The organism is Agarilytica rhodophyticola, assembly GCF_002157225.2.
Taxonomy (GTDB): Bacteria; Pseudomonadota; Gammaproteobacteria; order Pseudomonadales; family Cellvibrionaceae; genus Agarilytica; species Agarilytica rhodophyticola.
In genome coordinates this window covers 4,358,538-4,416,208 of record NZ_CP020038.1, presented here as the reverse complement: position 1 = coordinate 4,416,208, position 57,671 = coordinate 4,358,538, and the positions used below count along the sequence as shown (strand labels likewise).

46 protein-coding genes (2 of these 46 cut by a window edge) are annotated in these 57,671 nt (G+C 36.7%); 35 read left to right on the top strand and 11 right to left on the bottom strand.

Going from position 1 to position 57,671, the window contains the following annotated elements:
- From BVC89_RS18490 to BVC89_RS18480, 3 genes are all read left to right on the top strand, one after another.
- On the top strand, nt 1–406 hold the end of the coding sequence (locus tag BVC89_RS18490) for a hypothetical protein (RefSeq protein WP_216825005.1). 2,453 nt of this gene lie to the left of the window's left edge; the window shows 406 of its 2,859 coding nt (coding positions 2,454–2,859); the start codon falls outside the window, past its left edge; it ends in the stop codon at nt 404–406.
- Between the two features lie 491 nt (nt 407–897).
- Entirely contained in the window at nt 898–1,164 is a 267-nt protein-coding gene (locus tag BVC89_RS18485; RefSeq protein WP_086932615.1) for a hypothetical protein, read from the top strand.
- Nucleotides 1,165–1,180: 16 nt separating this feature from the next.
- Nucleotides 1,181–1,774: a thrombospondin type 3 repeat-containing protein gene (locus BVC89_RS18480; protein WP_086932614.1), complete on the top strand. Its 594-nt coding sequence runs from the start codon at nt 1,181–1,183 to the stop codon at nt 1,772–1,774.
- 538 nt (nt 1,775–2,312) lie between these two features.
- Here the strand turns inward: BVC89_RS18480 and BVC89_RS18475 are convergent.
- Nucleotides 2,313–2,792 carry a hypothetical protein gene (locus tag BVC89_RS18475; RefSeq protein WP_086932613.1) on the bottom strand — a complete coding sequence of 160 codons (480 nt, stop codon included), beginning with the start codon at nt 2,790–2,792 and terminating at the stop codon, nt 2,313–2,315.
- Between the two features lie 722 nt (nt 2,793–3,514).
- On the bottom strand, nt 3,515–4,369 hold the full coding sequence (locus BVC89_RS18470; RefSeq protein ID WP_086932612.1) for a helix-turn-helix transcriptional regulator: 855 nt from the start codon (nt 4,367–4,369) through the stop codon (nt 3,515–3,517).
- 1,900 nt (nt 4,370–6,269) lie between these two features.
- On the opposite strand from BVC89_RS18470, the gene BVC89_RS18465 reads away from it, so the two are divergent.
- The 3 genes from BVC89_RS18465 to BVC89_RS18455 all read left to right on the top strand — a co-directional run bounded on the left by BVC89_RS18465 (nt 6,270) and on the right by BVC89_RS18455 (nt 8,867).
- Nucleotides 6,270–7,328 (top strand): hypothetical protein, encoded by a 1,059-nt coding sequence (locus BVC89_RS18465; RefSeq protein WP_086932611.1) that lies wholly within the window; start codon nt 6,270–6,272, stop codon nt 7,326–7,328.
- Between the two features lie 520 nt (nt 7,329–7,848).
- Nucleotides 7,849–8,238 carry a DUF7919 family protein gene (locus BVC89_RS18460; protein ID WP_086932610.1) on the top strand — a complete coding sequence of 130 codons (390 nt, stop codon included), beginning with the start codon at nt 7,849–7,851 and terminating at the stop codon, nt 8,236–8,238.
- A 287-nt stretch (nt 8,239–8,525) separates the two neighbouring features.
- Nucleotides 8,526–8,867: a hypothetical protein gene (locus tag BVC89_RS18455; protein WP_086932609.1), complete on the top strand. Its 342-nt coding sequence runs from the start codon at nt 8,526–8,528 to the stop codon at nt 8,865–8,867.
- 214 nt (nt 8,868–9,081) lie between these two features.
- Here the strand turns inward: BVC89_RS18455 and BVC89_RS18450 are convergent, their stop codons facing one another.
- From BVC89_RS18450 to BVC89_RS18440, 3 genes are all read right to left on the bottom strand, one after another.
- Entirely contained in the window at nt 9,082–11,139 is a 2,058-nt protein-coding gene (locus BVC89_RS18450) for an EAL domain-containing protein (RefSeq protein ID WP_086932608.1), read from the bottom strand.
- Nucleotides 11,140–11,503: 364 nt separating this feature from the next.
- A complete protein-coding gene (locus BVC89_RS18445; protein WP_086932607.1) occupies nt 11,504–12,178 on the bottom strand; it encodes a response regulator in 675 nt (224 codons plus the stop codon).
- A gap of 10 nt (nt 12,179–12,188) precedes the next feature.
- Entirely contained in the window at nt 12,189–13,634 is a 1,446-nt protein-coding gene (locus BVC89_RS18440; RefSeq protein ID WP_086932606.1) for an ATP-binding protein, read from the bottom strand.
- Between the two features lie 171 nt (nt 13,635–13,805).
- Here BVC89_RS18440 and BVC89_RS18435 point away from each other — a divergent pair, with 171 nt between their 5' ends.
- The 3 genes from BVC89_RS18435 (at nt 13,806) to BVC89_RS18425 (ending at nt 16,774) form a co-directional block, all read left to right on the top strand.
- A complete protein-coding gene (locus tag BVC89_RS18435) occupies nt 13,806–15,458 on the top strand; it encodes a cytochrome-c peroxidase (RefSeq protein ID WP_086932605.1) in 1,653 nt (550 codons plus the stop codon).
- A 100-nt stretch (nt 15,459–15,558) separates the two neighbouring features.
- Complete coding sequence (locus BVC89_RS18430) at nt 15,559–16,155, top strand: hypothetical protein (RefSeq protein ID WP_086932604.1); 597 nt, start codon at nt 15,559–15,561, stop codon at nt 16,153–16,155.
- Between the two features lie 292 nt (nt 16,156–16,447).
- Nucleotides 16,448–16,774, top strand: a complete 327-nt coding sequence (locus tag BVC89_RS18425; protein ID WP_103654284.1) for a hypothetical protein — start codon at nt 16,448–16,450, stop codon at nt 16,772–16,774.
- 729 nt (nt 16,775–17,503) lie between these two features.
- Here the strand turns inward: BVC89_RS18425 and BVC89_RS18415 are convergent.
- The 3 genes from BVC89_RS18415 to BVC89_RS18405 all read right to left on the bottom strand — a co-directional run bounded on the left by BVC89_RS18415 (nt 17,504) and on the right by BVC89_RS18405 (nt 19,955).
- On the bottom strand, nt 17,504–18,586 hold the full coding sequence (locus BVC89_RS18415; protein WP_086932601.1) for a fibronectin type III domain-containing protein: 1,083 nt from the start codon (nt 18,584–18,586) through the stop codon (nt 17,504–17,506).
- Between the two features lie 679 nt (nt 18,587–19,265).
- Nucleotides 19,266–19,535: a hypothetical protein gene (locus BVC89_RS18410; RefSeq protein ID WP_086932600.1), complete on the bottom strand. Its 270-nt coding sequence runs from the start codon at nt 19,533–19,535 to the stop codon at nt 19,266–19,268.
- A 33-nt stretch (nt 19,536–19,568) separates the two neighbouring features.
- Nucleotides 19,569–19,955, bottom strand: a complete 387-nt coding sequence (locus BVC89_RS18405) for a hypothetical protein (protein WP_086932599.1) — start codon at nt 19,953–19,955, stop codon at nt 19,569–19,571.
- 1,066 nt (nt 19,956–21,021) lie between these two features.
- Here BVC89_RS18405 and BVC89_RS18400 point away from each other — a divergent pair.
- The 23 genes from BVC89_RS18400 to BVC89_RS18285 all read left to right on the top strand — a co-directional run bounded on the left by BVC89_RS18400 (nt 21,022) and on the right by BVC89_RS18285 (nt 48,697).
- Complete coding sequence (locus BVC89_RS18400; RefSeq protein WP_158658019.1) at nt 21,022–21,807, top strand: hypothetical protein; 786 nt, start codon at nt 21,022–21,024, stop codon at nt 21,805–21,807.
- Between the two features lie 85 nt (nt 21,808–21,892).
- The gene (locus BVC89_RS18395; protein ID WP_086932597.1) at nt 21,893–22,981 is read left to right on the top strand and encodes a fatty acid desaturase family protein; all 1,089 of its coding nucleotides are present in this window, start codon (nt 21,893–21,895) and stop codon (nt 22,979–22,981) included.
- A 41-nt stretch (nt 22,982–23,022) separates the two neighbouring features.
- Nucleotides 23,023–23,844: a hypothetical protein gene (locus tag BVC89_RS18390; RefSeq protein WP_086932596.1), complete on the top strand. Its 822-nt coding sequence runs from the start codon at nt 23,023–23,025 to the stop codon at nt 23,842–23,844.
- Between the two features lie 1,646 nt (nt 23,845–25,490).
- Nucleotides 25,491–26,372, top strand: coding sequence for an ACP S-malonyltransferase (fabD, locus tag BVC89_RS18385; RefSeq protein ID WP_086932595.1), 882 nt, complete (start codon nt 25,491–25,493; stop codon nt 26,370–26,372).
- 150 nt (nt 26,373–26,522) lie between these two features.
- Nucleotides 26,523–28,652: an AprA-related methyltransferase gene (locus tag BVC89_RS18380; RefSeq protein ID WP_086932594.1), complete on the top strand. Its 2,130-nt coding sequence runs from the start codon at nt 26,523–26,525 to the stop codon at nt 28,650–28,652.
- 20 nt (nt 28,653–28,672) lie between these two features.
- The gene (locus BVC89_RS18375) at nt 28,673–28,933 is read left to right on the top strand and encodes a phosphopantetheine-binding protein (RefSeq protein ID WP_086932593.1); all 261 of its coding nucleotides are present in this window, start codon (nt 28,673–28,675) and stop codon (nt 28,931–28,933) included.
- 102 nt (nt 28,934–29,035) lie between these two features.
- Nucleotides 29,036–30,055: a beta-ketoacyl-ACP synthase III gene (locus BVC89_RS18370; RefSeq protein ID WP_086932592.1), complete on the top strand. Its 1,020-nt coding sequence runs from the start codon at nt 29,036–29,038 to the stop codon at nt 30,053–30,055.
- Between the two features lie 35 nt (nt 30,056–30,090).
- The gene (locus BVC89_RS18365) at nt 30,091–30,321 is read left to right on the top strand and encodes an acyl carrier protein (protein WP_086932591.1); all 231 of its coding nucleotides are present in this window, start codon (nt 30,091–30,093) and stop codon (nt 30,319–30,321) included.
- Nucleotides 30,318–31,535, top strand: a complete 1,218-nt coding sequence (locus tag BVC89_RS18360; protein WP_173780736.1) for a beta-ketoacyl-[acyl-carrier-protein] synthase family protein — start codon at nt 30,318–30,320, stop codon at nt 31,533–31,535. The genes BVC89_RS18365 and BVC89_RS18360 overlap by 4 nt, the downstream gene beginning before the upstream one ends.
- 22 nt (nt 31,536–31,557) lie before the next feature.
- Nucleotides 31,558–33,378 carry an acyl-CoA dehydrogenase family protein gene (locus BVC89_RS18355; protein ID WP_086932590.1) on the top strand — a complete coding sequence of 607 codons (1,821 nt, stop codon included), beginning with the start codon at nt 31,558–31,560 and terminating at the stop codon, nt 33,376–33,378.
- Nucleotides 33,375–33,800 (top strand): acyl-CoA thioesterase, encoded by a 426-nt coding sequence (locus tag BVC89_RS18350; protein ID WP_086932589.1) that lies wholly within the window; start codon nt 33,375–33,377, stop codon nt 33,798–33,800. Before BVC89_RS18355 ends, BVC89_RS18350 begins: the two co-directional genes overlap by 4 nt.
- Nucleotides 33,797–34,654 (top strand): fumarylacetoacetate hydrolase family protein, encoded by an 858-nt coding sequence (locus BVC89_RS18345; protein WP_086932588.1) that lies wholly within the window; start codon nt 33,797–33,799, stop codon nt 34,652–34,654. The genes BVC89_RS18350 and BVC89_RS18345 overlap by 4 nt, the downstream gene beginning before the upstream one ends.
- A 37-nt stretch (nt 34,655–34,691) precedes the next feature.
- On the top strand, nt 34,692–35,705 hold the full coding sequence (locus BVC89_RS18340; protein WP_086932587.1) for a branched-chain amino acid aminotransferase: 1,014 nt from the start codon (nt 34,692–34,694) through the stop codon (nt 35,703–35,705).
- Nucleotides 35,706–35,741: 36 nt separating this feature from the next.
- Nucleotides 35,742–36,476, top strand: a complete 735-nt coding sequence (gene fabG, locus BVC89_RS18335) for a 3-oxoacyl-ACP reductase FabG (protein ID WP_158658018.1) — start codon at nt 35,742–35,744, stop codon at nt 36,474–36,476.
- Between the two features lie 24 nt (nt 36,477–36,500).
- Nucleotides 36,501–37,883, top strand: a complete 1,383-nt coding sequence (locus BVC89_RS18330; RefSeq protein WP_086932585.1) for an FAD-binding oxidoreductase — start codon at nt 36,501–36,503, stop codon at nt 37,881–37,883.
- A gap of 28 nt (nt 37,884–37,911) precedes the next feature.
- On the top strand, nt 37,912–38,385 hold the full coding sequence (locus tag BVC89_RS18325; protein WP_086932584.1) for a MaoC family dehydratase: 474 nt from the start codon (nt 37,912–37,914) through the stop codon (nt 38,383–38,385).
- Nucleotides 38,386–38,448: 63 nt separating this feature from the next.
- Entirely contained in the window at nt 38,449–39,363 is a 915-nt protein-coding gene (locus BVC89_RS18320; RefSeq protein ID WP_216825004.1) for a DMT family transporter, read from the top strand.
- Between the two features lie 944 nt (nt 39,364–40,307).
- Nucleotides 40,308–41,018 (top strand): hypothetical protein, encoded by a 711-nt coding sequence (locus BVC89_RS18315; protein ID WP_086932583.1) that lies wholly within the window; start codon nt 40,308–40,310, stop codon nt 41,016–41,018.
- Entirely contained in the window at nt 41,002–42,702 is a 1,701-nt protein-coding gene (locus tag BVC89_RS18310) for a tetratricopeptide repeat protein (RefSeq protein WP_086932582.1), read from the top strand. The genes BVC89_RS18315 and BVC89_RS18310 overlap by 17 nt, the downstream gene beginning before the upstream one ends.
- Before the next feature lie 1,369 nt (nt 42,703–44,071).
- Nucleotides 44,072–45,817, top strand: a complete 1,746-nt coding sequence (locus BVC89_RS18300) for a hypothetical protein (protein WP_086932580.1) — start codon at nt 44,072–44,074, stop codon at nt 45,815–45,817.
- Between the two features lie 46 nt (nt 45,818–45,863).
- Nucleotides 45,864–46,526 carry a hypothetical protein gene (locus BVC89_RS18295; RefSeq protein WP_086932579.1) on the top strand — a complete coding sequence of 221 codons (663 nt, stop codon included), beginning with the start codon at nt 45,864–45,866 and terminating at the stop codon, nt 46,524–46,526.
- Nucleotides 46,527–46,540: 14 nt separating this feature from the next.
- Nucleotides 46,541–48,319, top strand: a complete 1,779-nt coding sequence (locus BVC89_RS18290; protein ID WP_158658017.1) for a membrane dipeptidase — start codon at nt 46,541–46,543, stop codon at nt 48,317–48,319.
- A gap of 18 nt (nt 48,320–48,337) precedes the next feature.
- Nucleotides 48,338–48,697 (top strand): hypothetical protein, encoded by a 360-nt coding sequence (locus tag BVC89_RS18285; protein ID WP_086932577.1) that lies wholly within the window; start codon nt 48,338–48,340, stop codon nt 48,695–48,697.
- Nucleotides 48,698–48,714: 17 nt separating this feature from the next.
- On the opposite strand, the gene BVC89_RS18280 is transcribed toward BVC89_RS18285, so the two are convergent.
- From BVC89_RS18280 to BVC89_RS18270, 3 genes are all read right to left on the bottom strand, one after another.
- Nucleotides 48,715–49,722, bottom strand: a complete 1,008-nt coding sequence (locus BVC89_RS18280) for a helix-turn-helix domain-containing protein (protein WP_086932576.1) — start codon at nt 49,720–49,722, stop codon at nt 48,715–48,717.
- Nucleotides 49,723–49,966: 244 nt separating this feature from the next.
- The gene (locus BVC89_RS18275; protein ID WP_086932575.1) at nt 49,967–51,109 is read right to left on the bottom strand and encodes a hypothetical protein; all 1,143 of its coding nucleotides are present in this window, start codon (nt 51,107–51,109) and stop codon (nt 49,967–49,969) included.
- 93 nt (nt 51,110–51,202) lie between these two features.
- Nucleotides 51,203–53,455: a cytochrome c3 family protein gene (locus BVC89_RS18270; RefSeq protein WP_086932574.1), complete on the bottom strand. Its 2,253-nt coding sequence runs from the start codon at nt 53,453–53,455 to the stop codon at nt 51,203–51,205.
- A 315-nt stretch (nt 53,456–53,770) separates the two neighbouring features.
- On the opposite strand from BVC89_RS18270, the gene BVC89_RS18265 reads away from it, so the two are divergent.
- The 3 genes from BVC89_RS18265 to BVC89_RS18255 all read left to right on the top strand — a co-directional run.
- A complete protein-coding gene (locus BVC89_RS18265) occupies nt 53,771–55,210 on the top strand; it encodes a family 16 glycosylhydrolase (RefSeq protein ID WP_216825003.1) in 1,440 nt (479 codons plus the stop codon).
- Between the two features lie 86 nt (nt 55,211–55,296).
- Nucleotides 55,297–56,814: a sulfatase-like hydrolase/transferase gene (locus BVC89_RS18260; RefSeq protein WP_216825002.1), complete on the top strand. Its 1,518-nt coding sequence runs from the start codon at nt 55,297–55,299 to the stop codon at nt 56,812–56,814.
- A gap of 83 nt (nt 56,815–56,897) precedes the next feature.
- Nucleotides 56,898–57,671, top strand: partial view of a sulfatase-like hydrolase/transferase gene (locus BVC89_RS18255; RefSeq protein WP_086934667.1) — the 5' portion only. It continues 699 nt past the right edge of the window; the window shows 774 of its 1,473 coding nt (coding positions 1–774); it begins with the start codon at nt 56,898–56,900; its stop codon lies beyond the right edge, outside the window.

Below are 57,671 nucleotides of genomic sequence, written 5' to 3'. Positions count from 1 at the left end.
TAGTATTAAGGACAACCGTTTACTACCTGATGGTTGGCGAGCTGCTAATTATTTTAAAAAGGATGGTGAAGTACTTTATGAATTTTTCCAAGCCACCGATCCTCATGCTACAGGTGATGATCCAGATTATATGGATCAAGGGCCAAATTTTAAAGGTAAAGACAGCTTGGTATATGATGTAACTTTACCAGAAAACTCAGGAAATCTAAGCGTTCGAGCAACATTATATTATCAAGCTATTCCCCCTTATTGGTTAAAACAACGATTTACTGATGCTCCCGATGGCCTGGCGACAAAAAGATTGTATTTTATGGCAAGCTACCTCGATTTAGAAGGAACACCTATGCAAGATTGGAAATTAAAGCTTGTTAGTAATAGTAAAAATATTACTCTTGAAAAAGAGTAATTGATTCAATACTAGTGGTTTTTTACTGTTGTGAAGAAAATCAAAAGTAATTTTATTACTCTAAGTTTGATGTCAGTATGATGTTTTTTGTGGCATTACCTCTCGGAAAAAAACAATTGAAATTTGCTTTCAGTCAAAATTATTGGTGATTTTTTACTTAATTTTTTTAAGAGTCCACAATTCTCAACGCTTGTAGTCACGCAGCTTATATTACTTAATTCATTTGCGGCGCTTTTTTTTATTTGTCGTAAATGATAGTCTTTATTGGTTTATTTTTTTATGGAGAATCTACATGTATGTTTGGAGTTAAGTAAATCTGATTTCTTTTTTCTAATTACATGATTTTTTAAAAATTCTATTTGTCAATTATTAGCTCCAATTATTAATATTGAGGTTGATTGTTGTGATTGTGCGTAATTGCTATCATTTTTTCGCCATCATCTTTTTGGCCTCAACGTATTATTTTTTGATTTAATGTTAAAGAAATATTTATGCGCTTTTTAAAGCTTGTTTCTTGTTTCTTTTTGTTGGTAATGTTAAGTGCTTTAAGCTCAGCGGAGTTTCCATTGGTTGAGAATTTTGAAACCCCCGGATATTTTGGAACAAGATCTATTGATTCTCATCAGTTTCGTTATGGTTCTCAAGGGCCACAAGCCTATGATAGCTTTGTTTTAGAGAAAGACTCAGAGATAATCGAAGTCTCTTTGTCTGGTGAAACCTTGCCAGAGAATATTGTCCCTGGATTTCGAGTTAGCTAAAATATCTGGTGAACTAGTGGTTTTAGATAGTCAACTAGGCGTTAATGGCGATATTACTAAATATGGATTAAGATCTCGTTCAAAAGTCCTTTTAGGTGCTGGAAAATACTGGATTTTTATTGTTTTATCGTCGGCGATTAATAGAGATACCCGTTTTCCCGTGTTTTCAACGGAATGGTCTTGGGCTGTAGCCAATAATGATGATAGCGCATTCTTTCGTGTTTTTGTCGGGCGCCCTGCAGGAGGGGTCATAGGGAATACAAATATGGCATACACTGTTTACGGTTTATATCATACGCCTTCGAGCTTTGATTCTGATGGTGATGGTGTTGTCGATACTTACGATACTTGTAGCAACTCCCCTGCAGACAGCATTGTTGATCGCAACGGTTGTGCTGCTATACAAACGGATTCGGATAATGATAGTTTTGTCGACGCTAATGATAGCTGTATTATGACTCCAATAGGAGATGAGGTTGATTCTTCCGGGTACTCTATCAGTGAAAGAGATATTGATGGTGATGGTATCTTCAATGAATGGGACGAATGCCCTGATACTCTAAAAGATGAAAATACAGTAATTGATTCTGTTGCTTGTGAACATCTATAGACACTCTTTAAAGAACTGTTAACATAGCTTTGTTATCAGTTATATAACTCTGGCATATATTGTGAAAATTATAAAGAATATATGTAATCACTTCCCCAAAAAAGAGTCTGTTAGTTTTCTTGAGCAATTTAATTGTGAGACTAAAAAGAATAAGTAGAGCGATAGATACTACTATCATCGATATATTTGGGTTTTTGTATAGAACTATACATGAATACTTCTTACTATCTATTCTATAAGTAGAGCGCAAATTCAAGCCTGTATTTGCTCCCACTAATTTAATCTTACCTACCGGCACTAAAAAAGGCTAGTCACCAAAAATAAGCATTTTAATTAATGAGTAATATCCAGTGAGACTCTGGATGCAGACCAGAATAACTGACTATATTGCCCATATAGCGAAGCTGGCATTAACTTGTGTAGACGAATTAAACGATGGCTATCTCATCTTACTAAGCAAAAATTCTTGCCAAAAGAGGCTATTCATCTAGAGTGAATAGCCTCTAGTATAATATTTTATTTGTTTTTTAATTAGGCATTATTGTTGTTGGCATGATGCCCACAGTATATTGGTAACTCTTCTGTTATTACCCCAACTAACAATTTTTTCTTCGTTGAGTTCTACATTTCCATCCACCACAATTGTCATATTTTTTGCTAAATCTCCAAGTGGGTTGCGAGAATAAAAGCTTACAAAACGGCCAACGCCATCATTGCCGGCTCTATATCTAAATGATTGAGCGATCCAGTTGTCTCCTTCATCCTCCAGAACAATTTGGGAAGATTGACTTGTTCTTTCTACTTCTTCAACTTTCAGTCGAGTATTGGTTTGCCTTGCACGAATATCCATTATGTCATTTACATCGAAAGTCACGGTGAGACGTAAGAACGGATCAACCTCAGCAACTTCTTCACAGACATACGTGACACTACCATTTGATGCCATCGCTTGTGGAGCCATCATTGCTACGGCTGGAATTAATGCACAAAGAGATAACATTTTTTTTAAATGGTTCATATGTTATTTAACCTCATTAGGTAGTTTATTTTTATGGTCGTCGAACATCGACAAGCGAAACATAATTGAAAAAAATATCTCATGTCTATAATAATATCTCATGTCTATAAAAGAGTAATAAATAGTTGGCGCGTTATTGTAAGTAATTAGAGTGTTGTTGTTTTTAATGCTAAAGATAATTGACTTTTAGTTCTTGATATTTTTCATTCCTGCAATTATTTTCTTAGCAAACCTTAAAGTGAAAGTTTTTTCAATACATAAAAAAATATGATTGAGGTGACAGTACATTCTTTAACTGCAGAGTCTAAATATAGTGCCTAAATATATACAAAAAATAGCACTTAAATATCGGTTAATTTTATTATTAGATGTTATGCCTGATTTTCAAGCTAAATATATGTTAAATAATGTATTGATTTAATAAATACCATTCTGCCTATCTGTTATTCATTCAGTCCGATGTTGTGCTCAGGAAAGAGAAGGTGAGAAATTAAGGTAAAGTTAAATTGGTCAACTCAATTTTGTGTCTTAAATAGACTTGTAAGTAAAACCTAGTATTTAGTATTAGAGAAAAATTAAAAATACGTTATCTATAAAAAATATTCGTTAAGTACAGTTTATTATTTTGATGGTAAAAATATATTAATCATGCGAAAAATAAAAAATAGTTTAAAGTTCTTATAACGAAATAATTTAATCATTTTTGGGCGTATAATAAGAGGTCAATTAAAATGAAAATCCATGATATTTTTTGCTAGTTCACAAAAAACTAATTTTTCTGATAGTGGTAGGTTTTGTAATAGTAGTGAAAGCAAAGATGAACGCAACTTTTGTACATGCCTAGACTGATAAAACCCCTTAAATTTATCCATTCGGCCAAGCAACTCATAAGTGTCGTTGTAATGTAACCCTAACTTGAGGCGTATTGCAAGATTTAGTGGTATGTATGTCAATTTATCTGGAGACTCAAAAGAAATATATTTACTAACACTTACACCTAAAGTGTATGCCATAAATTCGATACTAAGTTCTTTTTCTATGCGAAGCTCTTTTAATTTATAGCTAATTGAATTGTAGTAGTCTTGTTTGAATAACTCTAAGTCCAGTGGCCTTGGTATTAGAAAATCACTATCAGAATATTTCTGTAGTTCTTTTATAAGATCTTCAACCTTTTTTTCATTATCTTCTGTTACGAATTTTATTCTATCCCTAAATAGCCTGATAAGGCTATCGAATTGATCTGTTGTTAATGCGCTACTATAAGTTTTAACCTTGATAAGTTCTTGGTCAAATCCTTGCCATAAACGTGGGCCATGATATAGCTTAGACATAGATACCTGAGATAGCCAACAAAAAGCTGCTACAGCGTGAACAGCTCTTTTTTTCGTGTAACCTGCTTGTGCATAAGAATCCCATGTTTTCTCCTTATAGCCGTGTATTCTTTTGCAAATGGAATTACCTTTCCAGCCTTGGTTTTTATACACCCATCTTAAAGCAAAACCAATATTTTGATTAATTCGGCTCTCTTCTGTATAGGGTGTTTGTAACTCTTTATAATTGGGTGTTTTATTTTTCATTCTCTTATTGTTGAATACTAAATATAATGTCAATGTGTCGAAGGTCGATTTTTATATGGATTGTCTGTGTCAATGTTAGTGCTTTTAATGTCTTTAGTTTTGATGCATGTTTTCTTAACGAATTATCTATTGTTTTATTTGGTGTCTTTATATTCTTATTTAACTCATCGATATGCTATAACCATTTTTTAAGAAAATAAGGAAGCAAAATTAATGCAATGACTCTTAGTTAAGATAAAGTCGGGCTTTCGTGGTTATTGTAGGGTTACCCGCTCAATCAAACTAGGTAGGCATGAATTGATTGTTTGATATCGTTCTCTCCTTAAAATTTTCTAATCCTATAAAAATGCGATTACTGAAGGCTTTTCTTTTTATGTGTATTAATTAATTTAAATTTAAGGTAGGCAGCTTGTGCATACTATTTTCAAACGTTTGTTTTTGCAAGTATTTGTTTTTAAAAAATACAATACTTTTTTTTAATATACGGACAAAATTTATTAGTTAGATCTTCGATATGATGGGGAAATATCGGACGATTGTCGCGATATTCATTTTTTGGGTGTGGCGGTTGCTAAAATTTGTCGCTATCTCCTCCTGTTAAGTCTTTTTTTAATGTATTGTTTTTACTAGTATTATCGCCAACAGACTATATCAAAATTTTCGAGAAATTAAATTTAAGTAGTAATGGAAGAATATAAAAAGTAGCAGGAGAAAGTGAAACAATAGAGTAATATTCACTATTGGGAAATAATGACGGCTTTTAATTTAACTCGGTTTTAATTAGGGGATAAAGATAATTGGTTCTTCTCTATCTAAGAAAATTAACCACTGCTATTCTGATCTTCATAGAGACATGTTGAAGAAATTTTAAATTAATTAGTAGAATATTTTGATTTTTAATTGAGAAAAATTTGCCAGGATCTTGCTATAGTGGCACCCAAAATCATATATTTAATCAAAACTTGTGTTAAAATTCTCGACAGGATGAAAATGGGACTATATCAAAGTAATCAGTGTAGTTAATGATTGTTGGTAATTTACTAGGAGTATTATAGGAATGAATATGATAATGGAGCTTTCAAATGCTTTCTCTCGCCATCGAGGCTGTGTTTCTCACTTCTCTTACGATTTAATTTTAGCAAGTAATTAATTGTTGCTTGGAATTTTTGTTGTAATTTTATTCTGAAAATTAAAAGTATAAATACAGGTTTATTTTCTTGCAGGGTTACGGTGTGTCTGTATAACATGGTTTTATAGCTAGTCAATTATTTGCATAGATAGTATTAGTTGATATGTGTTATTCAGCTTAATTTTTCTATTTTCGTATAGTATATGGTATTAAAGAACTATGTGGGTCGTCTTGTGGGTGTGGTAATTAAATATTAAAAATGACAGATAAGTTTCTTAAATAAAAAATATTCTTATTATCTCCTGTGCAGTCTGCTAACTTTTGTTTTTATAAAAGGCCTATGTTTGGATGATAAGTATAGGATATGCTTAATAAAGAACATGAATAAGATTTTGTGCATAGAAAACTCTGGAAATTTTTTATTATACAATTTTATTTTTAAGGTCAAACTAAGAAAGTGCTAAAAAAATTTTCAACTATGAATTGAAGTAGTTAATAGGTATTTTTGATGCGATGAAAATGAGGAATACATATTAATTAGAATTTCGCAGGTAGGATACCTAAACATAACTTATAAGAGTGTAATTATAGTGTATCCGATGCGGATTGTATTGTTTACGTATTTATTGGTATTTTAGGTGGATAGGTAGCGCCATTATGCCGTTGTTTACCCGATCGCGCTACCTTATTTAGAAAAATACAAAGTTATATAAAGTTAATACATTAAAGGTTACATATCTCGAAAGCATGATAATAAAGGAGTGGGAGTGCATGATAAGTTTTATGTTAGACAGGGAGAACGATAACGAAGAACTTGTCTTCAGTGAAAGTGTTGATAGTAAATCTAGCGATAGCGACGATTTATCTGATGATTTTATATTAGATTGCAGAGGTTTTGATTACTTTAATGTAAATAAGTGCGCGCAGAATAATGACAGCAATATCAAAAGCTTGCAAGGGGCTAATACAAACAATAATTCGTTATTAAAAAATAGCGACGATGTTAATTTAGCACATGCAGATGAAGCTATCCTCTATATGACCACGTCAGGGTTAAAAAATTATAATCGTAACGGTGCTTATTGCGATATGGAAATCCACAATAATGATTCAGATGCTAATAATGATAGTAATAATATTTCAAGTATACCATCTGATTTCGATAGAATAGAGTTAAATAATTTCTTGAGTTACCAATGGCAACTCTATACTAATTTCTCTAGTTCTTCTTTAAGTGGTAAAAGTAGCAATTTTAGCCCAAATGCAGGAAGTTTTTTCGAAGAGGCCTGTGAGGTAGTAAGTGAAAATATATCGACGGGTAACCTAAGAGTGTTGCGTAAAATTTACATTGCCAAAGGTTTTGATTATGCCCGCCATTTAGTTTTATTTGAAAATCCTACTTCGCAGAGTATTACTATACCGGTGAAAGTTGATGCCTGGGGTAATAGCAGCTACGATGTAGCAATTATTCCATCAGATGATGTACGTCATAATATCACTGACCATTTTGTGGTACTCGACAGTTCTTTCAGTAATGTTAAAAAGACCACAGTAACCCATGATGACCGATCCCACACACTAAATGCTAATGATATAGATAAAGGTCAGTTCGACAATGATAGGCAAACTCAAAACCAATTTGACTTAACTGTGCCTGCCAAAAATCGCGCAGTATTAATATATTTTTTAATTCAAAACACTGATGATATAATGACAATAAGCGATGGAAAAATGGTAGTCTCACAACCCGAACTGGCTTTATTTGGCATGAGTGAAGAAAAAGTGTGTTTAGCAAGAAATTTTAATCTTACAGGTGATACACCGCTGTAATTAAACCAGAGTCTGCCTTTAATAAGAGTCCTTATTTGCAGGGGAGCCAGTACCGCCAATGATGCAAAGAATGACAGCCTGAGTGCTGGCATCACGTCGTACTTCGATGTGGATGATATATTAACAATGGAAACTAATATCAGTACGGCTATTAATAATAGATACAGATAAATAATAGCTATGCATACTCTCACTGCGCATATTATTTATGCCGGATTGTTTAATGCCGCAAAAATCATTGTTGTTAATGTAGATGATGATCATAAATCAATTATTAGCACTTAAAGTAATAATGCTAACATAACCCAAAACTACACCTTTATAGTGATTGTTTTGGTTGTACAGGGTGGCAGCTCGCGCTAACCAACTGACAATTTCCTGTTGGCACGGAAGCCTTTTTAGCGATGGTAATAGATAATGCAAAATATTATAATGTTACGAAAACCTCACACAATAGAATCATGGAATTTATGAGAGATAAATATATGGCGAACCTACAGTAAATATCTTGAGGTCAAAAGTGACTTATTTTAAAGATTTGACAAAATATCATTATTTAAAAGAAGAAGATGTTACATTTAATGTCGGCTGGCTCTCTGCCGTTAATTATTATGAGGTTTCTTCTAAACCTCAGCCAAGGCTTGTGAGCAAGCTACGCTTACTGTTATCAAAATCTGCAAACAAAACTAGAGGGATACATTTTTGTGAATTATGCAGTAAACAAAAACCTATTTATGATTTTAGGAATGGTAAGCGTAAAGTTTTACTCGGAAGTGCAGAGCTTCGAATTATAAATCAAGAAAAAAAGATAATTTATGCTTGTCCGGATCTAATCATTCATTATATTGAATGCCATAAGTATAAGCCTCCGCAAGAGTTTATAAATGCGTTATATAACTTAAAAGTATGAGAGTTCAAATAACAAAAATATAATATTTTTATGGACTTTAGACGTCAACTTCACCTCTGACTATGTGCAGATAATAAATGATTATATGCTTGTTTCAATCCTTTCTTTTCTAGCTATTTGTATATTGTTTTTTTAGAGGGGTTAAATGTTACGATATATCATTCCGAATGTTTGATTAAAGATTTCAATTAAATAACCCAATTGGTCTTGGGTATGGTTATTGGCACTCTGTTATTATACAATTCGAAAAATTATAGTTTTAAAGATATCGGAAAAGAGTAGTGTTAATGAAAAATCTCCTTGTACTAACTGCATTGCTATCCCCTCTAGCCTTAGCAGAATCTGCACATGTTACCCATTCAGATCACCCTCACAAACATGCTATCGACTGTGGTCATGTCGCCGAATGGCACGATGATCATTTCGACTACTATCATGAAGGTCATGATCATCATGGTCACGAAGGCCATATACATGAAGCAAGCATGAAAACTCATGGTAAGCATACCCATGATCATGGTCTCAATTGTGGTCATGAGACCCGTGTTACCAATGGAATATTAGAGTACAAGCATGATAACCACTGGCATCATCAGCACGGTGGCCATATCCATGAATCTCATATATAAGATTCAGCTAATCTTATTGTTTTCAATTATTTGCTGGCGTTAACAAGCTTTAGCAGAAGTGGCTATATTGTGTAGCTCACCTAGATCTTTGGGTGAGCAATTATAATTATCTATGAGATTTGCTAGTAGTTCCTATATGAGGTTTGCTATTAGTTGCTAGAGTTACGTTAGGCTTGCTACTTCTTCTGTTTGTGCTGCAAGTGCTTTGAGTATCCTAAATAAAAAGCTCATCTGAACTTTGGTATTGCATATATGGGTGAGGTCGATGAATAAAAAAACCTTGGAATAAACGTATATCCAGCTGCCAATAATAGGCGAAAGTTTTGGCATCTTCTACAACTCCCGCAATAATTTCCCCTTTATCGCCAAGTGCGTTTCGCAGTTTATCTATTTTTCTTTGTGTATCTTTTAAGTCGGTATTTGTGTTACATGTTTTTCTGTCTAGCTTTATAAATTCGATCTTATCAACCGTATTAATCAATTCTATGCTTTTATCCGAGGCGTTACATTGTTCCAGGACAAATCCGCAGCCGCTTGTATGTAGGGCTTTAATAAGATGGCTTGCTTGAGCAGTATTAGCAGCCAAGGCTTTTTCAGGTACCGAAAAATAAATTCTGTTGATACCCCGTAAGCGAGAATTACTCACAATATTATAAATAAAAGGTAATAGTCTCTCTATCTGTTTTAAGTTAGGAGAAAGTTTAATTACGATAGAAAACTCTGCCGAGCCTCGGCCCGTTGTCTTCTCTAAGGTTTGAAATGCATTTTCAATAACCCAGCGATCGAGGTGATAACTACCATCTTCAATTTCTTTTTCAATAAATGGAATAAACGTATCCGCTGTATAGAGCTCACCATCTTCGTCCTTCAATCGTGCGAGCACTTCAAATATTTGCTCGTCGCCGTCGGGACGTACGATGGGTTGGAATGCTAGCTCGAAAGCGCGAGACCTCAATGCCGCTGAAACTTTTTCAGAAAGTTCAAGTGTTTGTTTAGGTTTACTTTCTTCAACGTGGGAGTTGATCTTGTTGGCTGTTTCAATCTTCTGATTGCTGTTTTTTTGAGAATCTTGTTTTATGTCTGGTCTTTGAATACATTTCTTAGTTTTTTCACTAATATTATTAATAGCTTCGCTTAAAGTACTAATATCCACCGGTTTTTCAAATACGGATTTGCTATAGTGGCGCATTAATTCTATATGTTGCTTTGCTTCTTCAGAGGCCGTCATAAATATGATGGGGATATTCATATGACGAGGATCGCCACGCAAAATCTCAGCAACTTCCAACCCATTACAGTGGGGCATATGATAATCTAGCGTAATAACATCAGGCTTGAAGTGCTCTATTTCCTGCAAAGATTGTAAAGGGTCATTGATCGCCTTAACACTAAACCCAGCTTCTTCAAGGGTAGTTTCATAGTACTTAGTTAACATTTTGTCATCGTCAATCACAAGTACTCGTGTTCTATCTTGTCTACTTTTACTGAGAATACCTTCGATTTTTGTCAGTATTTCATTTTCTCTGATAGGCACGGTTAAGTAGGTTTTGACACCAGCACGCAGTGCTGTCAAACGTGTTGTTATATCGATACCGTCGGACACTATAATGACAGGTATTTGAGTTGATACTCTCGCTAAAAAATCCTCTGTTATCTTTGGGGTTGCTACAGATTCTTTAGTTAAGGATGAACCCATTAATAACAGGTCAAAACAGGGTGTTTGCATTGCTTGTTGTAGCTGTATTGCTGTTTCAAATCGGGTTACTGTATAGCCTGCATTGTAAAGAGCTAAGCTAATTTGATCTCTGAGTTGACTATCCACTTCTAGTAGGCCGATAGCACCTTTAGAGGGCCGTTGTGGCTCAGATTGAGAATTGGGCATATTAGACCGGTTATTAGGTGCCATCTGTGCACTAGGATGTAGTGTCAAAATTTCTGAATGATTGTGTAGGGAAAGGATTTGGCGTTTTAACCTGGCAAGGTTATTTACCAAGAGCTGCTCGTCTTTGGGTGTAAACTGTGCCTTTTTTTCTAGACAGCGCAGTCTGAGCTCAAAGTTTTTTGCAATCTCAGAGATATCATTAAAGCCATTTTGAGACGCGAAGGCATATAGTCCAAGAGTATGGCGACGCAACTCTAATATAATAGAAGGCCTCCAATTTAGGCGGCAGTGCCTCCACTTAGAATATAACTGTTGGTATAGCTTGCTGAGGTCTTCTGTGAGAGAACGGTTATGTTTTCCGTCGTTAGACTTGTTCGCTTCACTGCGCATACATCACCTTCTAAAACGATATGCAATATTTATTCAACAATTATTTCGGCAAATATCTAATAACATACTTTGATATTACTTCTTGATCAGGTAATAATTAGAATTCTTAATCAAGCTGACGTAACACCAAAAAATAGTTAGCGTTATAACCAAGTTCGAATACTGCCAATATACCTACATTATAGGCGATGTGATAAAATAAACTAATATCGAAAATGCTCTTTTTAAGATTCTTTAGACCTATAACAAGCTATTTATTATAGGCTATCGAGCAATTGTTTGAGAAAATATATGGTGATTACTTTTTTGCATATTGTCGATACTTAAAAATTATATGTACTTTTTTTGTCTTATATTCGCTGAATTATTGCTTTAACTCATACTTAAAACCGACCCCATATATGGAGTGAATATGTTCTTGAGACGGGTCGATTTGTTTTAATTTTTTGCGAATTTTTTTAACATGGCTGTCGATAGTTTTATCGCTGACAATACGACTATCACTGTAAATTTTTTGCATAATTTGATTGCGTGAAAAAACTCGACCAGGTTGATTCGCTAATGATAGCAACAATTGAAATTCTATAGCGGTTAGCTCGATAGGTTGATCCAATAACCATGCTTTATATTGATGCTCGTCGAATCGAATTGTATTTTTCGGTGTTTCTTGATGTTGGATTTCAGCACGACGCAAATTTGCCCTTACTCTCGCGACAATTTCTTTCGGGCTAACAGGCTTACATACGTAATCATCAGCACCTAGCTCTAAACCAAGTATGCGGTCAATTTCCTCTATCCTCGCGGTTACCATAATAATTGGAACATTAGAGAACTGACGTATTTCCTTGCATATGCTTAGGCCATCTTTACCAGGTAACATGATATCTAACACAATTAAATCAGGAGTATTATTTTTTACCCAATCAATCACCATATCTCCATGATCAATGATATGGGCACTGAAATTCATTTGTTCAATATAATCTTTATGAAGTTGGGCAATTTTTATTTCATCTTCAACAATTAATATTTTTTGCATTACTTTTCACTTAGTCAGAAAGAGGAAAATTCATATAAATAGCGATTCCTCCCAAGGGAGACGCCTGTGCTTCAATTGTACCTATATGTGCTTCGACGATTTTTTTGCATATGGCTAAACCGAGGCCTGAGCCACTCACTTTTTTTGTATATGATGCATCGACACGGTATAAATGATCGAATAACTTATCCAACTGATCTGGCGCCACGCCAGGCCCACTGTCTTCGATCTTTAGCGCTGCGATATTTTTATTAATGGTTAAACTTAAGTGCACGTTACCATAAGTTTGCGCGTATTTTATTTCGTTGGTGAGCAGATTATTCATCAGCTGGTTGAGCCTTTGTACATCCGCATCGATAAATACCGGATATTTGGGTAGCGATAACTTTAAGTTTAAGTTTTTGTCAGCCATGAGCTCTTCGAAACGCTCTGTGCCATTTGCAACCACATCGCGTAAATCAAGGCGCACCATGTGGTAGCGTAAGGCACCAATCTCAGCATTCGACAATTCGTAAAGGTCATTTATAAGCCTGTTTAATTGATCCACTTCTTCCTTAACGGATAACAAGTTGTCTTTTGTTAATGGTCGGATATCTTCCATCATTGCTTCTACTTCACCTAATGTAATAGCAAGTGGAGTTCTTAGCTCATGAGATATCCCGGCGATCCAGCGGCTACGTGAAGATTCATTACTCTTAAGGGTTTCGGCAAGTATCCTAACGTCCTTTGCCAGTTGACCGATTTCATCTCGACGATTCACTTTAAGGTCAGTCGTGTATTTACCCTTGGTCAAAGCATTTAATGCATATGTTAATTGTTTGAGAGGTGAAACAAAGTGGCGAGAAAGGGGGATTCCGATGCCAAACACAGAAACGCTAAGTACCACTGCCAGTACTAGAAAAGCGAGATCGAGATTCTCTTTTAAGGAGAAGTTATATTGTTCAAGAGGATAGGGTGGTTTAGGGAATGATAGCCAACCGACGGTCACTCCATCTAATTTGATGGGTACAACCAAATGTTGCGGATTATGACGTCCCACAATTATAGATTTATCAGCCTCTAGTAATGTTGGTGGTGGTGGCCCTCGCCTTGGTGGAGGGCGGTTTTCGCGAGGTGTATTACCATAAAAACGGCGTCTATCTGGCGGTGGTCTATGTTCAGGAGGACGTCTCTCAATTTGCGTGTTGCCACCTTGGCTGGTTTGCTTTCTTGGTAAGTATTCTCGTACCAGGCGATGATATGATCGAGGGTTATTGGCGAATTCTTGCCAATTACTATTTTGTCGATAGTAGTGAGAAAGTGCTTCAGTCAATGCTTGTTTAGATGCCTTTTCTTGCTCATTGACATAGGAAATAAGACCGCGATCAAAGCTCCACTGCATAAATAGATACAGTGCCAAGCAAGTGCCAAGCCCTAAGCCTGTGAGTGCTAATATGAGTTTACTTTGTATGGTCATATATAATGTTTTCCTTCCATATTTTTAATTTAGCGACTTTTGTCACAAAGAAAAACGTTATATGCGTTTTTATCTCGGATTTCCTATTTGTTTGCGAATTTCACAAGCTAGATTTGCTCGATTGCGCCTTAATCTCTTATTTGTGAATCGATTGAATGAGGTGTTAAAAACATGGAATCATATAAAAAATTAGAGGATACCGCATGTGCGCTGCGTTTATACTTGTTGGCTTTCGTATTACTTACTACCGCCTGCGGTGGCGGTTCTAGTGAAGCTGATGGATCTGACGAGAACACAGCTGCAGGGCCGACAGGAGAGGCGATCGCCGTTTCACCAGATGCTAGTGGCACTCAAGATGATGAGGTGAACCTAGATGAGGGCGACCTAGCCAGTAACGACAACCCCTCACCATTAGATGCTCAGTTAAGCCAAATTATTGAGAGTTTTTCCTGGGATTTGAACCCTTTAGTAGGGCGCGATCTCCCCAATATTGAAGCACCTCTGTCGCAACTTGGTAAAAAGTTGTTCTTTAGCAAAAGTCTTGGCGGTGATTTCGATTCAGCCTGCGCATCGTGTCACCACCCAACACTGGGCGGAGCGGATGCCTTGTCTTTGCCTGTCGGTGTTGGTGCTACCGAACCCAATCTTATTGGTATTGGTCGCGAACATATGGACGGTGCACCGCTGGTTCCACGTAACTCACCGACAGTTTTAAACGCGGGACTTTGGGATGTAGGTATGTTCTTTGATTCTCGCGTGGAGAGCTTAAGTGCGCAGGAAGGAACCAATGGAAGCCTTACTGATATTCGTACACCCGATTCAGACTTCGGTGAGTCCGATAATAATGCAGGCCCTAATTTAGTAGCGGCACAGGCACGATTTCCCGTCACCTCTATCGAAGAGATGAGATCGGAAAACTTCGAAAACGGTAGCGATAATGCAAGTGTTCGCGACCATCTTGCAGCCCGCATTGGTAACTATGGTGTAGGAGTTGATGAGTTAGAAAGAAATCAATGGTTGGTTGAATTTAGAACTGCATTTGGTAGCGTACAAGATGCCCAAACCTTGATCACTTTCGATAATATTGCGCTTGCCCTCGGTGAGTATCAGCGTTCTATGGTTTTTGTCGATACACCATGGCAAAACTACATAGATGGAGATTTAGCAGCCCTGAGTGACCAACAAAAACAAGGCGCTATATTATTCTTTACTAATGTCAATCAAGGTGGCGCCGGCTGTGCTAATTGTCATAATGGCCCTTTGTTTAGCGATAGTCAGCATCATACGGTAGCATTTCCGCAAATTGGCCCAGGCAAAGGCGATACCAACAATGATGATTTTGGCCGTGAAAGAGAAACTGGCTACAGCGAAGATCGTTATCGCTTTCGTACGCCGAGTCTACTGAATATTGTGCAAACGGCGCCTTATGGTCATACCGGTGCTTATGCAAACCTGCGCGATGTGATAAGACATTATGTCAATCCAAGAGGGGCTATTGATGATTTTTTTGGACAAGGAGGATGGTGTCAGTTACAACAGTTTGAAGATATTGATAACTGTGAAAACCTATACCCCTATGCACAAACAAACTCAGAGCGCGCACTCGACAAATTAGGCGATGAGCGACGTAACAATACCTCCTTGTTTCAATCGCCAAATTTAAATCCACAAGAAACCGATCAGCTAGTGGCATTTTTACAAGCATTGAGCGATCCTTGTATTATCGACCGTGCCTGTGTAGCTCCTTGGATTGCGGATCCGCTCAATGATAATCCAGATGATCATGTTCTCGATGCAGTGGATAACCAGGGTAATCGGTTATAGATTTTTTGTAAAACGCGAAACACTATAAACAACTCTTTTTAGTGTTTCTGTCATATACCCTATAGTCATAATATTTAATGAAATAAGTGTGGAGTTTTATATGTCTGATAAAATAAACAAGGTAGTGAGCGAAGGATTACTAAATAACCCCATTAAGTTTTTACAAAAGCATATTCTGTTAGTGCCTTCACCAGCAGCTGATCTGAATTGCTCACCCGTTAGAAACTTTGACTTCGATTCCTATATGGATGACGGCGGCATAACAACCTTAAATGGCTCTATCGATCGTGGTAGCCTGCGTGCTTATTACTTACCTTGGTCTGAAAATGCAGGTTATAGTGTGGTCTGTGAAAAATCAGAAGGTATTGATTTGATGTTTACCGCTAAACTCACCGGTTGCGCAGTTGGCTATTTACGCGCTTCTGATGGCAGTGGTGCCGTTCGGGTAAGTCACCATAATATTCAAACATCAGGTGGTGTTGCAGATCAAGCAGCGATGAAAAACAGCCTCGCGTTCGCACAAGCTTCGCTACATCCCGACGCCTACCGGCCAGATGAAAACTCTCAAGCCTATTTCTTTGGTGTTAAGATGAAAGGAGGAATGGGGAGAAGTTCAAAGTGGCGATTTTTTACCCAGAAAATAAAAATGCTAGGCTTAGGTAGTTATGAGATAGTTAGCGTTTCAGAGAAGAATTAAAGTATATTAAGGCTGTACTCTGACTTGAAGTACAGCCCATAAATATGTGTAAATCTAATCTATTTTTCACCTGTGCGCATCCCATTCTATGGGATGTATCAATAGATCCAATCGCTGAATCAACAACAAAACAACGCGATTAATCGCTCATCAGTAAAAGAAGCTTTTCTACTTTACTTAGCATATATTTTTGGGCTACTCTAGCGCGGAGGAGCTAGCTTTGGTTTTTTCGCCAAGCTAGAATTTGGAATATTAATGCCGGGAAAAGTAATACTAGGAAAAGTAATAATTCATGAAATTAAGAGCGTTAGTGATGTTGTTGTTCTCTGCCAATGCAATGGCGAGCGATGTGACAACAAGTAAGATAAAGGAATTATTAACTTACAACTCCAATGATTTTGTCTTCGTCTCGTTGGAAAAAATACCTGGAAATAAGCCTACCTGTGCAACAAACCCTTATGATTATATATTTCATCTCAAATCTGATCAGGGTAAAGCTATCTACAGTAAACTGTTAGCAGCCTATGTATCGGGAAAAAGTTTAACATTTAAAGGTACCGATGAGTGTGACCCCCTGCAGGCGAATGCAGAAGTGTTGCACTATGTATCAGCCAAATAATGTGATGGATAAAAAACTGCTAGTTAGATTATTCTAAGAAGATAATGAAAGCTTAATCTATGTAGAGGGAAGTAGACGTGAAGCTAATTTCAACAATTGTGTTAGTAGTATTCTTTTATATATTCATTACCTTAAGTGTAGCTGGAAAAGCGCCCGGCTGGAGACTCATATATAGCTACACTGAAGACTATAATGTAGTGTTTAGTTCAAATCTCGATGTAAGAATAAGAACAGAGGATGAACTTGAAAGTGATAGAATTAACTTTAAATTATTAACTGAAAAGCAATCACAAGCTTGGTTTACAGGAAGCATTTTGTTCTCTATTATTGTGTATGTGTACTCATATACGATTTAAATAGTACGTCTGCTATACTCACTTCAATTATGTTAGACTAATAATCGTTTTTAAAGTCGACTCTATAAAATCCATAAATACCATAAAAAGCGCCGTTATCCGTAGAATATTTTCAGTCTTCAACTTACCTAAAATCTAGTTTTGCTTAGAACCTATATATTTTTTATTGTTTTTTACCGACATAATTAGTATTGCTTGCTTCTTTTTCAAAAAAAATCTTCATAATTTTTAGCTCATCTAATTTTTTGTTAACTTTATTTAATTTTTTAGTACGATTGCGGCTATTTTCCGTAACAACCGCAATCTTGATTGCTATTTATCCTATCATTAAATCTAATAAAAAAATCCCGATAGGAGCAACTATTGCTGATGACTAATTTACAGTAACATTATTTGAATATGTCCAAGCAGAGCAACCTACTGCGGCGCAAGATCGAACTCGATATTGATAAGATCTTGTTTGTTGATTATCAAATGTTACTTGTGTTTGCGGTGCGTTGTAAGTTTTCTGGTTAGTAAAACTAACACCGGCGTCTAATGAAACTTCTCTATGATAGTGTGTGGCGCCAGTAACCGCAGCCCATGAAATATTGATGCTATTGGTATTTATCACAGTAGCAGTCACACTGCCGGGGCTATTGGGCAAAATGACTAAAGAATTTGACTGCCGCCAACCGGAGCAACCTGCATCATTACATGCCCGAATACGATATTTGTAAGTTCTTGGTTGCTGATTATTAAACGTCACCGATGTTTGTGGAGCAAAATATTGTTTTTGGTTAGTCCAGGTTATGCCGTCGTCTAACGATACTTCTCGATTGTAGTAAGTTGCATTGAAAACGTCTGACCATGAGATGGTAATGTCATCTTGTGATGCGCTAGCAGTAACATTAGTAGGGGGGATGGGGGCGACCATGCTAGCGTTTTCGTATTCTATATTAACCTGATACTCGGCAATCATATATTTTTCGCATACCGACCTATTGTTATGCCTACATCTTAAATTAACGGATAAGTTGGTTTGTTGAGCGAGGACACTAAACGTTAGGTTGTGTAAATCCAAGCCATTAAATTCTGAAAAAACAGCACTAGTACCTATCTGTCGGAAGCCGCTACCACTTACAATTGCTTCGTTGGAAGCCTGTATACCACTTGTGCTTAAGGTAAATCTATAAGTTCCCCAAATGAGCCCGGCAGTTAATATACTCGGCTTACTGTCGTAGCTAAACGACATTCTGACTTCTTTGATAATGCTTCCCGGTAGGACATTACAACTTCCAGGCCCAAATGAAGAGACTTTTGCATCGCCCACCCGAGAACCGTTATTCCATGTCATAGGTGGTGTGCTTAAACCGAATCGATCTATGACACATTCACCAGTATGTGCCTTTAAACTAATTAATGCCATAAAAATTAAAGTAGCAGATAGTACGATATTTCTAAATTTTATATTCATAAACCTATTTCCTTTTGAAATTTAATACTTCGAATATATAAAGAAAGTTAAAGTTTGAATTTATGAGGTCTCTAATGATAGAGATCCCTTCTAATAAATTTTTATTATTCTGGGACTAGCGCGACAGCTGTTATCTCAATAGCTATCGATAATAACTCGTTAACAATATATAAAAATACTATTGCCTTATTGTTTTTAATCAAGTATTAGTCATTGTTTAGGGAATTAGCGCCAATAAGCACGAAAATAGAATTATGCGTTTTTTCGCGTCATATTAGTCTGTAATAAGCTAAAAAAATCAGTTTTAAAAGGTTAAATCAAATTTTTCTCCTTCTAGATTAGAGTGGTTAAGCTTTATATTGCGGCCATGTAAGCCCATAATTTGGCGAGCGAGATCTAAACCAACTCCGGACTCATCTCTTTTCGTTGTAAAAAATAGTACGAATATCTTATGTGCAATATCTTATGGTTTTCTTGGCCCATTATCGCTAATGCAGATAACTATTTAGCCTCATAGATTGAGATATGTCTCCATATGAACCCTTGCATTATCTGTATTCTCTAATACTTGCTCGGCATTTTTAATAAATTGATAAGTAATTGTTCTAACATATAAGTATCTACATTTATATTCAGTTCGCTTGGTTGAATATTTACCTCGAGTGTAATGATTCTCTTGCTATTCTAACGTTACCAAAGCCATCACCTGATCAAATAGTAGACTGACTTTGATAAGGTTTCTATCTGGATCAGGAAGATTCATTAAGCTTCGATGGCTGCTGATAGATTTAGTGAGGTTTTCACTGCGACGAGAAACTACCATGACAGCTATACCAGTATCGTCTAGTGATTCCGATAAGTCGTTATTGTTATCGAATTTCCGTTTGGTACCATTGACTAGATCAGCGGAAGTTTTTGCCGAGGAAGCCACTGGAGTAATATTATTCATTATCTCATGCGTCAGTACTCGAACGAGTTCTCGCTAAGCTTGTAACTGTGCCTGGTCTAATTCATTCTGGATATTTTGCGTGCTAACTAAAATATCCTGTTTTCCTTGTATACTTATATGTGTTGCTGTAAGTGCAAGCTGCTGCTCCATATCATCTATTGAAAAATTAACTGAACGTTGTTCTCCAGGTTGAATTGCTAAATTTTTTTTAGAAACTATCGCCAATTTTTTTAAATCATTGATATTAGTTACGGAGTGATTACTGAATGAATACTTGGCGTTATTATTTAGAAATTCGACCTTTCCATCCGTGTGAAGGCACATGAGTGGAACCGGAACGTGCTGAACAAAGGCTTTTAGCTGGCATAAATGCGCTTCTTGTTCCGACCTAACATTTTCGAACCGCTTGAGTATGCACATCAAATGTGCTATTTAGTTTTTCAAAACCGCTACTCATTGAGCTTGAATTAAAGTGTTGTGAAAAATCTGCATAACGCGCCGCCTCAAAAAGGCGCACTAATACGGAATTGGTTTTTGAGACAAAGCCAAGTAATTCATTAATTTGTATAATTCAAAGTAGTACCAATAAGAAAGAAGTAACAGCGTGATTTTTTGAGTGCTTATAGGATAGTTTTTTATCTAGTTTCTCTAAGTTGTCCAAGTTCTCTAAGTTCAAGTCAACCTCATCATCTTCTATCATGGGTGTACTTATTACTCCTGTTGACACGTCGTAAGTTATTGCTTGAGGTATTGTTTTCTCCGAAAATTATCAATAAATGTTTTGCGAGATGAATGCTTACTCATAAGGTATTTATTAGTTTAGGGTGGCAGCATGATTATTCCTTCTATTATTACATAAGACTAGTGTATCTTAATTCCTGAGGGTATTCCGGCAAGGCATATAATATATGCCATCCGATCACCTAATCTTTGTATTATATCCCCAGATGCTAGAAACTAATTATTTTTTCCTTGGTTTATGAAGAACTCCTCAGGCAGATACCTTGTTGTCTTATTGCAGCACATTAACCCCAGAAATTGATTGTTAAATATACCTAATTTAATGTAATTCTATGCCATATCCTTAAGGCGTTATCAGTAGTTGAGTGTGAGATATATAAAATTTGGAAGGGTTTAGATTTCATAGTAGTGCTTAAATATAGATGCTTTTATAAGTGTTAGCCTCTATTTATAGCAGGTGTGGTGGCAATTTTTTAAGTTAGTTAATATGACTTCTTTTGCCATTACTTCTAATAAAGTTTAAGATTTAATACTTTTATAGTTTACCCCTTTGAAAAACAATTTTATCCAAGAAAACAAAGATATCATATCTTTAATATAAAAAGCTCGACATCATATTAAAAATTAATTCATTTTACTGCCAACAATTGACTACGTAATACTTATTAATAGATCCTTCCGTCGCATATAGAAAATTTGGAATATCTATATGTTAAAATTGACGAGCACTAATTTGGCATTCCTCATGAAATTAAAAAAACGTGAATTCTCATTTAAGGAGATAAAAAGCCAGGAAAGGTTTAACAGAATTATTAGCGATATCTATAATATAGTTTCGCAAACATTCATAGGGTTTAATGAAATGGATATCATAGGTATCGTTCGACACCCATTAAATAAAGATGTACGAGCTCTCTTAGTAGAATGTAATGAACAGGTTGTGGGATTTGTTATTGTCCAACGAATATCTTTAAATTTGGGGTCAAAAACAGTTAGCATATTCAAATCTATGGCAGCGGTATATCCTGAGTATCGAAGGAAGGTAAAGCTGTCAAATTATGCCATTGAAGTTGTTCTTAAACATAAAATATGTTTCCCCTTTAGAGAAATATATTGTTTCGGGCTCTTTATTCATCCGTCTGTTTACTATACTTTTCAGCGCGTATGTTATGAATTTTACCCGCATTACAAAAAAGAAACTCCCGAACCTTACAAACAATTGGTTGATCATATTGCCAAGAAGGTTGGGTATGTTGTTTTAGACGCTGACAAGTTGATAGGGAAGACAAGCTCTTTTATAAAAAGTATTGAATCACCTGAAGTCCGTGATTATTGGTATCGTCACCCATCACCTCATGTTGAAGATTTTATAGAACGAACAGGATACCGTGATGGTATTGGAGTATTTGTCTTGGTTCCTTTTACTTGGAAAAATATTATTATGACAATTCTAACAGAAATAAGATCTAACTTAGTTGTAAAAAGAAGATCAGCCTCAAAAAAAATAAATACGGTAACCATTAATAAATAAATATTTGTAAAATTTATCGATATTTATTCTGTCTAAAAATACAACTTCAGGTAATTTAAAAAATACTTTATTAAGGTTACGATACATGAGCACCACGAAAAATAGATGGCATCAATTGCGTGCTCAGCGAGCACTGCGTGAGTGGAAAATAGAACTACCTAAGCGTCACAGCAAAAGAACGGTATGTGCTATTTTTTTTACTACTGGGCTTCAGTTTCTACTCTGTTATCTAAGCACTCATATGTCGCTCTTAAATATAATAATTATGGCATATATTGTAGGTGCTTTTCTTTGTGTGTATATTTTTTCAAATTGCCATGAAATCTGTCATAACTTGGTGCACCCTTTCTTCTCAAATAAGACAGCAAAAAATATCTTATTAAGGTTTGCCAGCCTGCCTGACATATCTTCTGGTAATTATTTTTATTATAAGTGGGGGCATATATCTCATCATCGCTTTTTAGGAGAGCACTCAATTGACGAGATTATAGAAGGAGCCTACGAGCGCCCTCTAGATCTTGATCCAATTACACACTTAAGAAATATGTATTTGTTTAGGAATGAAAAAGACGGCACTCCAGTATATCGATTTGAAAAAATTCGCGATAATAAATGGTTGAGAGCTATTGTTCTTTTCGGCATGCCTGTAATCGACACTTTGAAATTACCAATGCTTGTTCCCTCTCGTATAAAATTACTGATTCAGATGGAGAAGTCTGGACGCTCTACAGAACGTATTAAGGATGCGCTATCACAAGACTTTATCGTGTTATTAAGCTTTTTTATTATGTACCTAATATTTGGCAATTTTAATTTCTTACTTTACTTATATGCTTCCCACTTGTTCTACAAGGGTTTTATGCACCCTTATTTATTTCTCTGGGTAGGAATACACAAGTCTGGTAAAAATGATGAAGACGGCTATCAACCAACAAGTTCTATTTACGCGAAATTTTCGGGGTTTTTATCTGGGGGGATCAATTATCATATTGAGCACCATGATTTTCCTGGAATACCCCGCAATCAACTAAGAAAAGTTAATAAGAAAATTCCTCAGCTATATAATAAATGTTTTTCCTTTAAAAGCTATCGAGAGATTATTAACTACCTGAAGCGGGATATTTACGATCATTCCTACCATTTGCCATTAGAAGAAAAAAGTACTGCATCATAATCTTACTGGTTGTTTTTTTGTATTTTTGAGAAAATAGTTTAATGAAAAAGACAATAATTAGTTCTTATCTAGAATTTATAGTATTGGCTGTCATTTCTTTAGTGTACTTTTATGGTATTGCATTGCTAGCAAGAACAACACTATTATTTGAAATATCATTCTGTATTATATTACCCATATTAATATACTTTTCAAAAACTGATGATGAGGTGAAAACACATCGTAGAATTATTGAGTTAATAATAATCGAGTCATTCTTTTTACTTGTTGTTATCGCATCAAAAGCTTCTATCTATTTCGAGAACCTTGCTTTAAATAGTGTTGTAGGGTATGCATTTTTGTTGTTTTTCCTTGCTCAAACATTCTTCTTTTTATTATATCAGTATAAGATAAAAACCTATTTTGGGATGCTGCGTTCTATTCTATTATTAGTAATGATATTGTTTTGGTTTGCAGAGAGCGAAAAATCGAGCTTGATAGATGAACAAGGCCGTTTCTTATTTTGGAATGGAAATGCCTCGTTAGCAATACAAGTGTACTATTGCTTTTGGTTTGTAGGTGTGATTTTGGTGGATTCCGTTTTATTACCAAACTACAGACAAGTTGTGCCTCACTCAGCTTCGGTAGTTGTTTCACTATGGTCTGGTGAGTTTTTTCATATAAGATTACTTACAGCATGTCATCTTTTTGTTTTAGACTTTTTATTTTCTTACACATCTACTAAGAATATTACGGAAGATAGGAGCTCTTTTTGTATTATCACCGATCAACAACAAATCATTTATGATGTGTATATAAGAAAGCTGCTGGATTGGATTACATTACTAGTTTGTATGTTAATTTTTATTTTACATTTACTATAATATTGAAATTCTCCTTTTTAAATAAATACTATTCACATCGTAGCTTCAGTGTTTAGTTTCCTGTTACATCGCATTGATCTTAAAAATAAATATACCAAAAAATTGAAAAAATGGCACTTAAATGACTATCGTTTTTAAAATGGATGAGTGGCCAATTACCTTTCATTTTAATTGCTAACATTTTCTGCCGCTATGAAAGTGTTTTTATTATGGATTTTTGGCATCAATTATAGATCGAGTGATATAATTATCACTTTCTTTTTTAAGTTGAATTATCGTGTCTTATTTTTCCTTTTTTTGAATTTTGTAGGATCATCTAGGTATTTTATAATTCTTTTATTTTTCGAGGTGTTCTTGGTGTGCCTCCTTTTTTGGCAAAGGTATATCAGACATAAATGCTAGTGGATACTGAAATTAAAGTTGCGCACCTGGATAAATAAGTACTCGCGACATAGATTATATGTACTTATACATAGATAAATATAAAACTAATCGTTCTCTAGCTCACACTAATATCAAAGCCTTATCAATATTATAGAGATTTCCATATCTTCTTTCTTATATGCAATCATCATTATCTCTGAGGCTACAGCTTGATGCATATGTACAATAAATGCCTTAGATGATTTATGATTATCTAGGTGTCAAGAAGCTGACCTTATATATTTATAAACCTCAAGATACTTGATGGGTTAATCTGTTGATCTTCTTATTTATGACTGTGGTGATGCCATATTCCAAAATATTACGACAGAAGATGCGTCGAAATTAATAACATGCTTTTGCCAACTACTAATTTTCTAGTATAAATTCACTGGGCGGTGCCTCATCAAAAATAGAACGGAAAAAACTTTAATGATGAGACGAGGATGCTTTTGTCACTTATTGCTTCTAAATTTTATCTCTTTGTCGAAGTAGCTATATAATCCATTGATGTCCTTAAAGCAAAACGAAAATTAGAATGTCTTGTAAATGAAATAACGATTTCTTCAGAGCGTAGATGTTGGCAATAACGAAAGCGTTGTATATGTATATGATTTTTATGGGGTTTAATACCAAATTTATTTGGTGGCAATTATTTTTTTGTTATGTTTTCAATTTTTTCAAAGTATAAAGTAGTTATGTTTTTAAACCTTTGACATCTGAAAATATATATCATCAAAAATTATTAGAGTATTATCGACTTATCTCATCTTATCGAATTATATAATTATAGACAGTTAGTCAAAAAAAGGTTGTGCTTTCTTTCTGAATGCAATGTTTTTTTGTTTTGGAAATTTTTTTCGAAGTTTTTAAAGCTTTGGCCGTTGGCTAGTTTGTGTTGGTGCTTTCTATAGCATTAAATGCTTTTGGTCATGAATTGACTTGCTCGTGTTAGTGATTTAAATAATGTTGAAAATTATCTCTGTGAAAATATAACTAGGAGTATCACTTTTTCTAGTTGATCTATTAGTCAAAAATAATATGTTAGTGTTTTCGATGATTTTTTTGGAAATATAAATTAAAAAAAATAAATTATGTGGATGAGGTTTGAAATAAAACTACACTAGCATAGTAATAAAATATTAAGCTCAGTCTTTAAGTTCGATCTTATAGAAGATCTATTTTTGATGGTTTTTTACGAATGATAGGTGTGAGAGGGTTTTATGAAAGCATACTTGTTTCCTGGTCAGGGTTCTCAATTTGACGGCATGGGAGAAGATCTATTTGACGACTTTTCTCATTATACAAATATTGCAAGTGAAGTTTTGGGATATTGTATTAAGTCTCTTTGTATAGAAGGAGGAGAGAAGCTTAATAAAACTGAATTTACTCAGCCTGCAGTATTTGTTGTAAATGCATTGTCTTACATGAGACATATACAAATCAATGGTATGCAAGCCAACTACTTTTCTGGTCACAGCCTTGGTGAGTTTAACGCTCTTTACGCCGCAGGTGCGATGAGTTTTACCGAAGCTCTAAAAATAGTTAAAAGGCGAGGCGAATTAATGTCCGAGGTAACTCAAGGAGCAATGGCCGCTGTAATTAACCTTGGAGAACAGGATATACTAAGTTGTCTATTTGACCACGGACTAGATTCTATTGATATTGCGAACTACAACTCACCTAAACAAATTGTGATATCTGGATTAGTTGAACAAATTAATCTTGCTATGAAACCTTTAGAAAAAAGAGGTGCTTATTTTGTACCACTAAAAACTAGTGGTGCATTTCATTCACGTTTCATGCTAAATCCGAAAGAAGTATTTTATCAGTATCTACGAGAATTTGAATTTTCAGAGTTATCGGTTCCCGTAATTTCGAACAAAGAAGCAATGCCTTATAGTGTAGATTCTTTGAAAATAACTTTGGCTGAACAAATGACTAGCCCTGTTAAATGGACACAATCAATTGAATACATGCTTGATAGAGGTGTAAATGAGTTTTTGGAGATGGGCTGCCGTGAAATACTTAGTAAATTTGTAAATGATATCCGTGGAGATCATCTGAAATTACACCCTATAGGTGAAGAAAAGGTGTTGTTGTAACCACTTCAAATATAAAAATTTGGTTTCCTTATTCGAAGATGTTTTTATAGAGTTTTTTTGCAACTAGATACATGAACCCGGCTTAATAACTTGCGATATCTTCAGTATTGTGTGACGTATTAATCATTATCAATTTGAGGTTAGTGTCTAATGTCCTTTATTTTAAATCGATATATGCATGCTTATGTCATTTTGCCTGTCGTAGCGTCATTTGTTGAACACAACGTATTTAAAGATATTTCACTAGGAAAAAAAGAACTTGAAATCATTAAAGCTCAAGGAGCAAACTCAGGGTATTTTAATATAGCCTTAAGACTATTTGAGTCATTAGGGTGGGTTTGTAGAGAAACAGAAGCGATCAAAATCACAGAAAAACTCCCACAACCTAATAAGTTTTTAGGTGGTTTTGTTGGGTTTTACGATATTCCTTTTGAGGATTGTCTAGGCGAGCGCGGAATGTCTATGGAAGATTTTTTTGATAACTTACATCTTCCTCGCTATCTTGACTATTTAAAGGAAGCTGAATACGAGAATGATTTTTTCAATAGTTTCGATTGTATAGCCGCTGGTGCAATAGCACTTCCGGTTTTATATGTTTTAAGCTCAACGACCGATATGCCTGAGATAAATCGCGCTATATCACACATTAGTGCCAAACATCGTGAAAATATTATTCACTTACTGGTACTTTGTGGTCTTCTTCAGCGAGGGTCTAGTATAGAAGAATATGTGACAACAGATCTTGGAAGAGCACTTTGGGGGAGTATTAAAAATGCAGGTGTTACTCTATCTTATAGACCATTACTCGCAAAAATAGAACAACTACTATTTCATGATGTGAATAATCTTTTTCAAAGACTAGACGAGGAGACACATGTAACCCGTGAACTTAATGTTATTGGATCCGGTGCTCAGCATGAAGTTTTCTTCAAAGATTTTATTGGCCATATAAAAGAATATATTAATCGTTCTGATGTGGACGTGCTTGGTTTAGTTGATATGGGGTGTGGTGATGGCACCTTACTAAAAAGTAGTTATAATACGATTGATATAAAGACTAGGCGAGATAAAAAGCTAACATTAATTGGCGTTGATTTAAACAAACCTGCTCTAAATATAACGGCTAGAAACTTAGATGATATTCCCAACTACTTGTGCACAGGAAATATCATTGATCCGAGATCCCTTATAGCGAATCTATCACTGCAGGGGTTTGATAAAAATGAGTTGCTACATATGAGGACTTTTCTTGATCATAATTGCCCCTTAAATAAAAATTTAGTAAAAAAAGAGGGCCTTAGTACTACGGACTCACATGATGATGTTTATGCTGATGATGAAGGCAATGCTGTTTCTAACACATCAATAGTTAAAAACCTCAATGAAAATTTTAAAAATTGGTCTGATTGTGTAGGTAAGCACGGACTTTTAACATTAGAAGTCTTTTCCTTGTCTCCCTCGACTGTAAACAAATATTTAGAAGAAACAGAAAGTCTTCATTTTGATGCGCTTCATGGCTTTTCAAACCAATATCTAGTAAGTGCTAATGCCTACTTACTGGCGGCCGCTAATGCTGGGCTGTTTGTCGATAAAGTATCATTTATAAAATATCCGCACTCATTACCTTATTGTCGAATTAGCCAGCAGCATTTTTTTAAAAAAGATTTCTTAATAAGAACTGCGCTAGAAGGTGACATAGACGCGCTCGTTTATTTGGAAGATGTGAGTCTCCCTGAAAACCTTAGAGCTAGCAGAGAAAATTTGAAGAAACGGCTATCTCAATATGCACATGGAATATATTTAGCTTTTAAGGAAGTTAACGATGAAACTCATCTTGTGGGTGCTTTATACACACAGCGAATTAATCGGGAAGGAGATTTACAACATATGAAATATGACTCTGTTGAAACCTATCATGATAATAAGGGAAAAATTTGTCAATTAATAAGCTTGCAAGTTGACCCATCACAACAAGATGGAGTTCTAGCAAAAGAGTTACTTTCATTTGGTATTTTAAATAATTTTGTTAAAGAAGGCATTAGAAAAGTGGTTGGTATTTCTCGTTGTGCTATGTATCGAGCGAGTAAAGGGGATTACCTAGAATACGCTAAAAATAATAATAAGTTTGGCCACTCAAGAGATCCGATATTGCGTATGCATCAACAAGAAGGGGCAAAAATTGTTGATGTGGTGGAGGGATACAGGAATAAAGATATAGATAACTTAGGTTATGGCGTTCATATAGCTTACGAGTTTCGATCGTGGTTAAAAAGTATTTAGAGGACTGAGGACTTAATGAAATGAATAAAGACAAAATATTTGTGATGGTTAAGGAAACAATTAAAAACGTTGTACCAAAATTCGAAGATGTAGATATTAATGTAACGGATAGTCTAAAAGAAATTGGTCTGAATTCCATTGAACGAATGGAGGTTACTATATTACTGATGGAGGAACTTGAGATCGATATCCCTCGGATAGAATTACTTGGCCCCAAAAATATTCAAGAGTTGATTGAGTTATTAGAGAAAAAGAAGGCGCTAATGGGCAGTACGGCGTAACACAATAATGAAACTATGCGATTAACATATAGGTATGATGGAAAGTAAAAATAGCTTAAATAAGTAAATGCTAAATATCTTGATATCAAGAAGGGGCTACATATGATAGCGGTGGTGCGGGGAATTGGGGCATGTGTCCCACCAAAAGTTGTAACTAATGAGCATATCGCAGGTGTATTAGATGTAGATACTCAGTGGATTTTTCAAAGAACAGGAATAAAAAGTAGGAGGGTGGTGGATGGAGATATATCAACTTTAGATCTGGCTGTTAAGGCAGGAGCTAGAGCTATTGAATCATCTGCCTTACATTCCATTGACTTGGTGTTGGTCGCAACTACTTCCCCTGAAAGGCTATGTCCAGCGGTTGCGCCGGAAGTCGCAAATACCCTGGGCCTAAGAGGTGTTGCAGCATATGATATTTCAGCGGCATGCTCAGGATTTGTATATGGATTGGCGACAGCAAAAAGTTATATCGAGTGCGGCATCGCTGAAACAATATTACTTATTGGTTCAGAAGCGTTTACTAAGTTTGTAAATACCACTGATCCTGATACCTATCCGATTTTTGGTGATGGCGCCGGTGCTTTGGTTATTCAGAAAGGAGATACGGGTGAACCCGGAGCCATAGGAGGCTTTGATTTGGGATCAGACGGTGCTTTAAGTGACGCTTTGTGTACGCCCGCTGGCGGAGCGAGGCAGCGAGTAAGAGATAGCGCAGGAAAGTGTGCTCAGCCTGCAGATTATTATCTCAGTATGGAAGGTGGGACGGTCTATGAAAATGCTGTAGCACGTATGGCTGATTCAGCGGCTGCGGCTTTAGAAAAAAACAAAATGGATATAACTAAAATTAATTGGATGATCGGGCACCAGGCGAATATTCGAATATTACAGACAGTCGCTTATACATTAAATTTTCCAGAGGAAAAAATCGCGAGCAACATTATCGATCATGGTAATACATTAGCAGCATCGATACCGTTACTATTAAATGACTATACACAACGTGGATTATTAAAGCCCGGTGATAATTTGCTTGTTAGTGCTTTTGGAGCAGGTTTCTCATGGGGATCAACTGTAATTAGTTGGCCCGCTTTGAGTTCTCTGCCAAAGGAATGGGATTAATTATATTATTATCAACATAACATTGTGAGGAAATTATGTTTTCACTAGACGATTTGAAAGAAATTATTAAGGCGCGATTTAAGATGGATCTTAGTGCTGTAAGTGACAATGAAACACTAGAAGCTATCGGTTTTGATTCGCTCTCTCAGCTTGATCTAGCTCAAGCAATAAAGAAGAAATACGGAATAAGGATTACTGATAATGATATGGAATCTATTTCTACTTTAAAAGATATCGTTTTATTTGTTAGTGGTAAGTTGTCGTGAATGGTAATCAAGTTGCCATTACAGGTTTAGGGATTATTACTCCCGCGGGCAATAATCTTAAAGAAAACTGGAAAACGGTATTGGCTGGAAAAACTCAGGCAAATTTCGACCCTATCTTGGATAATTGTCCCGTAAATATTTCGTGCCGTGTAAAAGGTTTTGATGCACTAGATACCAAAATTAGTAAACCTTGGTTTTGGGATAACTATGCCAAGTTTGCTCAAATAGCAACTCTCGAAGCGCTTGACAATGCAGGCTTAGATTCGGACTCCTGGACTGATCCTACCCGTGTTGCAGTTCTTATCGGTTCAGGTGCTGGTGGGACAGAAACTCTTGAGGAACAGCATCAGGCTATGCTCGAAGGTGGTGCCGATGATCTTTCGCCTCTTACGCTGCCAATGGGGTTATTGAATATGGCAGCCGGACAAGTCGCCATCGAAATTAAAGCTTATGGCCCATGTTTTTCACCTTGTAGTGCGTGTGCATCGGGTGCTACTGCTATAGGTTTAGGAAAGTACTTAATTAACAATGGAATCGCTGATGTGGTGATCGCCGGAGGCGCTGAGGCAGCAGTAACGCCATTTTACGTATCTTCCTTTGCGAGGATGAAAACTTTAAGTCCAAATCCTGATCCAACTATTGCGTCAAGACCTTTTGATTGTGATCGAGATGGTTTTGTCATTGGAGAAGGCGCAGGTATCTTCGTCCTTGAATCACTAGAACATGCAAAAAGAAGAGACGCAGATATAAAAGGGTACCTACAAGGCTATGGCTTTTCAGCTGATGCTTATCATGTAACAACGCCACACCCTGAAGGAAAAGGAGCAAATACAGCCATGCTAGCGGCACTAAAGGACGCTTGTTGCAGTGCTTCAGACGTGGGATACGTTAATGCCCATGGGACATCAACGATAGGAAACGATGTCACTGAAAGTCAAGCAATAAAAAAAATCTTTGGTGATAATATTTCGGTAAGTTCCACAAAAGGAGTTACCGGGCATTTACTGGGCGCTGGCGGAGCAATAGAAGCAATCTATACCTTGCTTGCCATACGGGATAATACACTACCGGTAACCGCAAACCTTAAAAAACTAGACAGTAATATTAGTCTTGATGTTATAAGTGGAGAGTCAAGAGAGAAAGCAATTAAGCTCGGTTTGAGTAATTCTTTCGGGTTTGGTGGCCAGAACGCGTCGCTCCTATTTTCATGTTAAAGATTCTAGTAGAGAACAGAGTATGGACATACAATCAAAAGATTTTTTAAAGAATTTTATATACAACAACAGCTTCGAAAAAAATCACCAAGATCTGCTTACATTACTTCGAAATGAAATATTTGAAAGAAGAGAAGGGCTTAATCTTACTCAATCAGGTGAGTTATCTTATGAGAGAAGCCGTTTTATTCATAAAGAAATAGAATCCCCCTTAGATGTTTTAGCGAATCCAGATCGACTTTTCGCTTTGGCAGAATGGGCCGGTCTTTTGGATGTATCATGCTTTTCTATTATTATGGTTCACTATAATTTGACAATGGGCACTTTCTTTGATCACGCACTCAAAAATAAAGGGGTGGCAGATTTCGTTGAAGAGCTTGACAGTTTATCCTCCTTCGGGCCTTATATGGCTACAGAACTTGGATATGGTAACAATGTTGCTGCCCTTAAAACACAGGCAGTTTATGATCACGAGGAAAAGTGTTTTTATCTTAATACTCCTGATCAGCTTTCACAAAAATATATGTCCTATAGTGGCTTTAGTCATATACCTAAAATCGCTGTTGTGATGGCCCGATTAATTATTAAGGATAAAGATTATGGCGTTTTCCCGTTTGCAGTTCGCATATCAGATCTCGATGGGCTATGTGAAGGTATAACGGCGATACCGTGTCCTGAAAAACCTGTTCAAGGCTTGGATAATGGTTTAACGAGTTTTAATCATATAAAAATTAGTTTGAATCAAGCACTTTTTGGAGAAATCGCTGAAATCAATGAGAATGGAGAATTTGTTGCGAAAATTAAAAATGTCAGAGCTAGGTTCTTAAAGTCAATGTCGAGGATTATGCCGGGGCGTTTATGTGTATCAAGTGCTGCGCTGGGTGGGGGTAAAGCGAGTTGCTACATCGCGCTTAAATTTGCTCAACACCGGCTTACCAATGCTCCCGGTGGGCAGGATACGGCAATCATAAATTTCTTGCCATACCAGCGTGAAATGTTTATTAACCTTGCTAAGATATATGCAATGTCGGCCTTAACCAATAATGGGAAAAGTCGGTTCTTAAGTATTGATGGTGACATTGATTCAGAATTGACCAGCCAGATTAATTTGACTAAGGCCTTAGTAACATGGGAAATGACCGACGTGATTATAAGCTGTCGCGAACGCTGTGGTGCTCAGGGTATATTTAGCGTCAACAGAATTACTGAGTATATTTCATTGTTACAAGGCTTGGTTACTGCTGAGGGAGATAACCAAGTACTGATCGCGACTGTAGCGGCTCAATTGGTAAATATGGAATACACTCCTGGATCGCAAGTTTACGATAATGGTGATAAGTACGACTCTTTTACACCCGAGTCTATCACCGGGCTAATTGCTTTAAGAGAAAAAAATTTAATTAAAGAGATTTCTGAACATAGACTTTCCTTTAATGGTACTTTCTTTGATGAGTGGAATTCGATTTCCAACGATGCTATTCATCTGTCAAAATTATGGGGATATCGAGTCGCTATCGAAACAATGATTAACTGGAAAAGTGAATCTGTCGAATCCCAAAACCTCATAAAGGCTCTTGCGAATCTCTTTGGGTTATACGTTATTCAGAAAGACATTGGGTGGTATATTGATAGCGGCAAGTTATCTAAGAATTTATTAATGTCAATAAATAAGCAGATGGATGGATTATGCTCTGAACTATTACCGAAAGTAGACGAGATCATAGAAGCATTCGGTTATGACGAGGACTTATTTAAATCTCCTATTTGCTATCCAGAATATCAAAGAGTATTTACCGATTTTGCAAAATCTTCTCGAACTAAATTACTTGAGGAGAGCTTATGAACAAACATTTATTCAAATGCCCAGTACGTTGGTCTGATATGGATATATATGGTGTTGTTAACAATGTTTCAATCATGCGGTTATTGGAAGAGGCACGAGTAGATTTTATTTGGGGCCTTTCAAGCAAGGAAGGTGATGCATTTTTTGATCGCGGTTCCGTGGTGGTTTCTCACAGTATAAAGTATCTCAAACCTCTGCGACATAAACATGAGCCAGTTGATATCTTAATTTGGGTAAGTGGTATATCAGCGTCCACCGTAACCATTGCTTACACTATTCATGACGAAGGAAGTATATGTACTTCGGCAGTAACAACTATGGCACCTTATTGCTATGAGCGATCTAAGCCAAGATCATTAAGTGATGCAGAAGAAGCATTTTTTTTAAAGTATATGGACGAAGAATTAGAGTCGGCGTTATGAGAATAGCATCAGTTCTCTATGAAGGAGACAAGGTGCCGTGCATCATCGACTCAGATTCGCAGCTCAGGAATGTAAAAGATATCGTGGCTGAATGGGAAGCTGAGTCACTTTGTTATATTGCTAATGTAAAAGAACGATTCAACAACCACTATAAAAAATATCCAGTTTTAAATAGAGCTGATTGTAAATTCCTGTCACCGGTTACGCCAAGACAAATTTTATGTATTGGCTTAAATTATAAAAAGCATGCAATAGCTGCTGATATGCCTTTGCCCAGCGAGCCGATAATTTCAAGTAAATCTATTGGCGCTGTGTGCGGGGCGTATGATGATCTTCTGATACCTGATAATGCAAAAGAGGTTGATTGGGAGGTGGAACTTGGTGTTGTTATTGGGAAGCCTACTCATATGCTTAACTCACCTGAAAAATCGAGACAAGCGATTCTTGGTTATTGTGTTGCTAATGATATTTCAGACCGGCACTGGCTTCTTAAAAGGGAAGGTGAATGGGTTAAGGGAAAGTCATTTCCTAGCTTTTGTCCCTTAGGGCCCTATGTCGTTCTAAAAGATGAAATAGATAATCCTCAGTGTTTAGCTATTGGTTGTGAGGTGAATGGTATAAGCCGCCAATTGAGTAATACCAGTGATATGCAATTTAGCGTTGATTATATTGTTTACTACGTATCACAATTTATGCAGCTTTTTCCTGGTGATGTGATATTAACTGGAAGCCCAGAGGGAATTTCACTTGGTAATAATTCAATTGATTTTTTAAAGCCTGGAGATATCGTTAAAACAAGTATTAATGGTCTCGGCTATCAGCAACAAAAATGTCGTAGGTATCAGGCACCGTAAGTATCCTTAATTGCGGTTAAAATTGGAGTTCATATTGATGACAAAATTGATTCCGAAAAGATTCGGGCAGTCTATGACTGAACATATGATAGAAATTGAATGGCGGGCGAAGGAAGGGTGGGGCGATACAGTACTAAAACCTTACCAAAATATAAGTATCGCGCCAAGCGCTCAGGTTTTTCACTATGCTCAGGGAGCCTTTGAAGGAGTGAAAGCATATAGCTCTGAAGATGGGAAAGTTTTTGTATTTAGAGCAAAAGATCATGCACGTAGATTTCAGAATTCATGCCGCCGACTAGCGATACCAGAATTACCGACGGCAACTTTTATTGGAGCGTTAAAAAAACTTGTTACAGCAGATATAATTTCGGTACCGGCAACCGAAGAAGGTAGCTTATATTTACGTCCGTTCGTGATTGCCACTGAACCATCCCTTGGGTTTTTTGGGCGATCTCGGAATTTCAAATTTATTGTTATCGCCTGTAGCAGTGGATCGTATTTTTCAGAGACCACGGCTATAAACGTTAAGGTAGAAAGTAAATACAGCAGAGCCGCGAGGGGCGGCACAGGATCGGTAAAAGCGATTGGAAACTATGCCGGGACTATTTTATCTCACGAAGTCGCTCTACAAGAAAATTTCCATCAAGTGTTATGGCTCGATGCAATAGAGAATCAATATGTTGAAGAGCTAAGTTCTAGTAATATTTTCTTTGTATATGATGATCATATCAAAACGCCGGCACTTAATGATTCAATTTTAGCAGGTATCACACGTGATTCTGTAATGCAGTTAGCCTATAGAGATAATGTGCGAGTAATGGAATGCAAGATATCTATCTCGGAAATAATAACTGATGCGAGCAATGGCAAGCTCAAGGAAGCTTTTGTGACCGGTACGACTGCACAGATAACATCAATAAAAAATATTGTAGTTGGAAAGGAGATGATTGAGTTTGGAAAATTCGATATGGCTACTAGATTTTACAGAAAACTATCTGATATTCATCGTTTAAGAAAGCAAGCTCCGAACGAGTGGATAGAGTTTATTTAGTTGAAAGAATTAATGGGTAATATAGAGAGCCGCTTTATGTCGAACGAAAAAGTAAAATGTGCTTTTGTTTCAGGTGGAAGCAGAGGTATTGGTAGAGAAATCGTAACCAAGTTAGTTGCAGCAGGTTACTGCGTCACGTTTACCTATAAGACGAGCGTAAGCGAGGCCCGTGAAGTTCATGAGCTTCACGGTGATGCCATTTTACCTATCCAGTGTGATGTAGCAGATCGTGATAGTATTGGTAATGCCATAGACCAGCATATACAGCATTTTGGTCGTTTAGATTTGTTAATTAATAACGCTGGCATCAATCGCGACTGTGCCTTTAAAAAAATGTCCTGGGAAGATTGGACGGTGGTTGTAGATACTAACCTCTCCAGTGTATTTAACCACTGCCAAAGAGCGATGGAGTACTTACTTGAAAGCGAGGGAAGTATTGTCAATATTGCCTCAGTTTCGGGAGTTATTGGTGTTCCAGGCCAAGTTAATTATGCGGCTAGTAAATCTGGTATCACAGGTTTAACTCGAGCTTTGGCGAAGGAATATGCATCACGGGGGGTTAACATAAACGTATTAGCGCCTGGTTTTATCAAAACAGATATGACGGATAAGATGCCAGAAATAACGCGAGAGAGGATAATCGAAACTATACCTATGGACAGATTTGGCTCGGTAAGCGAAATTGCAAATATCGCTGTTTTTCTGGGTTCTAAATCTTGTAAATATATGACCGGTCAGGTTATCCCCGTAGATGGCGGTCTCTCAACTTAATCATCACTTAGGCAGAAAAGTCGAATGAATAACGCACTTATAAATACGCTTATACAAGCATTTAATGAACTTGATATTGAATGCTTTGATGATAATGAAGTAAGGAAAAATCATGGTCAAGACCAGTCGCCATATGTGCATATTTCACTTCCGGACCTGGTGGTATTTCCGGTAGATAGTAAACAAGTAAGTGATATTGTTCGAATTGCTAATCGATTTGAGCTTCCTGTGATACCTTTTGGCGAAGGCACATCTGTAGAAGGACATGTACTGGCGATCAAAGGCGGCATTACTATCAATATGAGTAAAATGAATCAAATTATCGAAGTATGCCCCAGTTCGTTCACAGCGACGGTGCAGCCGGGGGTTACCCGTAATCAATTGGACAAAGCTCTCGAAGAGTTAGGGGTATGTTTTCCTATTGGTCCGGGTGTCAATGCCAGTATTGGTGGTATGTGTGCAACAGGGGCGAGCGGCACCAACGCTGTAAAATATGGCACAATGAAAGAGAATGTGCTTGCTTTAGAAGTCGTAACGAGTGAGGGACTTATTGCCAAAACAGGATCTAAAGCAAAGAAAACTAGCGCAGGCTACGACTTAACTCATCTCATTGTTGGCAGTGAAGGGACTCTCGGTATAATAACCGAGATAACTATAAAGCTCTATCCAATACCTGAGATAATATCTGCAGCTATCTGCTCATTTCAAAACATACAAGCGGCGATTTTGTCAGTAATAAAAATTATACAGGAAAGTGTGCCTATCGCGAAAGTAGAGCTTATCGATGGTCATACCATGTCTTTGGTAAACAAGTACAGTAATTTATCTTTAAGTGAATGCCCGAAACTACTAATGGAGTTTCATGGTTCACAAAGCTATATTGAGGAGCAAGTTGATAAGGTGTCTACTATTGTATCGGAATACGGAGGTTCAGAATTTACTTGGGCAACAGATGCTAATGAAAGAAATAAGCTATGGCAAGCTAGGCATAATGCTTATTATGCTGCGATAGCCTCGAAGAAAAATGCAAGGTCGGTTAGCACTGATACTTGTGTGCCAATAGATCGATTAGCGGAGTGTTTATTAGCATCTATTGAAGAAGTTAATTCTTCGGGAATACCTTATTTTCTGGTCGGACATGTAGGAGACGGGAACTTTCATTTCGGGTATTTGATCGACCCGGAAAATGAAGAAGAGAAGTTAATTGCTGAAGAGTTAAATAACAATCTAGTTATGCGAGCTATTGACTTTGAGGGAACATGTACAGGAGAGCATGGCGTAGGCATGCATAAAATTAACTTTCTAAATAAAGAATTAGGTGACGTCTCAGTCGACCTAATGAAAAAAATTAAGCTAGCGCTAGATCCTAAAAATATCCTGAATCCGGGTAAAGTTATTCACGTTTGAATGTCAAATAGGACTAAAAGGCTATTAAATGTATATACTTGAAAGCACACCTTTTGACGAACTTTATGTTGATGAAGAGATCACTTTATACAGGGAAGTTATCGAGCAAGATATAGACTTGTTCTCGACAGTTTCTGGAGATATGAATCCCATCCATTTGGATGAGAAATACGCTAGAGATACAATATTTGGTGAACGGATCGCCCATGGAATGCTAAGTGGTGCAATCATAAGCGCCGCGCTATCATGTAGCTTACCTGGCCCAGGAAGTGTTTACTTATCACAAAACTTAAAGTTTTTAAGCCCTATTAAAATAGGTGATGTTATCGAAATAAAACTTAAAGTATTGGAGAAGATTCCTCAAAATCGTGTGAAAGTGAGCACCCAAATATTTAATCAGACGGGTAAACAACTTGTAGATGGTGACGCGTTTTCCTACGTGCCCAATGAAAAGCAAACAGTTCATGTCAATTCATTCCCATTCTTGTTTAAACTGGTATAGAAAATTAGTTTTTTTTCTATCAGCAATTCGGTAATAATAGCTTTTTAATAAGGGCTTTCGCGTATGATGACAAAAAACGACAACTTTAAAGGCAGCCTTGAGATGACCGCCTCTATGGTTATCGCTGGAACTGTTGGTTACTTTGTTGTAATGTCTAAACAGGATCCCCAGATGGTTGTTTTCTGGCGGTGTTTTTTGGGTGCCATGTTCATGGCAATAGTGTGTTTTACTAAAGGATTACATAAAACTATTCGCTTTGATAAGCGGCTTTTAACTTACTTAGGTATTGGTGGCATTGCCTTGGCTTTTAATTGGCTATTTTTGTTTAAGGCCTACTCTCTATCATCAATTTCTATCGCGACAATCGTCTACCATGTTGAACCATTTATACTTATAGCATTTGGTTTTCTTTTTTTTGGAGAAAAAATTGGTTTAAATAAAGTTTTATGGCTGGTGTTAGCTTTTATTGGCGCAGTTTTAATTATCACGGGAAAGCAGAGCAAAGATACTCTCAATGCTAATAGTAACTATATAGTAGGTGTGTTATTTGCACTTTTGGCAGCATTTTGTTATGCCGTATGTGCAGCAATTACTAAAAAGTTAAAGGATACCCCACCTCATATTATTGTAGCATTCCAGCTTTTTATTGGTGCTTTAGTTCTTTTCCCCCTAGCACCCGTGGATGCTTGGTCGGAAATACCTTTAGTTTCATGGCTGCTATTAGCTACCATTGGGTTTGTGCATACAGGATTAATGTGTCTATTTTTATATAGTGCCATTCAAAAAATACCTACTGCCCTCATAGGTGCTATATCGTTTATTTATCCTGTAGTTGCTGTCATAGTTGACTGGCTTGCTTTTGATAATACTTTAAATACTATTCAAATATTTGGGTCGCTGGCTATCCTAGTTGCTGCTGCAGGTACAACCTTAAACTGGAGTATAAAAGGGATAGTCTTACGATTTGGTGTGGAGTAATATATTTTTAGTGGGCTGATAAGCTGGACGACCAGTACTTAAAGTTGGTAGGTGCGATTTCCAAAGTTGCTAATTCTTACATTCAATTAAAGTTATTATAAATAATTACACATAATAATAGCTTCATATTAAAGATAACTTAAAGCCATCTTGTTATACGTCTTTGTGCTTGCACTGTCGTATTATCTAGTGTTAAAGGTTTCTCTCATTGCAGCTTAGCTATAATGATATCGTCATCAAATAGAGAAGTAACCTAGGGCCTGTTCACACTAATTTAACCGCTCCTGTTTGCACTCAAAAGTGCTAATCAAGGCGCGAAGAGTGTAGTTTAGTCGCTCTAAATGAGCGATGAGTAACGCAGAGTAGCGCCTTTGAGTGCAAACCCGAATAGCCACATGGATGTGGTGTATTAGGGCAGTGCAGGAGCAACTGCCAAGGGCTGGTAGCATTTTTCCGCCTAGCGTTGTTAACACGCACTTATTTAGAATAACTAAACGGCGTTTGTGTTGCCTAGCTAGTCGAAAAAATGCTTACCAGCAGGTGCGATTCCATTAGTGTGAACAGGCCCTAGTCTCCATTACGAGTCGCGGAAAACCCTCTGTCTTCACATTTATAGGATTTAAAAAATCGTCAAAATTTTTATTTTGTCGTTTTTTAATTTGGTTGTTAAAGCTTTTTATAAGAAAGAGTTTGACCTGTTACGTTTCATATTGCTTATGCCATGTGACTTAATACGAGAGTGAACGCACCAAATTTTTATAAAAAAGTTGTTTTTTTCTAATCTAATGGTATAAAAAATGACGTTTGTAACATCACAAAATCATAATCATTGGCATAGAATATATATAGTAATAAAAATATGGCTATATATTTTTATGGTTAATTTAAATGATAAGAATCATAAAATAAAATAGAAAATGTAGATTTCTATTAGGGTAAATTTCATGAATAGGACTTTATGTAAAAATACAAGGAAGCTGAAGTCTCCCCCTCCTTTTGATAACTATAAAAAAATCCCACCGAGTGAATTATTTCGTGCGGCGAAAAATATTGGTGGCTGGAGTTACTGCGAAATAGTAAATGCTTTGGAGGAAATTTCACCTGCGGTTAATGGTTTATCGGAAGATACTTTAAAAAGGTGGGGGTCAAAAAATATAATACCCAGCGGTGCTAATCGCGATGCATGGTTAGCGTTTATCTATGAACAGTGCCAACAGGAAGCTATTTCACAGAAGTGGCATGATGCTTTTGAAGATTCTTGGTCTCATTGGCGGGAAATCCGATGTTCTATAAAAAAAGGGAGCACAGATGTAATCAATAACACTGAAAGATTATCTGTATCTTCATCAACTATAAGTGAAAAAAATAATAAGAAGCCAGAAGAGAGTGACGAAAATTCAAGAGCCTCAACAGGCTTCTCGGAACCTAGTTTAGCCTATATTTTTTTTAACAGCCTAAGTAAATCGAACTTAATATCCCTGTGTTTTTTTACTTTGATTACTCTTGTCGGTGCTCTCATTTTGATTATGTACTTTTACAATGTGAGCACTAGAGATGACCCGAGAAGTATTATAGAAAACGATTTTGAACTGCCAAAAAACGAGATATTTATTAATTATAATAAAGGCGTAGTAAAAATTGAAAAAGCAAAATAGTAAAAAATACACCAAGTTGAAATTTGTTGTTAGTGTGTGTTTTTTGTCTGCAACGCCTTTGGTTTTACCTGTTTCATATGAAAATTCTTGTCCGAGTATAGCAGGCTGTGAAAATAGTTATGTTAACCTAGGTATCTTAAATATCGAGGGAGTGCCTGTGACTATTGAAGTTAATCAAGGTGTTATTAATATTCGTGGTAATCCTAAACATTTATCTCAAATTAAAGATTATGAAGTAAAGCTAAAAAATTTAGAAAGTCGCATTGATTACTATTTGTCCAATTTTAGAAAAAAAGAAAGACGCGAAAGTTTGGGGAATAAGGAGAAGTTAATTTTAGCGACAGAGTATACACAAGATTTACTTAAACAAGTCGACGTTCTATCTGACCGTATTCGTTTATTGGATTCTGATAAAGATTTAACGAAACAACTAATCAAAGCGAAAGATGAATATGATTTTGAATTGGTAAAGAAGTTACTTATTAAAAAGCAAAAAATGCAGAGTCAACAGCTAGCTGATACAAGTTTTGAATTAGGCGGTTTTTACAAGTTGGACTTACAATATAAGTCTGCTTATAAGAATTTTAAGCAAGCGGTGATTTTTCATCCAGATAACGAGCGATATTTATATGAAGCAGGTGTTGTAGCACATCTGCTTGGTGATTACATCGAGTCACTGGGATATTTCGCAAAAGGAATAAAAAAAATTGAAGAGTCAGATATTATAGATTGGGATCTTAAATCAAGAATTTATAATGGTTTAGGCGAATGTTTCCTTGCATTAGGTAAATATGATAAGGCTATAAGAAACTACAGCCTTGCAATAGAAACAGCACAAAAAATAAAAAATCGGACAAAGGTTGAAATTAATGCATATCGCAACAATATAGGTCTTGCGTTAGAACAAAAAGGAGAATACACCAAAGCACTTAAGTATTATCAAGAAGCTCTAGCAGAAAGCCGAGATATTCTTGGGGAAAGCCACGAGCAGATTGCGAGTATATATAATAATACGGGTGTCATATATGACAAACTTGGAAAGTATGACGAAGCTATAGAGTATTATTCTAATGCTTTGAATATTAATATTGCTTTATGGAGCGATCAACATCCTTCGGTCGCGTATCAATATGGCAATATGGGGGTTTCTTTATTTTATAAGAAAGACTATGATGAAGCACTTTATTATTATGAGAAATCACTAACTATACGTCTTAAAGTTCTGACGAGTAATCATCCCGACGTTTCTATTCTATATAATAATATTGCATCTGTTTGGATGGCAAAAGGAAATTATGACAAAGCGTTCGAATATTATAAATTTGCTTTAAATAATGATATAGAAACTTTTGGTGAAGAACACCCTGCCGTTGCAAGAGCAAAAAATAATATTGCGGAGGTCTGGATAAAAAAAGAAGAATATGATAAAGCCATTGAGCTAATTAAAAAATCGCTATTAATTTTTACCAAAGCGTTTGGGGAAATTCATCCGAGTGTTGCTACAACTCGCAATAATATGGGTAAAATTTATCTTCTCAAAGGCGATTATCAAAAATCTATAAATGAATACCAAATAGCTCTTAAATCTTTTACGGCGCTTCTGGGTAAGGATCATCCTAATACATTATTTGTAGCAAAAGCTTTGGATCATGCTAAAAACACCTTTCAATCAAAACAAAATTAATTTCTTCAGATCTAACGACTTCTTATAATTATCTAATATTCTTTGTATTGCTCTCGTGTGATCCTACGATGTCAAATAATGGCCTATCTTAACATTGCGTAATATTGGTTCATTAATCTCTAATCTTTTAAAAATGATCTTCATTATCCATAGAGGCTACTATGTAATAAACTCTAATTTCGATTATTAAATTTGCAGTGCTGGTCTTTTTTTGTTCGGTTGCGAAAAAAATGATCTAAATACACTACAGATACACTACAGATACACTACAGATACACTACAGATACACTACAGGTATACTGGCTGAGTATAAATATTTTTCTAATCTGTTAGCTCCATCTACAGGAGAAACGAAAATGAAAAATGTTCTTTTTTTATATTGTCTTGCATTACTACTCTTAAATATTTGTGAAGATAATTTCTCTAACTTTAATAGTACTTGTATTTCTTCTTATTCGATTTCATATGATTATTTTTTTACAAAAAATAGTTTAAATGCTAATGTCATATATATTAAAATAAAAGATAATTCTGGAAGCCTTATACACAATGATAAGATAAATCAAAAGCTACATTTTAATTGTTATAAGTTTTTTTGCAAATACCTTGCCCTCAGCTTACAAAACCTTACGAAAATAATCTTTACTTTACGTATAGTGATCAATATAAATATTAGAATACTAATTGGGCCACTAAAACATCATAAATTGATTTTTTCAATAAGAAAAATTAATTTTATAGTGATCTTTATTTTGAAAATTATTCATTGGTTAATGATATTAAAAAATTATAGAATCTTATTGAGCAATATGGTCTTTATTGAATTATTATGGGAGTTTGTAAATATAGATTAGAGTAATGTAATCTTAGATCTATCTATTATTAATGTTTGAAAGGTTTAGATTAAACTTCGCTATAACATCTCATGATGTGCAGTCCAATTCAGATGAAACAAGACGTATTGTTTATATGAAAATGAAGACGCAGCTCTAGCATTTAATAGAACAATGACCCAGTATCAGAATTTCTTATGCTGGTGGTTATAACAGTCTTATAGTTTTATTGCTTTTTCTTATACGTGGTCTATTGTTGAATAGACCACTTCTTATTAAATAAATATTCCCGACATCTTTTCTAATACAGAATTAACTCACTATCGCAGTCATGATATATCATCCTATAGTTTTGGCGCAATTTAACCCCTTTTGGCCACCAGGTTTTTTAGATATATGAATCTACTTATTGCCGGGCCTTCATAAAAATATTCTCTAAAATAGCACTACAGGAATACCTCGTTCAAGACAATTACCTTTACCTTATGTATACAGTCTCCGATTTCGGAATATACAAAAATAAAAGGGAGTATTGAATGATAAAGTTTAAAATCTCACTATTAGTATCTTTTTTGCTTTTCCTGTCTGTACTGACCAACGCATCCCAATGGATATTTGTCGGTGAGCCTGTTGCTCCCATTCGTATTTCTGAGGATTTTAGTAATTACAGAATTACTGACCCTAATGATCCTAACCTTGATCCTGATTGGGATTGGACAGCTGATCAACCATATGAACTATTTATAAAGGGGGCTACAACACCAACAATTGTTTCCTTACCTTATAAAATTAACGAGGGCCCTGCCAGTATACTAAATAAAAAAGCAAATACGGATATTAAGCCAGAAGAAGGGTGGGTGCTTCTCTATCGTGATTTTGGTACTGAAAAACGAAAAATAAAGTTCCCTAAGTTTATTCTATATAATAGATTTCGCGGTACGCTGCGCGTGATTTATTATAATACTAGTGAAAGTAATTTTAGCTACGCTATTGCGACAATCGAGCAGTTATATAATGGCAAACGAGCTGCCTTATTTAGCTTTGGAAGGAAAGACTATTTTTTAGAAGGTTTTGATCAGAACCTGATTCTATCTGCTGCTCATCAAACCCAGAGTAGAGCCTGGTCTTATGTTGATTTTACTATACTGGGGTTCCAGAAGAATTTAGCAACGGATGCATCGTTAAGATTCAAGATTTATGGTGTAGAAGAATCAGATGTCCAACTTGAAGGGGATTTAACGCTTTCCCAGATATTAAATTCCGGTCAAGTAAATGGTCGGTATGATACTAAAAAGGCCATCGATAAAGGTGCTAGATTTTTTAAAGAGGTACAGTCCGCCAAGGATAGTCTACGTGATGATGTGAATAAAAACCCCGACTCTTGGTACGCAAAACATGTTCTTTCTTTACTCGGATCTTCGTTTGCTAATTTTATTCCTGGTATCGCTGGGGTCGCCGGATTTATTACATCCTTTATTTCCTCAGGTGAGGAGAATCGTCCGCTACCGATGAAGTTTGCTGGTGAGATTGAGTTAACAGGTAAAATTACAAAAGATTCCTTAATCGATAGTTTTACTCTTAAGACCCCAGGTGCAGGACAGAGTGACCCCTCTGAAATATCTGGATTGCCGTTGTACGATAAACCCATTGGAGTATTTAATTTAGAACGTAAACCTTCTTTTTATCAGGGCAAAGAGTATTGTGTAGATATTGATGGTACTCACGCATGTTATGGTGCGGAGTTTGGAAATATTAAAGATCTAGCAATTGTAATTAATCCAGATATTTTGAGAGATGCAACCGTCACTACCGAAATTGGTATAGGAAGCGATTTTGTAAATTACTCTACTATCGAGTCACTGAAAAATGGACATGCTCAACTTATTTATTATCCATTCGAAATTACCACAAAGTTGAGCATCACACCACATGCGTCATCAGATAAACCAATAACTATTATTAATAGGCATCAAGCTCAAGTTAGTAGCGATAACGAAAGCATTACGGTGCAAGCGAGCTATGACAGCGATGGTGAAGAGTTGTTCTTGTCTTGGAATGATGTGGGACATGCAGATTATTATACTTTACATGCAGATGACAAATGTTATCGAGTTCTGACTGACACATCGTATTCTCGCGAGCTTAAGCCTCAGTACATTGATTGGCCATTTTTTATAGTTGGCCGGGAAGGCTCATCTTCGCAGGGCTGCCGTGGTCGCAATGTAGGGGCGACGCCTTTGTTAACATACTGTTCCCTGAATCCTAACGATTCACGTTGCTAGGTATTATCTATCCAAATATTAGGTTTTCTTTTTGTTAAGGATAATTATGAAAAACGTATTTAAAGTTATTCAACCTCTAATATTTTTTATTCTATTACTAGGTGGCTCGAAGTTTTCTTGGGGACTATGTCCGCCAAACCAAAGTGTGAGTGGCTGTAAGCCCTCATCAAATACAACCTTTTATGATCGTTATACATGGACATCAGGAGTATCACCGAAATTCTTTTGGGTTGATTATAACGCAGGCAAACTAAAAAGTAGTAATACTGACGGTGCTCGAGTAACGAGCCTTTTATCCAATTTAACTACTCCTTACGGTGTTGCTGCGGATCCCGCCGGTACTTTCCTTTATTGGACTAGTGCTCAAGAAGAAACGTTCAAGCGTGTAAATATAGATGGAGCTGATTTGAGAGATATGCCTTCATCTTTTGATAAGCCTTATTCTATTACAGATGCTAACTCTGGTCAGACATTCTACTTGGAAAATACTACGATTTATCAAGCTGAACTTGATCAGCATGGTCATTTTTCTAATCAAGTTGCTATTGTCGATACTGAGGATACTGCAATCCATGGTCTGATGTTCGATGGTACTAACGACCGAATTTGTTGGGGAGATCAGTATGGCCGATTGATTAAATGTGTCAATCGCAACAACGGTTCGATTATTGTCCTACTTTCTCAAGACGCTTCCTCTCCGGCGAACTAACCAGGTACTCGATAATGATATTAAATAATACAAAAATGAAAAAAAATATTGTAGCTATTGTCTTTTCTAGCACAGTTTTATTTTTTTCAATGTGTATCTATGCCATTTGTCCGCAGGAGCAAGATCCTAATAATTGTGTATCTGGAAGTAGCGGGAGTGGCAGTAGCTCCAACTCAGGACAATCATTGCCTGCCGAAGGGTTTATCGATATGCATGCCCACTTAGCTGCAGAATTAAGTTTTGGCGGCGGTTGGTTCTGGGGTAATGTCGAAGGTCCATTGGAATCAGCCATGCATCGTTGCAGTGGTAATTTTCCAGTAGCTGACCACGCGACAACGAGGTTCCCATTTGTTGGAGAATTTATAGGTGCTTATAACGGACTCACTAAAGGCGGAGATACCGGAGTACATATTGGCCCTGGGGGGCGCAATGGCTTTGATACACGCAGATGCCGATATTTCCTAGGTATTATCAAAGTACCTGGAACTTGTCCTGCGACACATTTCAGTAAATGGCCTTCATGGGATTCGCTTGGACATCAACAGATGTGGGAGGGTTGGTTAAGATCAGCACATAGAGGTGAGCTGGAAGGAAATTCTGGTCAGCGTGGAATGGGCCTGCGGATTATGATTGTATCCTTGGCTGAATCTCGTTTACTTTGTGAGGCCAGTCGCAATTATTTACGTCGTTTTGATTGTAATGAAATGGCTTCTGTTGATAGACAAATAGAATTTGTAAAAGGTTTTGTTTTACGTAATAGCAGTTGGGTCGGTATTGCTACATCACCGCAACAGGCGCGTGACCTCATTGCACAAGAAAAATTAGTGTTACTTTTAGCTGTGGAAATAGACGAGCTTATGCCTCAAGGCGACTTTATTGCACAGCTCGATAGTTGGCGTGAGAGGGGAGTGAGTGTGCTACAACCCGCTCATTTGGCCAATAGTCGTTTTGCTGGTGCAGCACCAATGCCGAAGCTTATTTCTACTGCCAATATCGTTGAAGCAATTAGTGATATTAGTTCTCCGGTAAATGATTTTACCTGCCATGATAGCCAGGGGTATGAAGGTAAGTGTGACGGTAAGCGTTATTTAAATGAATTAGGATTGACCGCAGATGGTAGACAGTTAATACAGGCAATGGTGCGGCGAGGTATGTTAATTGATGTTGCTCACCTCTCTCGTAAAGCGATTCGTGACACTTATAACATTGTTATGAAAGCGCAACGATATCCCTTGCTCTATAGCCATGCTCATTTTGATGAAGTAATTAGTCCCGATACCAGGCGTAATGAAAAGTATATTTTACCTGAAGAGATTGAAATGATTAAACGCACTGGCGGTATGGTTGGTTTGCGGACAGGCCCTGAAAAAACTGTAGCAGTGTCGCAAGATGTAGCTAATAACTGCCAGGGTAGCAGTCGCTCCTTTGCTCAGTCTCTCACTTATGGCATTGATCAAGGGCTTACTATGGGCATAGGTTCAGACCTAAATGGTTTCATCCATCAAATGTTACCGCGTGTCACAGACAAGCGAGCTGCCTGCTGGGGAAGTGCTCTTGAGCAGAGTCAGCAAACTAATTTTACTCATAATCGCTTTGCCTTTCATGGTTTAGGTGATGTTCGCCTTTTGCCGAACTTGATAGAGGATTTGGAGATGGTTGGGTTATCAAAACCCTATCTTGATCATCTGAACAATTCTTCCGAGAATTTTTTAAGAATTTGGGAGCGTGCGGAGGCTATCAGTCTCGGTGCTTATCCTGAATGGCTACACCCAGTGTTACATTTACTCAACTAAAAATCTAAAGGAATACAAATGAAAAAGATAATTTCAGTGTTAACTATTGCAGCATCTTTATGTTATTCGTCCTTTGCTATGGCACAGGGACAACCGGAATTCCTAGAAAATGTGTATGTTACAAAAATACATTCTCGCCCCGGGCAAAATTATGCAGGGTCTGTGGTGTCTTTTAGCAAGCTCTTCGTGAATAACACTTGTTCCGATGGTGGAAATTGGGGCAGACTGAGTACCAATGATAGCACTTCAGAGGGGAGACAATTAACCTGGAGCATGTTAATGATTGCCTATACACAACAAATCCCATTGAATGTGTGGTCAACAGGTGAGTGTGGTTACCATAATACTATTTCAGAAATTCAATTTGGATACCATTAGTTAAGAGTATCAAAATATTATCCTAGTACTGATCGTTGAAGAATATCTAACTTTTCGTTATTTTTACAGACGATCGGTACATAAACGTCCATAAAAACATTTTCAATTTCCAGGAGCTGCATTTCGGCAGACTGGTAAAACAATTGGGAGTTATGATGTTGCTTACCTTTAAGCATGGCGGCAACATTATTAAAACTTAATGATTTAATATGATAGAACAAGGGTTTGTGCCAATCTAAATCAAACTGACTTTGAGCAAGCCAATCAAATACAACACATTGCATGCTTTGCTCGCAAAAAGCTCCTTGATGAGGAACAACGGCATAGAAGCCCTCGGGAAATACTTTAATGTGTGATTTTAGATCTCTTGTTACTAAGTGTTTTGGAATAGGAGTTGCTATGGTACATTTTGCGTTTTTCCCGGAGAAAAATTCACGAGGCTCGACACTGCCTATCCAAGTGTTGATATGAGGTGCTAAATATTGATGCTGAAAAATAAGATTACTCAGTTTGCTCATTGCTTGCCAAATTGCGCTATCAAACTCACCATTAAGATTTCCTTCTTCAGTAGTATAGATAGTATGGTATTGGTCTAGCCACTGTGTCGAAGGGGTAATATAGGAGTGTCGTTTGTGTTTTCGCGGAATGGCTAAATTTGGATAATCTTCTCCTATATACTCACTACGATAATAGGACGGAGTTGAAGAAAAGCACTTTTTAAATGCTTTATTAAAACCCACAGGTGTATCAAAACCTGCTAAATAACTAATATCGGAAATTTTCTCAGATGTATTGATTAAACGCTGTGCGGCTAGAAATAGCCGGCTTCTAACTAAATATTCAGACCAAGTTTCGCCTGTTAAATTAGAAAATAACCGTTGAAAATGAAAGGGAGAGTAACCTGATATTTCACATAGTTCAGTCAATCTAATTTTGTTATCAAGTTCATCATTGATATGTAAAATTGATTGATATACTCTTGATCGTTGCCTTAACGTGGTTGCATAAATTATTTTTTTTGGCATCAAAACAATCCTTTTTGTCGAACACTAAATCCATTAGGCCTACACAGTAAAACAATATGATATAGGTGCCTTGTTAAGGTATTAAATTTATACCTTAAAAACACTTTGCATGCAATAATAAAAAAATAGTGATTAAAAACTATGAAGAATAATTATCGCGCCACCTCAGTGATTATATAATATTTGGGGTAGTTTTCTCGTCTATTACTTGCGTCTAGAAGCGGACTACGACTAATGCCTTAAATTAAAGAAAATTACTGTTTATTCTAGCCTTGCCCAATAACAAAGTTTTCTGTTCTTCATTCAAACTTGTACTGTCGCTTAGTGCTTTTTCAGCATTATTAGGATCATCAAAATACCATTGCTCAAACACTTGAGACATCAGAGCTATACGAGAAGATTCTTTTTCTATACTTTCGGCGAGTGCGAACGTGGCGGTTCTATTTGATGTGCTGTTGCCATAGCTGATATAACTTTGGATAGCTTGGTCTTTAGTCGGGCTTCGCTCGAGGGATTCTATCCAATGTAGCGCTGCATTTGCGTCTTTTCCTATCCATTGTTCGATAAGGCCATAAGCAATTTGAGGGCGAATCTCTTGTGGATATTGTGCGATAGAGGAAATGACTGTGTGATGATCCTCTTCACTAAGTCTTGCCGCAGCCGTTTTTACTACTTGTTCTCGTACCTCGTTTGAGATAGTTGAATCTGACAAGACATAATTTAGCACTTCGCTAGGATCCGAATCCACCCAGCTATATAGCAATTGACGTTTAACATTTTGACGAATATCATTTTCGTAAATATTTTCCGACCAATTTATCGCTAGGTAAGGATCGCTTTGAGCAAGTTTATATGTGTATTCGTCGGCCAAGCTACGTTTACTATGTCCACCTGGTAGCATTGTTATAAGATCTCCGGCCAAGTCGAAGTCTTTGTCGATATATATTGCAATAAGATGGTAAAAGTACGGATCAAGTTCATCTGTATATTTTTGATTCGACAACCATTCAAATGCTTCATCGAGATCCAATGAAGCCCAATCTGCTAATAGTTTACCAATAGTATTCGAACGTTCGTATTCTGATGTAAGTGTCATGGCATTGTTTAATGCTTCTTCATAATTAATATCTGCGATACTTTTATGTGAAAAATCATCGGTCGTACCATTAGAAAGAGGCTGTCTAATTTTTTCTGAAAAAAGATTCTTAGGCTCGGTATCTATGGTATGTGACATTTCGGCCACATCACATACTTCACTGTTTGTACTCATTGAAAGCGATGGGATGTTTTGGTTCCATTCTTTACTATAGATATGATTTACCAAGCTACCAAATATTAAGCCAAACGAAAAAATTGAAGAATAGATAAATTTGTTATTGATTTTCATAAACACCCTCTATGTCATCTTGTTTTTAACGTCTTTTTACAGTCTTTATTTACTCGCCAGTAGTAAATTATCTTTACGGTCGGATATAATCTATTAGTTATTGCATTCTTTTAAACTGCTCTTATATGATGTGCTAAAACTTCTTAATAATTCCACAAGGTTTTGATCGTCACCATAATTTTTAAGGTTTTTATTCAAATCACAAAATGCGTAGGACTTATTGCCTGCGGTGAATAATGAAAGATAGTACATATAAGCAAATTGAGAATTCTGAGGGGCTAGATCGACTGCTGTTTTAAGTCGAACGATAGCTTTTTCAAGTTGTTTTCTTCTAATCCAATATAAACCGAAACTGTAATTTAATAAGGCCGATGTAGGTAAATTGGAGAGACCTTTTTTATATATTTCTTCGGATTTTTCCGGTTGACCGATACTGCGGTATAGGTCGGAAAGATTAACGTAGGGTGGTTCGAAGTATGGGTCAATTTCAATAGCATTTGAATAAGAGTTGATCGCTTTATCTATTTCTTGCATGCGCGCGTAGCGAAGTCCGTCATTCATCAGGCCTTCACCTCGCCAGTGGCTTTGTTGAGCCGCTTCAGAGAGTTCAACAAATGCATTTTCAAATGCTATTAGTTGATCCGCTGGGAGCAAAACATCTAATAGTTGTTCTGCAGTGGCAACACGAATAGATCGAAATTTGTCAGTTAAAAGTGGAGCCAAATAATGACGTTTATCACTTGGATGCAAAACTGAAGATGCTCTTACGGCTGCAAGACGGATAAAGGCATTACTTGAAGATAAAAATGCTGAAAGCTTTTTTCCTTCAAGGGTGAGTGTTAAAGAGGGAATGCGCTCGATTAGCGCTGCTCGTTTTATGGGAACTAACTCGTTCGATCGGGCGACTGTTAAAAGCTTTTCCAAATCATGACTAAAGCCACCCATAGTGGCAATAAATGTTAATACATTAGTATTTAGCCTTTCCTTATTGGGGAAGAGTTGGCGACTTTTCTCTAATATCCAGTCTTCACCTTGAGCTTTATGGCAGCTTTGGCATGCATTGGGCACACCAAACTCTTTACTAAGCATTGGTTCAGGTATTCTAAAGCTATGGTCTCGCCTCTGGTCAACATTCATATATATTTTACTTGGCATATGACAATTAACACATTGTGCACCATCGCTATTTTGTTTATGTTTATGGTGATTGTTTGTATCAAAAGTGCTTGCACTATGGCATTGCAAACAAAGTGCATTTCCTTCTTTCTTGATTTCGTAAGTATGAGCATCGTGACAATCGAGACAGGTGACACCTGCCCGATGCATTTTGCTTTGGAGAAAGGATCCGAAGACGTAGACTTCTTCGCGTATTTGTCCATCAGCGTAGTAAAGAGGGGGAGAGGGGAAACTAGGAGAAAATTGATCTAAGAAGGATTTTTCTGAGGAAAAGCCATCAGTAATCGGTGTACGCAATGCATGGCAACTATAACACATGTCCATGTTATTTTTTCGTGGTGTACCTTGCCATCGTGCAGTATCGGAGTTTTTACTGCGTATCCAATCTCCTTTATAAGAAGTTTTATCTTTAGTGACTTTTCTAGAGTGATTATTGTTTAGATTATCATGACATGATGTGCAACCTACATTCAACTCATCATATTGACTCATAAATTCTTTGCTATCTAAATTGTAATTCCTTTTAAACCCATCGGAGTGGCAATCTGCACACATACCATTCCAATTTTGTAGTGGTTGTAACCAATGAAAGCGATCATTAGGAGCAATTTCTTCATCTGGGTATAAATGCATCCATTTTTGACCTCCTAGTTCTTCTGTGCGGCTATCCCAAGCGAAAGGGAGCACTTGTAGTCTCCCTCCTTTTGTTTCTACTAGATATTGTTGCAATGGCTTGAAACCAAAAGTATATAAAATAGGATAAGTTTTCTTTTGCGTTATTTTGTTATTTTTTTTGTAGGATACATGTGCAAAGAATTGATCGTGTTTACGCGTAAAATAAGCTTCCTGTCCGTAATGCTGAGCTTTTACATTGTTAAAGTCAGCCAGTACCGTCGATAGGTTAGCTTTTTGTATCGAGTAGGCATGATGGGATATCCGCCATTTTTTTATAATATCTCCATGACAGGCGCCACAGTTTTCGGACTGTTTATTAAACTTTTCAGTACCTAATGAAAAGCTTAGGCGAGAGTTTAGGAGCGTTAGTAAGACGATAAGAAAATAACATGTGACACGTGAGCACAGTGTCCATATCTTGTGAAGGCTACTTTTTTTAATGCCATCTATCCAAAGAACGTTAATTCTTGGTGTTGGTTTTGAGGTATTTAACATAAAATAATTTTACGCGGTCAAAGCGCAATTCAAACATCATATTCATAGGACATATATATCAAAAACGATATATTCGCTAAATAAGCTTCAATGAACGTCTATTCTAACATATTGCCTTAGCAAACATCATATGTTTAAATGCTCAAAAAAGACAATTCATAAGAGGCTAGCGCCATTCCTGTTGGCCTTTCTAAGCCTGAGCTTGCTCAAAGGGCTTTGTGGTATAGCTGCTTAAGGCTATGTGATTGTCGGACTACAATAATAACGAATACAAGGCTTCTATCTATGCAGATAAGGTTTATTAAGAAATATTGGATGCTGACATTAGTTCTGCCTCTGCTCGCATGTCAGTCCACTGTTGATAATGAGCACCAGACTGATCACACGAGTGATACTTCTGCACCAAAATTCCTACCGTTTTCGGATCAACAAAACACAGGTAATTGGATTCTTAATACGTTAATTAGTGATGAATTTAATGGAACACAGATCGATTTGGATAAGTGGTTTGTGCAGGGGCTTGATAGCCAATATTATATTTGGAAAGGCCGCGCACCCTCACAGTTTGCACCTCATAATGTTCTTTTGAAAGATGGCATTCTGAGGTTGCGAAGCCAGTGGGAACCAGACTTTGAGTTTGCTGATGAATCATATGCCGATGGTAAAGTGAAGAGTAAGTATGGTGAAGTTGATGGTAAGCCTGTACCAGTAACTACAGCAGCTATCGTGAGTCGAAAAAGGTTTCTCAACGGTTATATGGAGGTGCGTTCTAGAGCAGCAAACGCGTCTATGACCAGTGCATTTTGGGCGATTGGATATCAATCTGAACTTGATGTCTATGAACAAATAGGAGACCCGACACTTGATGGTGATATCAAAGCCGATACATTTAAAGCCACTGTTCACGATTGGAGTCCGCCCGCGGTACGTCCGACCCGAGTTTTTGGTCACAAGAGGAAATTGCCATTTGATGTCGCTGATGCGTTTCATATCTATGGTGCAGAATGGGGAGAAGACTACTTAAAGCTATTTATTGATGGTGAATTGGTCTATAGCGTGACGAGTAAAGAAGTCGGTGAAGATTGGGTTTTATTGAATCCCATGGAAATATGGTTGGACTCTGAAATCTTTGCTTGGTTAGGTTACCCAAACGAACAGCAGTTACCTGCTTATTTTGACGTTGATTATGTTCGTGTTTGGCAAAAACCCGAGACGAACCTTTTACCTAAGGCATTCTATGGCTTTGAGGGGCCAATTTTGTTTGAAGAGAATCCAAGGCCGTTAAAATTAGTACCAGAAAGCTCAAAGGTAAATGAGTATCAAAAATTTTGGCGTATAGATGATAGCGTTCGTAGCAAGGTTAATATCGTAAGTGAGAAAAAACACAAAGGTCAAAAAAGCCTCAAAATAGCATTGACAGAAAATTCTATAAAAAATAAGAAAGTAGCACAGACGCCTCCTAATGCCATCGACCTGTCTGAGGGCGATTATATTTTCTCTGCCTATATCTGGATAGATTCTGATAGTACTTTAGAGGAAATTAATTTTTCTCTTGAGCAGCCATCAATGCAATTGAATTCAATTAAACTATCTCGTATTGCAAAGGGTAAGTGGCATAAAGTTGAGAAAATTTTTAGTAAGAAAGAGCGTTCTAGTGAACTAGATAGGTTAACCATTAAGGCTACGCATCTAAGCAGTAAAAAAATTCAGGGTGCTATATATATAGACGATATAGCTATCGAAAAATTACCTTAGTTATGAAATAGCTTGCCGCAATGACTCGTTCTTTTACCTTATTTAAATAGAAGTCTAAAATGAAAATAAAAAATAGACTATATAGTATGATGCTAATTGTAGTTCTGTCATTACAACTTACGATTAGCCATGCTTCAAGCTTGTCACAAGACAGGAAGTCACAAACGAAGGAAATAAGTAAGTCAAATGTTCTTATTTTGATGTTTGACGATATGCGCTTTGATACATTTTCTTATCGTGGTGGGCCTGTTCATACGCCTAATATTGATAGCTTAGCCTCTCAAGGCGTGCGCTTTGATAACGCTATGACAACCACTGGTTTGTGTTCGCCTTCTCGAGCGGCTATGTTTACTGGAAGATGGGGTCATAAAACAGGAATGGATGATAATGTAGGGCTTTACCATTCTAAAGTTGATGAATTGGATTTATCTGAAGGTGGTTTGATAAAGAGAGCATCGGATAAAGGATATTTAGTCGGCTATATTGGTAAGTGGCACCTTGGCCCCCAAGGTACTGCGCTGCGTGGTGCAGAGTTAACATGGGGGAAACCAGAGCATATAGGCAAGCGACACCAACGACAGTGGACTCCCTATGAAAAGGTAGGCAAGATTAATTCTTACAAACAAGGTAAGCGTGATAACCTGGGTGAAAAGCATGAGTATTATGAAACCCTAGCAGGAACATATGATGATACTCATACGGCGCATACGGTGGAAGAAGGAAAAAAAATGCTGCGTCGAGCTGCCACGGATAAACGATCTTTTTTTGGGGTTATTAGCTTTGAGCAGCCTCATCCTCCTTATCGGGTGCCGGAGCCTTATGCCAGCATGTTCGATCCTCAAAAAGTAAAACTACCAAACAATCATGTTATTAAACGTGTTAACAAGCCCATGTCACAAGATACGGCATGGTGGCCCTGGCATGATGTGAGTCATATGACTGAGGACGATTGGCGCAAGTCGCGGACTTACTACTATGGTGCAATTGCAATGATTGATCATGCCGTGGGAGAAATTTTACAAACAGCAAAAAAAGTAGGGCTGTATGATAACCTCAGTATCATATTGGTTGGTGATCAAGGCAGTATGTTGGGGGAGCATAATTTATATGATAAGGGCCCTTATGCGTACGATGAGCTAATGCGCATGCCCCTCATTATTCGTCACCCTAATATCACTCCGAAGGTCATCAAACGTCAGGTATCGATGTTGGATATTGCTCCAACAATTGCGCAATGGATGGCGCTTCCCGCCGACGGTGATATCGATGGTCATTCTTTAGTGCCTCTTATGAAAAGAGGTGATAGTGCAGAACAAGGAAAGCCAGATACCGCGATGTATGCTTATGAATGGTACAATGGTAGTTGGTTTGGTATACGAGCGATTCGCACGCCAGAAATGAAATTTGTATGGAATCCTGGAGATAGTAGAGATGAATTATACGATTTACAAAAAGATCCTTACGAAATTGATAACGTGATCAATAATGAAAAATATCAAAATCGTCGTCATCAGATGATTGAGCTGCTCAGGCAAGAATTAGCGCGAGTAGCCGACCCATCATTAGAAAAGTTTGAGCATCATGCCAAGCTTTATAAAAATTGAAAATTTCAAGTTGAATATTTTTAATGGATATCTTATTTAAGTTATTTAGAACAACGCCTTATTTACACCGAGAATTCCTAATTATGGTAAAAAATTTTTTTTCTATCTCGTTGTTACTTTTAATTTTTTTTTGTTCACAGTTAAGCTGGGCCGATAGTAGAAAAAAAAATGATATCAACGTAGCCGAAATTAACTCGCCTAGACCCAATATCATTATTATTCTGGCGGATGATCTAGGTTATGCAGATGTAGGTTTTAATGGCGCAAAAGATATAATAACACCTAATCTAGATGCATTGGCTGAAGGGGGAGTGTCATTTTCACAAGCATATGTCGCGCATCCTTTCTGCGGCCCCAGTCGAGCCGCTCTTATGACTGGTCGTTACCCACATAAAATGGGTGCTCAATTTAACCTCCCGACAAGAGGTTCTTTCGTTGGCGTCCCGACAACAGAAGAGTTTATTAGTAAAGCGCTACAAAAAACGGGCTATTTTACCGGTGCCATTGGTAAGTGGCATTTAGGAGAGGCGTCTGAATACCATCCTAATAAACGGGGTTTTGATGAATTTTTTGGCTTCTTAGGTGGTGGCCATAACTATTTTCCTACAGAATTTGAAAAAACCTATAACAAGCAGATAAAGCAAGGAATACGTAATATTGATCACTATGTTCTACCACTAGAGTATAATGGAAAGCCGGTTCGTGAAACTCAATATATAACGGATGCTCTCTCTAGAGAAGCAGTAAAATTTGTAAAAAAAGCCGCAGACAAAAATAATCCATTCTTCTTATATCTTGCATACAATGCACCCCATGTACCTTTACAAGCTAAAGAAGAAGATATGAGGCAATTTCCC

What these genes read in the sequence shown, in the direction of transcription:
- BVC89_RS18470 (WP_086932612.1), bottom strand. Translation starts at nt 4,369, where the DNA reads ATGAAAAATAAAACACCCAATTATAAAGAGTTACAAACACCCTATACA.
- BVC89_RS18365 (WP_086932591.1), top strand. Translation starts at nt 30,091, where the DNA reads ATGTTTTCACTAGACGATTTGAAAGAAATTATTAAGGCGCGATTTAAG.
- BVC89_RS18435 (WP_086932605.1), top strand. Translation starts at nt 13,806, where the DNA reads ATGGAATCATATAAAAAATTAGAGGATACCGCATGTGCGCTGCGTTTA.
- BVC89_RS18320 (WP_216825004.1), top strand. Translation starts at nt 38,449, where the DNA reads ATGATGACAAAAAACGACAACTTTAAAGGCAGCCTTGAGATGACCGCC.
- fabG (WP_158658018.1), top strand. Translation starts at nt 35,742, where the DNA reads ATGTCGAACGAAAAAGTAAAATGTGCTTTTGTTTCAGGTGGAAGCAGA.
- BVC89_RS18280 (WP_086932576.1), bottom strand. Translation starts at nt 49,722, where the DNA reads ATGCCAAAAAAAATAATTTATGCAACCACGTTAAGGCAACGATCAAGA.
- BVC89_RS18290 (WP_158658017.1), top strand. Translation starts at nt 46,541, where the DNA reads ATGATATTAAATAATACAAAAATGAAAAAAAATATTGTAGCTATTGTC.
- BVC89_RS18410 (WP_086932600.1), bottom strand. Translation starts at nt 19,535, where the DNA reads ATGAATAATATTACTCCAGTGGCTTCCTCGGCAAAAACTTCCGCTGAT.
- BVC89_RS18345 (WP_086932588.1), top strand. Translation starts at nt 33,797, where the DNA reads ATGAGAATAGCATCAGTTCTCTATGAAGGAGACAAGGTGCCGTGCATC.
- BVC89_RS18265 (WP_216825003.1), top strand. Translation starts at nt 53,771, where the DNA reads ATGCTGACATTAGTTCTGCCTCTGCTCGCATGTCAGTCCACTGTTGAT.
- BVC89_RS18390 (WP_086932596.1), top strand. Translation starts at nt 23,023, where the DNA reads ATGAAAAAGACAATAATTAGTTCTTATCTAGAATTTATAGTATTGGCT.
- BVC89_RS18455 (WP_086932609.1), top strand. Translation starts at nt 8,526, where the DNA reads ATGAAAAATCTCCTTGTACTAACTGCATTGCTATCCCCTCTAGCCTTA.
- BVC89_RS18300 (WP_086932580.1), top strand. Translation starts at nt 44,072, where the DNA reads ATGATAAAGTTTAAAATCTCACTATTAGTATCTTTTTTGCTTTTCCTG.
- BVC89_RS18260 (WP_216825002.1), top strand. Translation starts at nt 55,297, where the DNA reads ATGATGCTAATTGTAGTTCTGTCATTACAACTTACGATTAGCCATGCT.
- BVC89_RS18355 (WP_086932590.1), top strand. Translation starts at nt 31,558, where the DNA reads ATGGACATACAATCAAAAGATTTTTTAAAGAATTTTATATACAACAAC.
- BVC89_RS18415 (WP_086932601.1), bottom strand. Translation starts at nt 18,586, where the DNA reads ATGAATATAAAATTTAGAAATATCGTACTATCTGCTACTTTAATTTTT.
- BVC89_RS18445 (WP_086932607.1), bottom strand. Translation starts at nt 12,178, where the DNA reads ATGCAAAAAATATTAATTGTTGAAGATGAAATAAAAATTGCCCAACTT.
- BVC89_RS18295 (WP_086932579.1), top strand. Translation starts at nt 45,864, where the DNA reads ATGAAAAACGTATTTAAAGTTATTCAACCTCTAATATTTTTTATTCTA.
- BVC89_RS18350 (WP_086932589.1), top strand. Translation starts at nt 33,375, where the DNA reads ATGAACAAACATTTATTCAAATGCCCAGTACGTTGGTCTGATATGGAT.
- BVC89_RS18275 (WP_086932575.1), bottom strand. Translation starts at nt 51,109, where the DNA reads ATGAAAATCAATAACAAATTTATCTATTCTTCAATTTTTTCGTTTGGC.
- BVC89_RS18285 (WP_086932577.1), top strand. Translation starts at nt 48,338, where the DNA reads ATGAAAAAGATAATTTCAGTGTTAACTATTGCAGCATCTTTATGTTAT.
- BVC89_RS18485 (WP_086932615.1), top strand. Translation starts at nt 898, where the DNA reads ATGCGCTTTTTAAAGCTTGTTTCTTGTTTCTTTTTGTTGGTAATGTTA.
- fabD (WP_086932595.1), top strand. Translation starts at nt 25,491, where the DNA reads ATGAAAGCATACTTGTTTCCTGGTCAGGGTTCTCAATTTGACGGCATG.
- BVC89_RS18440 (WP_086932606.1), bottom strand. Translation starts at nt 13,634, where the DNA reads ATGACCATACAAAGTAAACTCATATTAGCACTCACAGGCTTAGGGCTT.
- BVC89_RS18370 (WP_086932592.1), top strand. Translation starts at nt 29,036, where the DNA reads ATGATAGCGGTGGTGCGGGGAATTGGGGCATGTGTCCCACCAAAAGTT.
- BVC89_RS18425 (WP_103654284.1), top strand. Translation starts at nt 16,448, where the DNA reads ATGAAATTAAGAGCGTTAGTGATGTTGTTGTTCTCTGCCAATGCAATG.
- BVC89_RS18430 (WP_086932604.1), top strand. Translation starts at nt 15,559, where the DNA reads ATGTCTGATAAAATAAACAAGGTAGTGAGCGAAGGATTACTAAATAAC.
- BVC89_RS18375 (WP_086932593.1), top strand. Translation starts at nt 28,673, where the DNA reads ATGAATAAAGACAAAATATTTGTGATGGTTAAGGAAACAATTAAAAAC.
- BVC89_RS18395 (WP_086932597.1), top strand. Translation starts at nt 21,893, where the DNA reads ATGAGCACCACGAAAAATAGATGGCATCAATTGCGTGCTCAGCGAGCA.
- BVC89_RS18380 (WP_086932594.1), top strand. Translation starts at nt 26,523, where the DNA reads ATGTCCTTTATTTTAAATCGATATATGCATGCTTATGTCATTTTGCCT.
- BVC89_RS18340 (WP_086932587.1), top strand. Translation starts at nt 34,692, where the DNA reads ATGACAAAATTGATTCCGAAAAGATTCGGGCAGTCTATGACTGAACAT.
- BVC89_RS18465 (WP_086932611.1), top strand. Translation starts at nt 6,270, where the DNA reads ATGATAAGTTTTATGTTAGACAGGGAGAACGATAACGAAGAACTTGTC.
- BVC89_RS18325 (WP_086932584.1), top strand. Translation starts at nt 37,912, where the DNA reads ATGTATATACTTGAAAGCACACCTTTTGACGAACTTTATGTTGATGAA.
- BVC89_RS18270 (WP_086932574.1), bottom strand. Translation starts at nt 53,455, where the DNA reads ATGTTAAATACCTCAAAACCAACACCAAGAATTAACGTTCTTTGGATA.
- BVC89_RS18405 (WP_086932599.1), bottom strand. Translation starts at nt 19,955, where the DNA reads ATGTGCATACTCAAGCGGTTCGAAAATGTTAGGTCGGAACAAGAAGCG.
- BVC89_RS18475 (WP_086932613.1), bottom strand. Translation starts at nt 2,792, where the DNA reads ATGAACCATTTAAAAAAAATGTTATCTCTTTGTGCATTAATTCCAGCC.
- BVC89_RS18450 (WP_086932608.1), bottom strand. Translation starts at nt 11,139, where the DNA reads ATGCGCAGTGAAGCGAACAAGTCTAACGACGGAAAACATAACCGTTCT.
- BVC89_RS18315 (WP_086932583.1), top strand. Translation starts at nt 40,308, where the DNA reads ATGAATAGGACTTTATGTAAAAATACAAGGAAGCTGAAGTCTCCCCCT.
- BVC89_RS18400 (WP_158658019.1), top strand. Translation starts at nt 21,022, where the DNA reads ATGAAATTAAAAAAACGTGAATTCTCATTTAAGGAGATAAAAAGCCAG.
- BVC89_RS18330 (WP_086932585.1), top strand. Translation starts at nt 36,501, where the DNA reads ATGAATAACGCACTTATAAATACGCTTATACAAGCATTTAATGAACTT.